This is a genomic window from Lutibacter sp. HS1-25 (assembly GCF_004121075.1).
GTDB lineage: Bacteria > Bacteroidota > Bacteroidia > Flavobacteriales > Flavobacteriaceae > Lutibacter.
The window spans coordinates 1-57,671 of the sequence record NZ_RHLN01000008.1; the positions used below are offsets into that span (position 1 = coordinate 1).

Genomic DNA, 57,671 nt, shown 5'->3' on the forward strand with positions numbered 1-57,671 from the left:
TGGGATATCATATCTTTTATTTTGGTTGACGTGGAGGTTGTCTTGAAAATGGTCAAGTGGTAAAGCGTTTGGATCGTTTGTTCTCGACTGCGCACGAACCGACAAATTCATTTCGGGGGCTTTTAGCATCCAACTTTTGGCGGTGGCTTGCCAATCGGTAATTTTTGATTTCCCTCCAACTTTCCATCCGATTCCCTGGTAATGGTTGAAAAATTTTTTGGCTTCCAATTCTGGATATTTTTCTTTTTTAAAAAAATCTAAAATCAATTTTTCTTTTGCGATTGCCTCTAGTTTAATAAAGTTTATATTTTGTTTATTAATGTTTGTATTAGATACCAGCGCTTGTTCTGATATGGGATAGTTTAAATCCATTTCTTGACTATCACTTGTCTTGAATTGAAACAACTTTACTCTGCTACCTTTAAAAGGGTTGTGAGAAGGGCTGTAAAGAATATATTTCCAATGACTTAGGTCTTTTATGCATCTGTGATAGGTAGATTTTGATCCTATTTTAGAAAACTTCATTAATTCTTCACGATTTATATGAAATTCGTTCGGAAATCGATTGTAATTCCACAATTGAAATAAAGCAATATACAGGCTTATATGGGATGGATTTAAGCGATTGTCTTTTGAAAATTGACTATAGACTCCGTTGAGGTGTTTGATGTAATTCATAGGTTTATAGATTGAGATTCCGCATCAAGTGCGGAATGACTTGAAGTTTAAAGTTTGTTATGAATACTGTTTTCTCTCATCACATTTGAGATTTCATCTGGGTCGTAAAATATGATTCCGCCAATTTTGGTGTAGGGTAAGGTTCCGTTGATTCGCATTGTTTGTAATGTACCGGAACTTACTTTTAGGATCTTCATTAAATCAGCTGACTTAAGATACTTTTTGTTAGTCATTTGCGATTTAATTTTAAGTAAATCTTTGATCTCTTCTAATAATTCGATTTTAAATTCTCTTAGATCATCTGTCGTGATAATTTGTGTAGGCATTTTTAACTGTTTTTTGAATTAATAAATTTTTATAGCGATTTGACTTTCGTGCTACAAAGCTGAAAAGTTTATTTGAAAAAAAATATTAGTAATTAAAAACTCATAAAAATTAGCTAACAAGAAAACAATATAACACCTTGATTATATGGATTTTATAAGTGTAAAAAAATTTCAATTTTTTGAAAAAGAGAAAAAGTATGAGTTTTACAAGGTAAAATCTATTTAAAAAAAGGAGAAAAAGAGGGTAAATAAGGGGTTTTTACTTTAAAAAACCCTTCAAAAAACTCATACTTTACTAATATTTACTCATAAAAAACAACCACTTAACAAACTAAATAACAACACTTTATGTAGTTTTTTAATTTTCGCTCAACCATTTTATTAGTGAAATTTTCAATTTTTCGATAAATTTTGTTGAATTTGACTTTCTAGCCTTAATTTGTTCGACTATTTGATAAGTATTTCCAGGATATACGCCATAATTATTGATGCAAATTTCTTCTATTTCTTTAATACTTAAATTACCATCAGCAATAGCTCCTTTAGCATTTAAACTTAATAATAATTCAATTAATTCGGTAGGTGTACCTGTCCAAGGTATTATAGTGCAGCAAGCATTTTGAACTTCTTGAATTGTAGGTTTAGCGTTTTTATTTTTTAATAATTCAAGTGCGCTGGTGTAATATTTTGTTAGTAGGTCATTTGCCACTATTTCTGAAGCAAGGTGATCCCTGGTAGTACGAAATTCAGGGTCTTCAAAAATTGTTGAATTGTCAATATATAGTTCGAATTGATCTATACCTCTTAAAAAATAAATTTTATCATTTTTAGTTTCATTAAGTTTATAATAATTTACAAAATTAATATACTTGCAATTTTCAAGTCTAATATAGCTCAATTGTAAATCTACATATTTGCGTTGCTTTGATCTGCTTCCCGCAGGTTTTTCTAGAAGGTACGCATTTAAAGCAATGTAGAACCTGAGCCTACCTTTAATGTATGGCTTTTGCTTTTTAAAAAAGTAAATTTCCTCTTTAAGAGAATAAAAACCATTTAGTTTGACTTCCTGACGAAGTTCATTTAAACAATTTTCAGTGAGTTTAATTTTTAGATTTAGACTGATTAATTGACTGTGATTTGATTTGTCAATTTCAATAATTGACGCATCGAATTTTGAGATGATCGAGGCAATTTTTGGCATTGTGGGGTTTTTTAAGTTCTTTTTCGTTTAATAAAAATACTTAAAAACCCCCTAACAAAATATTACTATATTAACCTAAATAACACCAATTTGTATTTTATTTATTGTTGTGCTTTTTTATTTTCACTTAATTTATTCTTATTTAATATATCTCTAAGTATATTCATATCATCACTTACTTTTCTCTCAATTACTTTTGCATAAATTTGTGTTGTGGAGATTTTAGTATGACCTAACATTTTTGAAACTGTTTCAATAGGTACTCCATTAGTAAGGGTTACCGTAGTCGCAAAAGTGTGACGTGCCATATGGAAGGTTAAGTTTTTTTTGATCCCTGAAAAGTTAGCTACTTCTTTTAAATAAGCATTCAATTTTTCATTGGTTATAACTGGAAAAAGTGTTCCTGTCACTTGTGTCATAGGGTGAGAACAATATTTATCTATAAGATACTGCGCTTTTTCAAGTATTGGTACCTTTACAGTTATTTTTGTTTTTTGACGTTTTGTAATAATCCATTTATTTCCATCAATCCCCAAATGGATATTATTGTGTGTCAGCTGCATAATATCAATATAAGCAATACCTGTATAACAACTAAAAATAAATAAATCACGAACACGCTCTAAACGTTCAGAAATAAATTCATAGGTTTCAAGGTTTGACAACTCACTGTCTGATAAGAATTCTCGATTGGTTTTTTCAAAAGTTGGTTTCCATCTAATGAATGGATCCTTATCAATCCATTCCAAATGATAAGAAAGCGTTACCATTTTTCTTAACCTCTGAATATGTTTCATCACTGTATTCTGACCCAATGCCTTAGGATGCTCTTTTGGCCATAAACAATGTAAGAAATTTTCAAAATCACAAATAAACTTATAATCTAATTGGTTTAAATAAATGTCTGTTGTTTTCCTTTTTTGTTGAAGAAATTTAGAAATATAATTTTCTGTAATACCATAATTTCTTATAGTTCCAATAGCAAATGTGCCTTTGGCTTTTTCCGAATGATATTTTATTAATTCGTTTAGAGATTTATTATTCTCTCCTTCACCTAAAAAAGTAGCTTTAATGAGTTGGGCTGTGATTAATTTTTCTTGATTGTATAAATCTATATGTACTTTATGTAATTTCGCTTTAATTTGTTCTATAAATTGATTTTGCTTTCGAGCGTTTTCACTATTTCCCTTTAAACGAGATTTAGACTTATCCCAATGGTCAATGTTAATTTTACGTTTTAAACTAATATTTGTACGTTTCTGATTAACAGTAACTCTCGCAAATAATTCAGCTTCATTGTTTTTTGCACGCGAGGCATTAATCCAAATAAGGATAGAAAAGGTGGAACTTGTTTTCATAGTTGTCGTCTTTTAAATTAAACTTTGTTTAAGACGAAAGTCAAATCAACCATGGTTTTCAGTCAGCAGGTCAACAATGTTGACCGATTAAATTATTGTTGACCGATTTGTGAACCAAAGATATTAAATTAAATCAATTTATATGATGGTCTGAAAATAAAAAATCCTTGCAAAACATAGATTTTACAAGGATTTGGCTTTTAAAGTATATTACTTTAGTGACCCCGACAGGATTCAAACCTGTAACCGCTGGAGCCGAAATCCAGTGCGCTATTCAGTTGCGCCACGAGGCCTTTTTAGTTTTGTGAATGTACTAAATTTTGATGCTAAAATTATTTAGCTAAAAGTTCTTTCACTATTGCCGAAATTGCTTTTCCATCAGCTTTACCAGCTAATTTTGAAGAAGCCAATCCCATTACTTGTCCCATATCTTTCATTGAAGTAGCTCCAACAGATTCTATAATTTCTGTAACAATCTTTTTCAAATCTTCAGCACTTATTTGTTCTGGTAAAAATTGTGAGATTATTTCAGCTTGTGCCAATTCGGGTGCTGCTAAATCTTCTCTATTTTGTGAAACAAAAATTGCAGCACTATCTTTACGTTGTTTTACTAATTTTTGAAGTAAAGCAATTTCTTCAGCATCACTCAAACCTTCTGAAGCACCAGACTTTGTTTGCGCCAATAATAGCTCAGATTTTATAGCTCTTAATGATTCTAAAGCTACTGAATCTTTAGATTTCATAGCTTCTTTCATTTTTGTCATTACCTCTGTTTGTAAACTCATAATTTTATTTTTTGTATTGCGAAGATAAAAAAAAAGAACTCGAAAACCTTCAATATTACAAGAAGATTTTCGAGTCTAAACTTAGAAAATTAGTCTAAGGGCCTCGTCTTTGGGCAAAATTTTTAATCTACGTTATCGTGTAAAAAAGAATTGTTAGAACGCAATTGAATTCCTTCATTTTCATCTATTTCAAGTGATGTTCTTGATGAACTAATTTCAGAAGAATAAGTTGATTGATCTAATTGAATTCCTTTACGCTTATATGCAGGTTCTTTTTCTATTTCATCAATATTATTAGAAACTTTATGATTAAATTTATAGTTAAAAGCCTTCATTTTTTCACGACGGTCATCCGTTCTTTTTTGCAATTCAGCAATTGTTAAGTCTAATGGTGAGATTTCTTTGTGATCTATCACTTCTTGCTCGTTAATATCAATCTCGGCAATTGTTGTAGGACGTACTTTAATGTCCATCTCACGCTCAACTACTTTTGTAGCTGCTACTACTGGCTTTTTTGCTTTTGCAAATTGCTCTTCTATTTCTGTAAAATCTTCTAAAGTAAAATAAACATCCTCTTCTACCTTTTTAATAGGTTGCGGTTTTACAACTTCAGGCGAAACAACTTCAATTTCATTTATTGATTTTACAACCTCTTTTTCTTTAACAACTTGTTTTTCTTCTACAACTTCTTTATTTGCTGAAAGTGGTAAATCAAATGATAAGGTAATTTGTTTTTCTGCAACAATTGGTTTTTCAATTGGCTCTTCAACTACATCTGCAGCCACATCAGTAATTACAAAATCATTTTCAGATACAATTGCAATTTCTTCATAAGTAACATCAATATTTTTTATAAATTCAGAAGTAGGTATTATTTTAAAATCATCTTCAATATCTTCACCTAAATTAAACACTACTTTATTCTCTTCAACAGGAGCAACTTCTTTAATTAATTCTTCATCAATTGTTTGAAAAGTTGAAGCTTTTGATTTTTTATTATCAGATAAATCATAAGTTGATTTTTGCTCTTCACCTAAAACATGAATTACTTTTTTAGCTTCTGTATTTGAAATTTCATGTTGTTGGTCATGGTTAAATCCCGTAGCCACAATAGTTACTGCAATTGCATCTCCTAAAGACTCGTCCTCACCAACTCCCATAATAATGTTTACATCAGATTTTGCTTCAGCCTGAATATAATCATTGATTTCTCCAATTTCATCAATTGTAATTTCTTCTTTTCCTGAAACAATTAGTAACAATACATTTTTAGCTCCAGTAATTTTATTATCGTTTAACAGCGGAGAATCTAATGCTTTTGAAATAGCTACTTCAGACCTGTTTTGACCACTTGCAGTAGCAGAACCCATAATTGCAGTACCACTATTTGAAAGTACTGTTTTAGCATCTTTTAAATCGATATTTTGTGTATAATGATGTGTAATTACTTCAGCTATACCACGAGATGCTGTAGACAATACTTCATCAGCTTTAGAAAAACCTGCTTTAAAACCAAGGTTTCCGTAAACTTCACGTAATTTATTGTTATTAATTACCACCATTGAATCTACATACTGACGTAATTTTTCAATTCCTTTTTGAGCTTGTTCATTACGCATTTTCCCTTCAAAACCGAATGGAATTGTAACAATACCAATGGTTAACAAATCTAATTCTCTTGCAACCCTAGCAATTACAGGTGCTGCTCCAGTACCTGTTCCACCACCCATACCAACTGTAATAAACACCATTTTAGAGTTGGTCTCTAACATTGCTTTAATATCTTCAATACTTTCTTCGGCTGCTCTAGCACCAATCTCAGGATTTGCTCCAGCACCCAATCCTTCAGTTAAAGAAACTCCCAACTGAATTTTTGTAGGTATTGAACTATTGTCTAATGCCTGTTTATCTGTATTACAAATTACAAAATCAACGCCATGGATTCCTTGTGAATACATATGGTTTACGGCATTGCTACCGCCGCCACCTACGCCAATGACTTTTATAACGTTGGACTGATTTTTTGGTAAATCGAAGGAAATGTTGCTAAAATCTGAACTGCTCATAATGTTTGTTTTGGTGTTAGTATCTTTTTCTTTAATTCTTTTACTCTGCATTGTCTAAAAAATCTTTGAATCTTTCTCCCCATTTTTCAAAGATTGTCTTTTTTGGTGGTTTTGATTCTTCTTGCTCTTCTACCTTTGGCTCTGAATCAGTGTTTTCAATTACTGGATTTATAGTTTCTTCAGGAATTTTACTTTTTCTTTCAAATATTTCTTTAGCTTTTTCCTTTTCTAACCTCTTTAATCCGTTCATTAAAAGACCTACGGTTGTTGCATATTGCGGACTAGACAAACTCTCATCAGATTCACCTGCTAAATGTTCGTTAGGATAACCTATTCGGGTATCCATACCTGTAATATATTCTACCAATTGTTTTAAATGCTTTAATTGTGCACCACCACCTGTAAGCACAATACCTGCAATTAATTTTTTCTTAGGCTCTTCGTAACCGTAATTTTTTATTTCTAAAAATACTTGCTCAATAATTTCAACAACACGTGCGTTGATTATTTTCGACAAGTTTTTAAGTGTAATTTCTTTAGGATCTCTTCCTCTTAAACCTGGAATAGAAACAATTTCATTGTCTTTATTTTCACCTGGCCAGGCAGATCCAAATCTTGTTTTTAATAATTCGGCTTGTTTTTCAATAATTGAACAGCCTTCTTTTATATCTTCGGTAATTACATTTCCTCCAAACGGTATTACTGCTGTATGACGAATGATACCATTTTTGAAAATAGCCAAGTCTGTTGTACCACCACCAATATCAATCAACGCAACACCAGCTTCTTTTTCTTCATTGCTTAAAACTGCTTCAGCTGATGCTAAAGGTTCTAAAGTAATTCCTGCTAAATTCAATCCTGCGCTTTTAATACAACGCCCAATATTTCTAATAGAGGCAACTTGCCCTACAACCACATGAAAATTAGCTTCTAAACGACCACCGTACATACCTACTGGCTCAGTGATTTCAGCTTGACCATCCACTTTAAACTCTTGTGGTAGCACGTGTATAATTTCTTCACCAGGTAACATAACCAATTTGTAAACCTGTTTTTCTAATTTATCTAAATCTTCATCATCAATAACCTCTTCAGCATTTGGACGGGTTATATAATCGCTGTGTTGTAAACTTCTAATATGCTGACCTGCAATACCTACAACTGCATCAGTAATTTGCAATCCAGAAACAGCAATTGCTTCGTCTACCGCCATTTGAATAGACTGTATAGTTTGGGTAATATTATTAACCACACCTCTATGAACACCCATACTTTTAGCTTTTCCAATGCCAAGTATTTCAATTTTTCCATATTCATTTTTACGTCCAATCATAGCGGCAATTTTAGTTGTCCCTATGTCCAATCCTACGGCAATATCCTTGTGTTCCATATCTTACTTTTTTGTACACACAACCTGATTGTTGTATTCTAAATTTATTGATGCGTAATTATCTATTGTTTGATCACTCATTGTCTTGTTTAAAAACGAATTCAAATTTTTAAATTTTGAATCTAAATTTTCAATTTTGCCAATTTCAACCTTTTGATCACCTACTCTCATTATTAAAACAAACTCGTTTTTATTGATTTTCTCTACAGCAATTATTTGTTTTTTTAAAAAACCATCGCCCATAATTTTTGAAACCAACAAATGAATTTGTTCATTATCTGTCTCTTTTATATCTCCTGAAATTAATAAAACTCTTGCCGAATGATTCTCTGACAAAGGCATTGTTTTAGCCTGTGAATCAATGTAATAACTCTTGTTTTGAGTTATCACTCTTGCAATAGGGGTACGTTGCTTTATTTTAGTTTTTAACAAGCCATCAACCGTTAAAAATACCGAAGCACTCTCTACCATGGGGTGTGATATAACATTAGCTTCAAGATTATGTAAATCTATAACACTTTTTGGTTGATTTTTAACTGTTTTCCCATTTTGTATTAACAATTTATTAACCATTTGATAATCCATAAAAAGGTTACTTCCATCCTCAAATTCGACATCAATTTCACTAATTTTTACTGCCTTGTTTTTCTCGTAGGAAAACCCTACTAAAAACCCAACAGAGCCTAGCAAAACAATACCTTTTATGATGTTCCAATTAACTTTCAACGGTCAACTTATTTTTAATATTTTCAACCAATTCACCTATATCTCCAGCACCAATAATTACCTTAATTTGGGTAGGAGATTTCAACATATTTTCAACCAAATTTTCTTTTGTTGAAATCTGTTTATTTTCAATAGAAATTTTACTTAATAACCACTCAGAATTCACCCCTTCAATAGGCAATTCTCTGGCTGGATAAATGTCTAATAAAATTACTTCATCAAACTGCGATAAACTTGCAGCAAAATCGTCTATAAAATCACGCGTTCTACTAAACAAATGCGGTTGAAATACCCCTAAAATTTGTTTTGTAGGATACAATTCTCGAACCGAATTTACCACAGCATTAATTTCGGTAGGATGATGCGCATAATCATCAATCAACACCAAATTTTCTGTATTTATTTTATATGAAAAACGTCTTTTAATGCCTTTAAATGAAAGTAAAGCTTTGGCAATAACTTGCAATGGTATTCCATAACTATTTGCCATTGCCAAAGCTGCCACCGCATTTAGCACATTATGTCTTCCTGGTAAATATATTTTTACATTTTTTATTTCGTCTGAAGGAGTTTTTACATCAAAAACATAAGCCCCATCAACAATTCTAATATTTTGAGCATCAAAATCTGCTTGCTCTTCAATACCAAAAGTCAAAGCTTCAATAGGAAGTCCTTTTTTAACAATCAATGTTTTTGAAACTTTTTTTGCAAATTCTTTAAACGAATCTTCCAATGCCGAATGCTCTCCATAAATATCCAAATGATCGGCATCCATAGAAGTAATACCTGCAATTGTTGGCGACAATCTTAAAAACGAACGATCAAACTCATCAGCTTCAACAACAGAAACCTCACTACCTCCTAAAATTAAATTAGACTGGTAATTTTCAGCAATGCCACCTAAAAATGAAGTTGCATTTGTACCTGCCTCTTTCATAATATGACCCAACATTGTTGATGTTGTGGTTTTACCATGCGTTCCTGCAACCGCCAAACAAATTGTGTTTTTAGTAATTTCTCCTAAAATTTCAGAACGTTTTAAAACGGTAAAATTGTGATTCAAAAAATAATTAAACTCCGCATGATTTTTTGGAACCGCAGGAGTATAAATCACAATGGTGTTTTGGTTGTTATTAAATTCAGCAGGAATTAATTCAACAGCATCTTCAAAATGAACTTGAATACCCATTTTTTGAAGCGAACCTGTCAATTCAGTTGGTGTTTTATCAAACCCAGCTACATTTTTACCATTGCAATTAAAATAATTTGCAAGAGAACTCATACCGATACCACCAATACCAATAAAATAAACGTTATGTACCTTTTTTAAGTCCACTTTTTAATTTATTATTAATTTTTCAATCACTTTTACAATATCTTTTGTTGCGTTTGGCAAAGCCATTTTTTTAATATTTTCACTCAAACGTTGCTGTAAACTTTCATCTGTTATTAAATTTGAAAACATACTTTGAAAACTATCCAAATCTGTTTCTTTTAACAGCAAAGCTGCATTTTTACTAACCACAGACAATGCATTTTTTGTTTGATGATCTTCAGCCACATTTGGAGAAGGAATAAAAATTACAGGTTTACCCACAATACATAATTCTGAAATAGAACTTGCACCTGCCCTACTTATCAAAACATCAGCCGCCGCATAAGTTAAATCCATTCTATTTAAAAAAGCATGAGTTTGAACTCCTTCCAAATCATCATATTTTTTAAATTCATCATAATACAATTTTCCTGTTTGCCAAATTACTTGAACCTGTTGCTCAACCAACCAATTTATATGCTTTTCAATTAAATTATTTACAGCCCTTGCCCCCAAACTTCCACCAATAACAACCAATGTTTTTTTTGCTGTATCTAAGTTAAAAAACGCCATACTTTCGGCTCTTTTTTGATCAATAGTTAACAAATCCTGACGTACAGGATTACCTGTTTTAATTATTTTTGATTGAGGAAAAAAATGCTCTAAATTATCGTACGCTACACAAATTGCATCAGCCTTTTTACTTAATAACTTATTGGTAATTCCTGGGTACGAATTTTGTTCCTGAATTACCGTTTTTACACCTTTTAAACTTGCCACATACAGTGTTGGACCACTTGCAAAACCACCAGTTCCAACAACTACATTTGGTTTAAATTTTTTTATAATTTGATGAGCTTTCCACAAACTACTTATCAATTTAAACGGAAAAGCTAAATTGTCTAATGTTAATCTTCTTTGAAGTCCAGCAACCCATAAACCCTCAATCTTATATCCAGCTTGCGGCACTTTTTCCATTTCCATTTTATCTTTAGCACCCACAAATAAAAAGTTGGCCTCAGGATGTTTTTCCTTTAGCTCATTTGCAATAGAAACCGCCGGATAAATATGTCCGCCTGTTCCACCACCACTCAATATTATGTTAATCGATTGCTTCATGTAAAATATCTAAAGGATTTTCTTCATTTTCTGTATTTTCTAATTTTTCTTTATTTGCTGTAACACTCAAAATAATACCAATAGCAATACATGTCATCCAAATTGAAGTTCCACCACTACTAATTAGAGGCAACGTTTGACCAGTTACCGGGAATATATGAACCGCCACTGCCATATTTATGATAGCCTGAAAAACAATAGGCAAACCAACACCAATAATGAGCAAGGTTGCAAAAATGCTTTCGGCTTTTTTTGCTGCAATTATTATCCTTAGCAATAACAAAAAATAAAGCACAATTACGATTCCGGCTCCAAACAAACCAAATTCTTCAACAATAATGGCAAAAATAAAATCGGAAGAAGATTGAGGTAAAAAGTTTTTTTGAACACTTTTTCCTGGACCTCTACCTGTAATTCCACCACTTGCAATGGCTATTTTTGCTTTTTCGACCTGGTATCCCTCTTCAACATTATCATCAGAAAAATTTTCAATTCTACTAATCCAAGTATCAACTCTATTAGGAAATACACCCGGAAAAGCCTTTGCAGACAACACAAACAGCGTTAATACTAGAGCTCCCATTGCCACAACAGACGCTAAATATTTAAATGGATAACCACCTATAAAACACAACATTAATATCATTGAAAAAATAAGAGCAGTGGTTGAAAAGTTTGCTGGTAAAATAAACATCAATGTAAAAGCTACAGGCAGCCACAACTGAAAAACACTTTCTTTAAAAACGATTTCCTTATTTTTATGTTTAGCCAAATAACGAGCTACAAAAATGAACAAAACCAACGAAGCAAAAGTTGATGTTTGAAATCCAACACCAATAAAAGGTATCTGAATCCAACGAGCTGCATTTGCACCACCTATAGTCGTACCTTGATTTAAAGTATAAGCTAACAACAGAATCACTAGCGGCATTGCCAAAATAGACCCACCGCTAAAATATCTATATGGCACTTTATGAACAGCATAAATAATAAAGAAACCACACAACAATAAAAAAGCATGCTTAAATAAATGAGAAGTAGTTGTACCGTTGTTTGCCACATAAACCAAATTGGTACTTGCACTATAAACAGGCAAGAACGACAATATTGCCAAAACAGCAACTATTGCCCAAATGGTACGATCTCCTTCAATATTTTTAAAAATACGTTGCATTTATTTACAATTCTCTAACAGCTTGTTTAAATTTTTCACCTCTATCTTCATAGTTTTCAAATAAATCAAAACTGGCACATGCAGGAGACAACAAAACTGTATCGCCTTTTTCTGCAATTTTATATGCTACTTTTACAGCTTCTTCAGCTCCAGCAGTTTCAACAATTAAATCAATAACATTACAAAAAGTTTGTACTATTTTTTGATTGTCTAATCCCAAACAAACAATAGCTTTTACTTTTTCTCTTACCAACGGCATTAAATCCAAATAATCATTTCCTTTATCAACACCACCAACAATCCAAACAGTTGGAGTTTGCATACTATCCAAAGCGTAATAAGTTGCATTTACATTGGTCGCTTTTGAATCGTTGATATATTCAACACCATTAATTTTTAAAACAGGTTCTAACCTATGAGGCGCCCCTTCAAAATCTTCAAGACTCTCTCTTATAGTGTCTTTTCTTACTTTTAAAAGAGCTGCAGCCATAGTCGCCGCCATTGCATTTTTAGTATTGTGTTGCCCTTTTATTGCCAAAGTTTTAGTATTCATTATGGTTTCTTCTGTTTTATATTTTAATATTATATTTTCGTCTTTTATAAATATGCCCTGTTCCAATTCTTTTTCTAATGAAAAAGGTAGTAAAGTAGCTTTTACCTCATTATTTTGTAACCAATTTGTAATAATTTCATCATCTGCATCATAAATTAAAAAATCGTTTACTGTTTGATTTTCTGTAATTCTAAACTTTGAATTGATATAATTCTCAAATTGATACTCGTATCGATCCAAATGATCAGGTGTTATATTTGTTATTATTGCAATATGCGGCGCAAATGTTTTGATACCATCTAACTGAAAACTACTTAACTCCAACACCTGAATATCAAAATTATCTTCAGCTACTTGTTGCGCATAGCTTTTTCCAATATTACCACCCATTCCAACATTCAAACCTGCTTTTTTCAAAATGTGATTTACCAGCATTGTGGTGGTGGTTTTACCATTAGAACCCGTAATACCAACCAATACACTTTTTGAATATTTGTAAGCAAACTCAATTTCAGAAATTACCAGAACACCTTTTTCTTTTAATTGTTTGATTAAAGGAACTTTATCTGGAATTCCCGGACTTTTCATTACCACATCAGCTTCTAAAATTTTTTCTTCTGAATGTTGCTTTTCTTCAAATTCAATATTGTTATTTAAAAGAACTTCTTTATATTTTTTTGAAATTTCACTTTTATCTGAAACAAAAACTTCATATCCCTTTTGCTTTCCTAAAATAGCGGTACCTACACCACTTTCGCCTGCCCCAAGAACTACTAATTTCATTTACCTCAACTTTAAGGTTACAATTGTTAATACAGCCAACATAATACCAACAATCCAAAAACGGGTTACAATTTTACTTTCATGATAACCAGATTTTTGGTAATGATGATGCAAAGGCGACATTTTAAATATGCGTCGTCCTTCACCAAATTTTTTCTTGGTATACTTAAAATAACTTACCTGCAAAATCACCGATAAATTTTCAACCAAAAAGACACCAGCTAAAATTGGTATTAACAATTCTTTTCGAACAGCAATTGCCAAAACTGCAATAATTCCACCAATAGTTAAACTTCCTGTATCACCCATAAAAACCTGAGCTGGATAGGTATTATACCACAAGAAACCTATTAAAGCACCTACAAATGCAGAGATATAAATGGTCATTTCACCCGAATTAGGGATATACATAACATCCAAGTAATTGGCAAAAATAATGTTACCAGACACCCACGCAAAAACACCAAGTGTTAGTACAATAATTGCCGAAGAACCTGCAGCTAAACCATCAATTCCATCGGTTAAATTAGCTCCGTTTGAAACTGCTGTGATGATAAAAATTACAATTGGAATAAAAATAAGCCAAGCATAATCCCTTAAACCTTCACCAAATAAATCCATTGCTTCAGCATAATCCAACTCATTATTTTTAACAAAAGGAATTGTTGTTTTAGTTGATTGCTTTGCATCACCAAACAATATTCGCTCTCCATTTTCAACATTGTATTGCTGCTGAACAGGTAACTTTTCTTTTATATTTACACCAGGATGAAAATAAAACATGGCTCCAACAAAAATTCCCAAAGTAATTTGCCCCAATACTTTAAACTTTCCTTTTAAACCCTCTTTATCCTTTTTAAAAATCTTAATATAATCATCAACAAAACCAATAGCCCCCATCCAAAGTGTGGTTACCAAAAGTATAACGATATACACATTGTCTATTTTAGCAAACAACAACACAGGGATAATGGTTGCCAAAATAATAATTATACCACCCATAGTAGGCGTTCCTGCTTTTTCAACCTGACCAACCAAGCCCAAATCACGAACCGACTCACCGACTTGTTTGCGTTGCAAATAATTAATTATTCGTTTACCGTAAATTGTTGAAATACCCAAAGAAAATATAAAAGCCATTGCAGAACGAAAAGATATATACTGAAACAAATTTGCTCCAGGTATTTGGTAATGGCTTTCTAAATAATCAAATAAATAATATAACATACTTGTTTTTGGGGTTATAAAAGTTGGGTAATTTTTTCGTAATCATCAAAATGGGTGCGTTGACCATTAATTTCCTGATAAGTCTCATGACCTTTACCAGCTATTAAAATAATATCACCCGCTTTTGCAAGTTTTGTTGCCGTTTTAATAGCTTGCTCTCTATCTAAAATTGAAATTGTTTTTTTAAAATTTTGAGGTTCAACACCTGCTTCTATTTCATTTAAAATTGTTTGAGGATCTTCATTCCTCGGATTGTCTGAAGTAAAAATAACTTGCGTACTTAATTGAGATGCTATACGCCCCATAACAGGGCGTTTAGCTTTATCTCGGTTTCCTCCGCATCCCACAACGGTGATAATTTGCTCGTTTCCGGTTCTAATATTATTGATAGTTTCCAATACATTTTTCAAAGCATCAGGTGTATGTGCATAATCAACAACCGCAGTTATACCCTCTTTTGAAATAAAATGCTGAAATCTTCCATTCACACTTTCCAACTCACTTAACAAAGTAAGAGATTCTGTATTATCTAAACCTAATAAAATTGCAGCTCCGTAAACGGCCAATAAATTATAAGCATTAAAACTTCCTATTAATTTTGTCCAAACTTCGTTGCCATTTATATTTAACAATAAGCCCGAAAACTGATTTTCTAATATTTTTGCTTTAAAATCTGCAATTGTTTTTAAAGCGTAGCTATATTTTTTTGCCTTACAATTTTGAAGCATTACCATCCCATTTTTATCATCGGCATTTACCAATGCAAAAGCTGATTTTGGCAATTCATCAAAAAATATTTTTTTTACATCTCTGTATTCCTGAAATGTTTTGTGATAATCTAAATGATCGTGTGTTAAATTGGTAAAAATACCTCCAACAAATTGTAAACCTGCAGTTCGTTTTTGGTGAATTCCGTGCGAACTCACTTCCATAAAACAATAATCTACACCAGCTTTAACCATTTCATTTAAATAATGATTGATTAAAACCGAATTTGGCGTTGTATGTGTTGCCTCATACAATTTTGTATCTACTAAAATTTTTACTGTTGAAAGCAAACCAGTTTTATAACCCGCCTTTTGAAATAAAGTATACAATAATGAAGCTATTGTGGTTTTTCCATTGGTACCCGTTACTCCAATTAACTTCAATTTTGAAGAAGGATTATCGTAAAAATTTGAAGCAATAATTGCCAAAGCTAAATTGGCATCTTCTACTTGAATATAGGTAACCGATTCGACTAAATTGGATGGTAAAACTTCACAAACAATTGCCGAAGCACCCAATTTAATAGCTTTATCTATAAATTCATGTCCGTCAAAAACCAATCCTTTTTGAGCCACAAACATGGTATTTGGCTGCACTTTTCTTGAATCAAATTCAACAGCAGCAACAAGCACACCTGTACCACCTTTAACAGCAGTAACACTTACTTTGTACAATATGTCTTTAACTGACTTCAATTAGGTTAATTTTATTATAATTGTTGTTCCTTTTATTAATTTTTCTCCAGCATTTAAAGATTGAGCTACCACTTTACCATTTCCCTCACAATTAACCTTCAATCCCATATTTTCTAAAATTGAAATAGCATCCATACCAGCCATTCCTGTTACATCAGGAATTGAGGTATATTCTTTATCTGAAATAACATTGTAAGCAGTATAACTATCTTCAACACTTTTATATTGAGGAACCCTATCTTCAACAACGTTTATCTTATAATTTGATGTATATATTTTTTGAGCAATATCTTTAAAAACAGGTCCCGACACGTCTGCTCCGTAAAATCCTGTTTTTGCATCTGGTTTGTGAATAACTACAATACAAGAATACTTAGGGTTTTCAGCTGGAAAATACCCTGTAAACGAAGAAATATACTTTTTATCTACAGCCCAATCAGCTTTCCAATACTCTGTACGAGCAGTTCCTGTTTTTCCTGCCATAGAAAAATCTTCATCATACAAGCGAGTTCCTGTTCCACGTATTACAACATTTTTTAAAACCGCTCTAACTTTATTTATAGTAACATCCGAACAAATTTTCGGATTAATTACCTCCGTTTCAAATGATTCAACATGCTTATCCCAAGATCTCACTTCTTTTACAAAACTTGGCTTAACCATTACACCATTATTTGCAATGGCATTGTAAAAAGTCAATGTTTGCAATGGCGTTAACGTTAAATTATAACCATAAGCCATTGAAGGCAGCGCATTTTTACTCCATTTTTTATCACCTGGCCTTGGAATACCTGGCGTTCCTTCACCTTTAATTGTTAAGAACAACTTGTCTGTAACATTCATTTTTTGCAAAATATCGACAAACTCATTAGGATTTTTACCGAAATTTTCTTCAATAATTCGTGCAAAACCAATATTTGAAGAAACCTCTAAACTACGCGCAACCGAGATTTTCCCATACCCACCTCTATGCGAATCGTTTATATCTCTACCATACAATCTGTATTTTCCATTTCCAGTATCAACAACAGTACTTGTATCTATTTTTCCAGACTCCAAAGCCGCCACCAATGCCATTACTTTAAAAGCAGATCCCGGCTCGTGCGATTCGTACACAGCATAATTTCTAGTTTCATAATAGGTACCGTTAGAAGCTCTACCCAAATTAGAAATTGCTCTAATTTCCCCAGTTTTAGTTTCCATTACCACCACACAACCATGCTCTGCATTGTAATATTCCAATTGCCTTAACAAAGAATGATGCGCAATATCCTGTATATTTACATCAATTGTAGTTACAATATCCTGGCCATTAATTGGCTCTTTCTCATTATTATCTCCAATAGGCTTCCATTGTCCTTTTGCTATTTTTTGTTTTAAACGCAAACCGTTTACACCATCTAAATATTTACTGTAAGCACCTTCAATTCCAGGCGCACCTCTATCATCTTTATAACCAATTGTTCTTTCTGCAATTTTCCCAAACGGATGCGCTCTAACAGTTGTTTGTTGCGCAATAAAACCACCTTTATAAACTCCCAAATTAAAAATTGGAAAACTTTTTACTTTTACATAATCGTTATATCCCAAACCTTTAGCGATAAACAAATACCTATTTTTAGCATTTCGTCCTTTTCTAATTTTAGTTTCCCAATACGAAGTTGATTTACCTAACATTTTTGAAAGACTTTCAGAAAGGGCTCTTACATTTTTCTCAAAAACTTCAGCCTTAACCGTTACAACATCCATCCTAATTTCATATTGCGACATTGAAGTTGCCAGCAAACTACCATCAACTGAAAAAACACTTCCTTTATTAGCAAAAATAGTATCTTGCTTAATGGTAAGATGCTCAGACATACCTCGATACTTTTCACCATCAACAAATTGAATTGTAGCCAATTGAACCATAATCGCTATCAATAGTCCAACTATCAATAGCAAAACAAGGTTTAATCTATTCAATATGTTTTTTTTAGTAACAGCCAATTTTAATTTGCTTTTTTTGAGACTACTTTTATTACTTGAGGCGGATTTTCACTTGGTTTTAAATCCATACCAGCAACTTTTTTTCTAACTGCTGATTCTAATTTCATTTTCATTGAAATAGAACGCAAATCAAGAAACTGAGATCTAAACTCTTGCACTTCTTTATTTAACTTTGCTATTTCCATCACTTTTTTATCAGATTTATGTGCACTTGCAATCATAATCAACATTAAGGAAACAACAAATAAGATAAACCTCCAATTACTTAACGAATCGTCGCTAATTAAAAATTTCCCTTTTATAATATTATATATGTTATCCTTTATTTTAGACATTTAAACCAATGTTGCGATTCTTAGTTTTGCGCTTCTAGCCCTGTTATTTTCTTTAATTTCTGCTGAAGTTGGCACAATAAGCCCTCCTACTTTTTTCATTGGAACTTTTATATTTCCAAAAAAATCTTTTTCAGGTTGCCCTTCAAACAAACCATCTCTTATAAAACGCTTCACCAATCTATCTTCCAAAGAATGATATGAAATAACACTCAACCTTCCATCTTCATTTAAAATTTCAGGAATTTGAGTCAAAAACTCTTTCAAAACTTCTATCTCCTGATTTACTTCAATTCTAATTCCTTGAAAAATTTGAGCCAACACTTTATGCTCTTTTGCTTTTGGCACAAACTGACTCAAAGTTTCTTTTAACTGAAAACTTGTTTTTATAGGCTCATCTTGACGTACAGCAACTATTTTTTTTGCAATGGCTTTCGCATTTCTCAATTCACCATATTGAAATAACACATTACTTAACTGCTCCTCATCGTAATTATTAACAACTTCAAAAGCAGACAATTCACCTGTTTGATTCATTCTCATATCCAATTCAGCATCAAAACGAGTTGAAAACCCTCTATCAGCCTCATCAAACTGATGAGAAGAAACCCCTAAATCTGCCAAAACACCATCTACCTTTTTAATACCGTAAAAACGCAAATACCTTTTTATAAATCTAAAATTTTGAGGAATCAACGTAAACCTATCATCAGCTATCGCATTTTTTTGCGCATCAACATCCTGATCAAAAGCAAACAATTTCCCACCTTCACCCAAGCGATTTAAAATTTCTTTTGAATGACCACCACCACCAAAAGTAACATCAACATACACTCCGTTAGGTTTAATATTTAAACCATCAATACTTTCTTTTAACAATACCGGATTATGATATTCCATTTTATTCATCATTTGTCATATTACCCATTACTTCTTCAGCCAAATCTGCAAACTCATCTGTAGCATCATCAATAGCCCTTTCATAATTTTCTTTATCCCAGATTTCGATAATATTAACAGCTGAAGAAAGCACAACGTCTTTTGAAATTCCTGCAAAGGTTTGTAGATCTTTTGGAATTAAAAGTCGCCCAGAAGCGTCTAACTCAACAATTTTTACACCTGCAGTAAACCTTCTAATAAAGTCATTATTCTTTTTTACAAATCGATTTAATTTGTTCACTTGCGACATCAACACATTCCACTCTGCCATTGGATACAACTCCAGACATGGCTGAAAAACAGAACGTTTCAAAACAAAACCGTCTTGCAACATAGGTAACAACTGCTTTTTTAACGCACCAGAAAGTAGCAACCTTCCTTTTGCATCAGCTTTACCTTCGTATGTTCCTATTATGTTAATCATTATACCGTAGAATGAATTCAAAAATATAAATTTTTTCCCACATTTTCCCACATTTTACCACATTGTTGATAACTTTACCCACAATACCAGTGTTTTCGGGTTATTTTTTTGACTATCAACATCTTAATACTAACTATTAGGTTCGTTTTTAAAAATGTGTTTTTTCAAAAAAAAGACTACCTTTGCAACACGAATAAAACTTGAAATTAATGAGTCATACACTTATAAAAGAAGGTAAATACAGTTATATTGAAGTAGGAGAAGGTAAGCCTATGATTTTACTTCATGGACTGATGGGAACTTTAAGTAATTTTGAAGGAATTTTAAATCACTTCTCTAAAATTGGGTATAAAGTTATCATTCCTGAATTACCACTTTATTCACTACCAATATTAAAAACCAACGTAAGAAATTTATCGAAATTTTTAAAGAGTTTCATGATTCATAAAGAAATTGAAAGCGCTATTTTAATGGGTAATTCTTTAGGCGGTCATATTGGTTTGTATTTTACAAAATACCATCCCGAAAATGTTGATGCATTAGTACTTGCCGGTAGTTCTGGTTTGTATGAAAAATCATTGGGTGACAGCTATCCTAAAAGAGGAAATTACGAATATATTAAAACCAAAACTCAAGAAGTATTTTACGACCCTAATACCGCTTCAAAAGAAGTAATTGACACTATTTACGAGCTTGTAAATGACCGAACTAAGGTTATAAAAACATTGACGCTTGCCAAAAGTGCGATTAGGCATAATATGGCAAAAGATTTGCCAAAAATGAATATTCCAGCTTGTATAATTTGGGGTAAAAATGATACGGTTACACCGCCAGAAGTAGCAGTAGAATTTAATAGATTGTTACCAGATTCAGACCTATATTGGATTGACAAATGTGGTCATGCTCCTATGATGGAACATTCAGAAGAATTCAACAAAATATTAGAAAACTGGCTGAAAGAAAGAAACCTTTAAGCTATGATAATTAAAACGGCTAATTTTGTAATTAGCAACTCTGATGTTTCAAAATGTCCAAAAGAAAGACTTGCTGAGTACGCATTTATTGGGCGCTCTAATGTTGGTAAATCTTCATTAATTAACATGTTAACCGGTCAAAACAAGTTAGCAAAAACATCTGGACGACCTGGAAAAACACAATTAATAAATCATTTTAAAATTAATAACGAATGGTTTTTAGTTGATTTACCTGGTTACGGATATGCAAAAGTTTCTAAAACCGTTAAAAAAACATTTCAAAGCTTTATAAAAAACTATTTTTTACAACGCGAACAGCTTATTTGTACGTTTGTTTTGATTGATTCAAGATTAGAACCTCAAAAAATAGATTTGGAGTTTATGGAATTTTTAGGTGAAAATGGGATTCCGTTTTCAATTATTTTTACCAAAGCCGATAAGTTAAAACTCAACGAATTGAATAGAAATATTGAGTTTTACACCAAAAAAATGACAAGCACACTTTGGGAAGAAATGCCTCCTTATTTTGCAACTTCAGCAACCAATTCAACAGGAAAAGAAGAAGTTTTAAATTATATTGAAGAGATTAATAATAAGTTAGAGCAATCTTAAAATGGCTTCTACCAAAGATGATTTAAGCGTTGTATTTGAAGACAATCACCTTATTATTGTTAACAAACAATCTGGCGATATTGTTCAGGGCGATAAAACCGGAGATACGCCTTTAAGCGAAATTGTTAAAGCTTATATTAAAGATAAATACGACAAACCAGGCAATGTGTTTTTAGGTGTTGTGCACCGTTTAGATAGGCCAACTACTGGTATTGTTGTTTTTGCAAAAACATCTAAATCTTTAGAACGTTTCAACAAAATGTTACGCGATAAAAAGGTTGACAAAACCTATTGGGCGGTGGTTAAAAACAGACCTCATAAAGACGAAGATACACTTACTGGATTTTTACGAAAGAACCCAAAAAACAACAAATCCACCTCACATTCTTCTGAAATAGAAGGAAGTAAAAAAGCTACACTTCATTACAAACTTTTAAAATCGTTAAACAATTACCATTTATTGGAAATTGATTTAGAAACTGGGCGTCATCATCAAATTAGATGTCAGTTAGCAGCTATAGGATGCCCAATTAAGGGCGATTTAAAATACGGTTTTGATAGAAGTAATAAAGATGCCAGCATTCATTTACACGCTCGTAAAATTGAATTTATTCACCCTGTTACCAAAGAAAATATTACAATTACTGCACCACTTCCAAATGACCCAATTTGGAATGCTTGTGAATAACCAAATACTAAAAAAAATAATTTGTCGTTATAGAATTATTAAACTCTAACTTAAAAAATGAAAAAATTAATAATACTTAGTAGCGTTTTCCTTTTTATAGCTACATCATTAAATGCTCAAAATTGGAAAACCGATTTAAACGATGCTAAAAAAATAGCTTCAGAAAAAAACAATCCAATTATTTTGGTTTTTCAAGGATCTGATTGGTGTGCACCTTGTATAAAATTAGACACACAAATTTTTAGCACACAAGAATTTACAAACTACGCAAAAGATCATTATGTTATGCTAAAAGCAGATTTTCCAAAAAAATCTAAAAATAAATTGACTAATGAACAACAAGAAAAAAACGACAAGTTAGCCGAAAAATACAATCCAAATGGTTATTTTCCATATGTTGTTGTATTAGATAAAACTGGAAAAGTATTGGGAAATACAGGTTATAAAAATATAAGTCCTGCTGAATATATTAAAATATTAAACACTTTTAAATAAAATTCATGACTAAGAATTTTATGCTATTTGTAACTCTTTTAAGTTCAATAGCAATTTTTTCTCAACAAATTCATCGAAAAACGTTGAAATTGATGGGAAGCAGATTTGACATTACAGTTGTAACAAATGATACGCTTGAAGGATCAAATTATATTAACTTGGCTATTGCTGAAATTTCAAGAATTGAAAAAATAATTTCTTCTTGGGATGAAAACTCTCAGACTTCTGAAATAAACAGAAATGCAGGTATAAAACCTGTAAAAGTTGATAAAGAATTATTTGATTTAATTGAACGTGCTATCGCAATATCTAAATTAACCGATGGTGCTTTTGATATTACGTATGCATCAATGGATAAAATCTGGAAATTTGATGGTAGTATGACTGAAATGCCTTCAGCAGCAATTATCAAAGCTTCTGTTTCAAAAGTTGGCTATCAAAACATTGTTCTTAACAAAGAAGATGGAACTGTATTTTTAAAATTAAAAGGAATGAAAATTGGTTTTGGCGCTATTGGAAAAGGTTATGCTGCTGATAAAGCAAAATCACTTTTAATTTCTAAAGGCGTTATTGCTGGAATAATAAATGCATCGGGCGATATGAATACCTGGGGAAAACAACCAAATGGGCAAGATTGGACAATAGCTATTACAAACCCTTTGAACAAAAATAATGCATTTGGATTGTTACCAATAACTAATGGTGCTGTGGTAACATCGGGTAATTACGAAAAGTATGTTACTTTTAATAACATACAATACACGCATATTATAGACCCCAGAACTGGCTACCCGTCAAGTGGTTTAATTAGTGTTTCTGTTTTTGCTCCCAAAGCCGAATTGGCAGATGCTTTAGCGACTTCAATTTTTGTTATGGGAACTGAAGTTGGCTTAAATATGATCAATCAATTACCTAATATTGAGTGTATTATTATAGACAACAAAGGCAATATTCATACTTCAAACAAAATTAATATTAAAAATTATGATTAAGAAAGTAAGCATACTTCTTTTTGTTATTTCTTTAACTTCTTGTGCTACGGTTAAAGATTATCAAAAAGTGTATTTAAACGACCCAGACATGACTTTGTCTGAACAAAAATCTAATAAGTTTGTTACCAGTTTTCAGGTTTATAGAGAAGGTGCCTCTGGCGCAAATGGTGGAAAATCAGGAGGTGGCTGCGGCTGTAATTAAAATTATATGATGAAAAAAACAATCTTTATTATTGCATGTTTTTTAACCTTTACCGGTTACGCACAGTCTAACGAGCCAACTACTTATAAGAAACGTGTACTGGAAACTCCCGAGGTTTCAATTTTAACAAGTTATTATAGCCAAGATGGTGACAATGCAGCAGTTACCGGAGGTATTGGCACTGAAGAACTAAAAGATGTTGCTGGAAACATTGTAATTTCTATACCACTTAATGCCAATGATGTTTTTACAATTGACGGCACAGTATCAGCCTATAGTTCTGCTTCATCAAGTAATTTGAATCCTTTTGATTCAGGCGCCTCAAAAGGTGGTGATGATGATGACGACGATGATGAATATGAGCGTAAAAATAAAATTGCTGGTACAAATAGCACTACTGGAAGCCCTTGGGTTGAATCCTCAGGCGCTTCACGAAGTGATGTTTGGGCAAGTGGTACCATTGCTTATAATCATTCTTCAGATAGCAGAAATACCATTGTAGGCGGTAATATTAGTTTTGCAAATGAATATGATTATTCCTCATTTGGGGTTGGTGCAAATTTTGCTCAATTATTTAATGCTAAAAATACCGAAGTGGGAATTTCAGTAAATGCTTATTTTGACAAATGGCGACCTGCATATCCTACCGAACTTATTTCATATGAAGAAGAAAATGGCAATCTTAACGCTGGTTTTTTTGAGGGTATAGATATTTTAGATCAAAATGGCACTGTTATTAATAAAAATGGTGCTGTGGTATGGAATCCAACTAACTATTCATTAATAACCAATACTTCTCGAAATACGTATGCTGCTTCCATTAGTTTTTCACAAATAATTAGTAAAAAAGCACAATTTTCTGTCTTTTTAGATTTGGTACAACAAAGCGGCTGGTTGTCTAACCCAATGCAGCGTGTTTACTTTGGCGATAAAGAAAATTATTATATTGGAAATGGGGCAAGCATTCCGTTTTATACTTCAAAACAAAATACAGATGTATTTAGATTGGCTGATGATATTGAACGTTTACCTGATACCCGTTTTAAAACCCCTATTGGCGCACGTTTTAATTATTATCTAAATGAAATTATTGTAATACGAACCTATTACAGGTATTATGCTGATGATTGGGGAATTTCTTCTAATACAGCAATTGTTGAGTTACCTATAAAAATAAGTGACAAATTTACTTTATATCCGTCTTATAGATATTACACACAAACTGCAGCAGATTATTTTGCGCCTTTTGAAGCTCATAATTCAACCGAAGAATTTTATACTTCTGATTATGATTTGTCTGAATTTAACGCTAACCAATATGGCTTGGGAGTAACCTATACAGATATTTTTACCAAAGCGCATATTTGGCATTTTGGCATTAAAAGTATAGATTTAAAATATGATTACTACCAGCGAAATACAGGACTAACAGCAGGAATTGTTACTGCGGGTATCAAATTTGCAATGAAGTAAAAAATAAAAGCTAACCTATTGGTTAGCTTTTATTTTTTTATTTACTATTTCGTCTAAACACAAATTACCCACACTTCCTTTGTGCGTATGTGTTACATTTTTATCTGGATTAAAAGTACCTTCTTCAATATTTTTTCCTACTATTTTATAGGCATCTCTAAAAGGTGTTCCGTTTTGAACTAATTTATTAACTTCCTCAACACTAAACAAATACAAGTACTTTTCCTCTTCAACAATATTGGTTCTTACACGAATATTTTTTAATGAATAAGTTAGCATTTCTAAACAAGCTTTTAATGTTGAAAATGAAGGAATTAAACCTTCTTTTAACAACTGCAAATCACGATGATAACCACTTGGAAGGTTATTTGTAATTAATGTAAACTCGTAAGGTAAAGCTTGTAATTTGTTACATTTTCCTCTAATCAATTCAAAAACATCTGGATTTTTTTTGTGAGGCATAATGCTTGAGCCTGTAGTTAATTCATCTGGAAAAGAGATAAAATTAAAATTCTGACTCATATACAAACAAATATCCATACTCATTTTAGACAAAGTACTTGCCACAGAACTAATCGCAAAAGAAACCGATTTTTCTAATTTTCCACGTCCCATTTGAGCCGCTACCGAGTTGTATTTTAAGGTTTCAAAATGCAATAATTTGGTGGTTTCATCTCTATCTATTGGGAAAGAACTTCCGTAACCAGCAGCAGACCCTAAAGGATTTTGATCGGCTACTTTGTAAGCTGCTTTTAAGAAATAAATATCGTCAATCAAAGTTTCAGCATAAGCTGAAAACCACATACCAAATGATGATGGCATTGCTACTTGCAAATGTGTATAACCAGGCAACAATACATTTTTATACTGATCGGCCAAAGAAATTAACAAATCAAATAACTCATTTACTTCACCATTAATTTCGGTTAAAGCATCTTTTAAATACAAATGCACATCAACCAAAACCTGATCGTTTCTTGAGCGTGCAGTGTGGATTTTTTTACCAGTATCTCCCAATTTTTGAGTCAATAAAAACTCTACTTTAGAATGCACATCTTCAAAAGAATCTTCAATGGTAAATTCTCCAGCTTCAATCAATTTTAAAATAGCGTTTAATTCTACTTCTAAAACCGAAATTTCTTCCGCAGTTAATAAACCAATTTTGTGTAACATTTTAGCGTGTGCTAAATTACCAATTACATCGTATTTTGCTAAAATTAAATCCAATTCCCGGTCGTTACCAACGGTGAATAAATCTATTTTTTTATCTGTTGAAAATCCTTTATCCCAAAGTTTCATAATTAATGTTTTTTTGATGGTTGAGCGAAGTCGAAACCACATGCTGTTTTGCACTGTCACTTCGACTTCGCTCAGTGACCACTTTATCTATATAATTTCTTCTAATATTTTAATGTATAAATCTACCCCTTCTTCAATTTCATTTAAGTAAATAAATTCATCGGCGGTATGAGAACGCAAACTTTCACCTGGTCCTAATTTTAATGATGGACAACTTAAAACTGCTTGATCTGAAAGCGTTGGTGATCCGTAAGTAGATCTTCCTAATTTAATTCCGGCCTGCACAATGGCATGTTCTTTTGGAATTGAAGACGAGTTTAATCGCAATGATCTTGGACAAACTTCAGATTTTACATTTGCTGAAATAATCTCAAAAACTTCTTGATTTGAATAAGCATCTGTAACCCTTACATCTACAACATATTTGCAATTTGCTGGTATCACGTTATGTTGACTGCCTGCCTCAATTTGAGTTACCGTCATTTTTATTTTCCCCAAAGTGTCAGACACTTTAGGAAATTCAAAAGTTTGAAACCAGTTAATATCTTCAATGGCGTTGTAAATAGCATTATCAACAATACCGTGCGCAGCGTGACCAGCAGTTCCTTTAGCTTCGCAGTTCAACACCATTAATCCTTTTTCAGCAATCGCCAAATTCATTAAAGTTGGTTCACCTACAATGGCAAAATCAATTTCAGGAATAATTTTTAACATACTGTTTAAACCATTTTGCCCTGAATTTTCTTCTTCAGCAGAAGCCACAATCACAAAATTGTACTTTAAATCTTCTCTATTGTAAAAATAAGTGAATGTTGCTATTAACGAAACCAAACAGCCTCCAGCATCATTGCTTCCTAAACCGTATAATTTTCCATCTTCAACAGTTGGACTTAGTGGGTTGCGCGTATAACCTTTGTTAGGTTTTACAGTATCATGATGCGAGTTTAATAAAATTGTTTTTTTTGAAGGATTGAAGTGTTTGTTTTTTGCCCAAACATTGTTTTTATCTCTTTCAAACAAAATGTTATGATTCAAAAACCACTGCGAAATTAACAAAGCAGTTTCATTTTCTTCACCAGAAAATGATTGCGTTGAAATTAATTTTTTGAGCAGTTCAATAGCTTCATTTGTTAGTTTTTCTATCATTTTACAAACTTAAAGTTGTATATAATTTATTTGAACTATCTACCAATGAAGCATCTCCAATTTTTACTTTGCTTACCCCTTTATTAAGGGCATTAAAGCAATTGTGAATTTTTGGAATCATACCATCAGCAATAATACCTTGAGCCACTAATTGCTCGTGTTTTTTGGCATTTATATGTGTAATTACCGAATTTTTATCGTCAATATTTTCTAAAACACCTTTTAATTCAAATACAAAATTCAATTCTGTTTGGTACAATTTACTCATTCCTACAGCAATTTCCGAAGCAATTGTATCGGCATTTGTATTTAATAATTGTCCGTTTTTATCGTGTGTAATTGCACAAAAAACTGGCGTTACATTGTTTTGCAACAATACATCTATGATAGTATCATTGATAGCATCAACATCACCTGCAAAACCGTAATCAATATCTTTTACAGTGCGTTTATGTGCCAAAATACAATTGGCATCAGCACCAGACAAGCCCATTGCATTGCAATTGTTTTTTTGCAATTGTGCTACAATTTTTTTATTTAACAAACCAGCATACACCATTGTTACCACCTCAACAGTAGCTTCATCAGTAACTCTGCGTCCATTGATCATTTGAGGCTGCAAACCCATAGCTGATGACAATTCTGTAGCTTTTTTTCCACCTCCGTGAATTAAAATTTTAGGACCTTCAATGGCAGAAAAATCTTTTAAAAATGAATTTAAAGCATCGTTATTATTAATAACGTTTCCTCCAATTTTAAAGATTTGCAATACTTGATTTTTCATTGTTTTATTCTTAGTAATAAGAAATGATAATTTTTAAATACAAATTAAAACACAACTCTAAACCCTCTTGAGAGGGAAATTGTATTTTTTAATTCAGACTTTCAAGAATCTTTTTCAACACAATTTGTGCAGAATAAGTTCTGTTATTTGCTTGTTCAATTACTACCGAATTTTCAGAATCTATTACCTCATCAGCAACAATAACATTTCTACGCACAGGTAAACAATGCATAAACTTGGCGTTGTTTGTCAAGTTCATTTTATCAGCAGTTACTGTCCAGTTTTTATCTTTATTTACAACTTTACCATAGTCTTTAAAAGAACTCCAGTTTTTAACATACACAAAATCAGCATTTTCAAATGCTTTGTCTTGATTGTATTCAATTGTAGAATTTTTAGTAATGTCTGTATCTAACTCATAACCTTCAGGATGCGTAATTACAAAATCTGCATCTTGCAACTGCATCATTTCAACAAAAGAATTGGCTACAGCTTGCGGCAAAGCCTTTGGATGCGGTGCCCAAGACAAAACAACTTTTGGCCTGTGAGCAACTTTGTTTTCTTCCATAGTAATGGCATCTGCCAAGGCTTGTAACGGATGACCCGTTGCACTTTCCATATTTACAACAGGAATACCAGCATATTTTTTAAAACTATTGATTACAATTTCTGCTTTGTCTTTTTCTTTATCTGTTAACGAAGCAAAAGCTCTAATGGCAACAATATCACAATATTGTGCAATTACCTTAGCCGCTTCTTTAATATGTTCAGATTTATCTCCGTCCATAATAGCACCATCTTCAAATTCTAATTGCCAGCCTTCGCTACCAAAATTCATCACAATGGTATTCAATCCTAAATTTTGAGCTGCTTTTTGAGTACTTAAACGGGTACGTAAGCTATTGTTAAAAAACAACAAACAAATTGTTTTTCCTTCACCTAGTGTTTTAAATTGTAACTCGTTATTTTTTAAATCAATGGCTTCTGCCACTGTTTTTTGCAAACTATCCAAGTCGTTTATATTGGTGTAATGTTGCATGTTAATTTAATTTAATTTTTGTAAACTTACTTTTATTATTAATGGCATTCACCATAAAATTGTCTTTTAAACCGTTAACCACCCAAGTTTCAATATTTCCTTTTTGGGCAATTTCTGAAGCCTGAATTTTGGTTTTCATACCTCCAGTTCCATGAGAAGAAAACGAATTTAAAATATGATTTTTAAGCTCTTGAATATCTGATGTTTCTGCTATTGTTACAACCTCATCTGTATCCATAGATTCTTTTGTGTAAATACCATTGGTATTGGTCGCTATAATCAATAAATCTGCACTTAACAAAACTGCAGTTAAGGCAGATAATTTGTCGTTATCTCCAAATTTAATTTCATCAGTAGCTACCGTATCATTTTCGTTGATTATTGGAATGTAATCATTCTCAACCAAAATATTGATGGTATTTACAATGTTATTTTTTGATTGTTCTTTTTCAAAATCGGAATACGATAATAAACACTGAGAGGTTAACAAACCTAAATCTCTAAATGTTTCTTGGTAAATACGCATTAAATGCGGCTGACCAATAGATGCCAACGCTTGTTTTACGTTTATTTCTTTACCGTTACTTTCTAATTCCACAAATTGTTTAGCCACTGCAATAGCACCTGAACTAACAATTACAAATTCGTATTTATCTTTTAACTCAGCAATTTGACTGGCAATATCTTCTATCTTGCCACGAGAAATATGGTTGGTTTCTTTTGTTAATACGTTTGAACCAATTTTTAATAGGATTCTTTTTTTACCTGATTTGGCCATTTCCATATATAAACCATTTATTAGTAACTAAATGTTGTAAACCCATTGGACCTCTATGATGCAATTTATCTGTACTTATAGCCAATTCACCACCCAAACCAAATTGACCGCCATCCGTAAAACGCGTTGAAGCATTTTGATAAACTGCGGCAGAATCAACCGATTCCATAAACTCGAGTGCCAATTCGTTATTTTTTGTAATAATTACTGCTGAATGCCCACCGCCATAGGTATTTATTTTTGAAATTGCCGCTTCTGTTGAAGGTACACTTCCAATCACAATTTTATAATCTAAAAACTCTTCATACCAAATATTTTCATCTGTATACGCTGAAATATTTTCAAAAGAAGCCAATACTGCATCTCCAAGAACCTCAACTTTTGACTCTAATAGTTTTTCAACCAACGTTTTAATGAAGCTTTCTTTGTTTGGTAAATTTGAATTTATCAAAACTTTATCTACCGCATTACAAGCTGAAATTTTTGCAGTTTTACCGTTGATAATAACCTTTAGCGCCAATTCTAAATCGGCCTCCGTATCAACATATACAAAATTATTTCCGCGACCACTTACTATCACAGGACATTTGGCATGCTTTTTAGTAAATGCAATTAACTGTTCACCACCACGAGGCACAATTAAATCAACTTTTTGAGTTGGATTTTCTAAAAAAGCTTGTGTTTGAACACGGTCGTAATTTATATATTCAACCCAGTTTGTTGAAATATGATTTGCTTCCAAAGCTTTGTGCCACAAATCTACAATAGCCAAATTTGACTTTACAGACTCTTTACCACCTTTTAACAAAATTTTGTTACCCGATTTAAAAGCAATCCCAGCAGCTTCAACAGTTACATCTGGTCTAGATTCATAAATAATTAAAACCGTTCCAAAAGGAGCAGTTCTATTAATTATTTTCATTCCGTTTTCGTGGTTAAAGTTGTACAATTCTTTTCCTAACGGATCTTCATCGGCAATTAATTGCTGTAAAGATAAAATCATACCATCAACCTTAGCGTCGTCTACTTTTAAACGATCGTACATGGCTAAATCGCCCCCTTTATAACTATCAACATCTGTTTTATTTACGGCTAAAATCTGTGCTCTTTCCAAAGCAATCAATTCTGCCATTGTATTTAAAACATTGTTTCGTTGTTTAATTGTCAACATTTTATTCATGATACCAAAACCTCTTTTAAAGCATTTATAAATTGATCAATCTGGTCTTTGGTTACGGTTAAAGGTGGTAAAATTCTCAACAATTTTTTATTGTTTGAACTACCTGTAAAAATGTGTTTATCGAAAATTAATTTTTTTCTTAATTCGGCAATTTCAAAATCAAATTCAACACCCAACATCAACCCTTTTCCTTTTACTTTTACAACTTCAGGAATGGATTTTATTTGCTCTAAAAAATAAAAATAAACATCGTTTACGTTGTTTAATATACTTTCATTTTCAATAATATCCAATACAGAAATTGCAGCTGCACAAGCCAAATGACTACCACCAAAAGTAGTACCTAACATTCCGTATTTGGCTTCGTATTTATCGGCAATTAAAACGCCTCCAATTGGAAAACCGTTAGCCATTCCTTTTGCAGTTGTAATAATATCTGGATTAACACCGTGATATTGAAAAGCAAAAAACTTTCCACTTCTGGCATAACCAGACTGAATTTCGTCTAAAATTAAAATAACACCCTTTTTATTACAAAATTTTTCAACTTCTTTAAAAAACTCGGTTGTACCTTCATCTAAACCTCCAACACCTTGAATTCCTTCAATAATTACAGCAGCAACATCACCTTTTCCCAATTCGTGAATTACCAAATCAATATCATTTAAAGGTAAAAAAGTTACTTTTTGCTGTAAATTGATTGGTGCATTGATACTTTTATTGTCTGTAACTGCAACTGCTGCTGAAGTACGACCGTGAAACGAATTATCAAAAGCGATAACTCTACTTTTTCCGGTAATAAATGAAGCTAGTTTTAATGCATTCTCATTGGCCTCGGCACCTGAATTACATAAAAACAAGTTGTAATTTTCGCAACCAGAAAGTCTCCCCAATTTTTCAGCCAATTCTTTTTGAAGTGGATTTTGAATTGAATTTGAGTAAAATGCCAAATTGTTTAATTGATGGGTAATTGCATCTACATAAGCTGGATGCGTATGACCAACCGAAATAACACCGTGACCTCCGTATAAATCTAAATATTTTGTATTATTTTTATCCCAAACGTGGGCTCCTATAGCTTTAACAGGAGTCACATCATACAATGGGTAAACATCAAATAAATTCATGTTTTTATGTTTTAAATCTGACTAATTTTTTCAAACGATGTTACCAAACCTTTGATTAATGACGAACTTAAACCTTGGTGTTCCATCTCATTCAAACCTTCAATTGTACAACCGCTTGGTGTTGTTACTTTATCTATTTCCTGCTCTGGGTGATTGCCCGATTTTACCAACAAACTTGCTGCACCTAAACAGGTTTGAACTGCTAACTCTTGTGCTTCTGCAGCGTGAAAACCTAATTGTACTGCACCTTGAGCCGTAGCGCGTATTAAACGCATCCAAAAGGCAATTCCACTGGCACAAATTACAGTTGCAGACTGCATTAATTTTTCTTCAATACACATGGTTTTACCAATAGAATCGAAAATAATTTTTGCAAAATCTATATTTTTTGTTCCTAACAAATTAGCACTCAAACAAGTCATTGATTGCCCTACAGAAATAGCTGTATTTGGCATAGCTCTAATAACAGCAACATTTGAACCCAATGCATTTTCAATATCACTAATTACCCTACCAGTTACTACAGAAATAATGGTATGTCTTTTAGGATTTACAAGATCTTTTATTTCTTCTAAAACACCTGGTAATTGATTGGGCTGAACTGCAATAATTACAACATCAGAAAACCGAACTGCTTTTTTATTATCTGTTGAAATTTTTACATTGGGTAACTTATTCCAAGAGTCTAATGCTTCGGTATTTCGTTTTGTTAAATATAAGTTTTTCACTTTAAAGTTGTCTTGAGTTAAAAGACCAACTGCTATTGAATAACCTAAATTTCCTGTGCCTAAAATTGCAATTTTCATAATTGTTGTTTTATAATAGTGTTAAAATGAATTCGCTTTGAGTTTTAATCCTTCTGTTTGTGGTAAGCCAAATATTAAATTCATATTTTGAATTGCTTGACCTGAAGCACCTTTTAATAAATTATCTATAACTGAAGTAATTAAAAGCTTGTTTTTATGTTTTTGCAAGTGTAAAAAGCAATTGTTTGTATTTACTACTTGTTTTAAATGAACTGGTGATTTTGAAACGTGAGTAAATACAGCATCTTTATAAAAATTATCAAATAACTCGTACGCATCATCAAGTGTACCTTCAAAATCTAAATACACTGAAGCAAAAATACCACGACTAAAATTCCCTCTGTTAGGGATGAAGAATATCTCGTTAGAAAAATCATTTTGCAACGCTGTTAAACTTTCTCCAATTTCACCTAAATGTTGATGTGCAAAAGCTTTATATACTGAAAAGTTATTATCTCTCCAGCTAAAATGTGTTGTTGCACTTGGTGAAACACCCGCTCCTGTAGATCCTGTTGTTGCATTTACATGCACTTCACTATTAATCAACCCAGCTTTTGCTAATGGCAACAATGCCAACTGGATAGCTGTAGCAAAACAACCTGGATTTGCAATATTATTGGCCTTCTCAATTTTTTCTTTTTGAGCTTCAGGCAAACCGTAAACAAATTCTTTTTCCTGAAAAACAGCGTCGGCATTCAACCTAAAATCGTTGCTTAAATCAATTATTTTTGTATTGTTTGAAAACAAGTTGGCTTCTAAAAACTTTTTAGAGTTACCGTGTCCTAAACATAAAAATAATACATCTACATTTTTATTGATTTCGCTTGAAAATTTTAAATCTAAAGTACCAAACAAATCATCATGTACTTGGTAAATAAAATTTCCAGCATTTGATGTGCTATACACAAAATCTAATTCCACATTTGGGTGATTAACAATTAATCTTATTAATTCACCTGCTGTATATCCTGCTCCACCAACAATTCCTATTTTAATCATAATTATGAATTTACGCTGTGATAAATTTTGTTTGAAGTACCTAAAATCTTGATAAATCCTTTCGCGTCTTCAGCAGTCCAAGCTTTGTTAGTTTCTCCATATTCACCAAACTTCGACTTCATTAAATCGTGTTTAGACTCAATACCATTTAAACTAAAATGATATGGTTTTAAGGTTACAAACACCTCACCTGTTACTGTTTTTTGAGAGTCTTCTAAAAAGGCTTCAATATTACGCATTACAGGCTCAAAATATTGACCATCGTGAAATAACATTCCGTACCAGCTAGCCAATTGTTCTTTTAAATTTTGTTGCCATTTAGACAATACGTGTTTTTCTAATAAATGATGTGCTTTTATAGTTACAACAGCAGCTGCCGCTTCAAAACCAACTCTACCTTTAATACCAACAATAGTATCTCCAACGTGAATATCTCTACCAATAGCATATTTTGAAGCTAAAGCTTCTAATTTTAAAATGGTATTTACTGAAGAATCCATTTCATCATTTAACCCAACCAATTGCCCTTTTTCAAAATGCAATTTAATATTTGTTGGTTCTGTTTTTTCAAGCTGACTTGGATATGCTTCTTCTGGTAAAGCTTGGTGCGATGTTAAAGTTTCAACACCACCAACACTTGTACCCCAAATACCTTTATTTATTGAATATTTTGCTTTAGACCAAGGATAATCTACCCCGTGTTTTTTTAAATATTCTATTTCTTCTTGACGAGATAATTTTAAATCTCTAATTGGTGTAATTATTTCAATTTCAGGCGCTAAAGTTTGAAAAATCATATCAAAACGAACTTGATCGTTTCCTGCACCTGTACTACCATGTGCTATGTATTTTGCATTTATTTTTTTAGCGTACTCAACAACTTCAATGGCTTGAAAAACTCTTTCAGCACTTACAGATAAAGGATATGTATTATTTTTTAACACATTACCATAAACCATAAATCTAATGGCATTTTGATAATATTTTTCTAAAATATTTTTATTAGTATGCGAAGCAACACCCATTTCATAGGCTTTTGCCTCAACAACTTTTAATTCTTCGGCTGAAAATCCACCAGTATTTACCAATACACTGTGAACTTCTAAATTTAATTCATTTTGTAAATATTTTACACAATATGAAGTATCTAAACCTCCGCTATATGCTACAACTACTTTATCCATAATTTTATTTTTTATTTTTCTTTAGAAATATGGCTTGTTTTATTTCCTTTAATCTACTCAATACTTTGGAATTGTATTTATGTTCTTTTATATTTTTACTGTGTGCAGGATCGTATAACATACCTGTACACAAACACATTTTTTTATCCGTTCTTGTTAAAACGTCGAAGTTTTTACAAGTTTTACAACCATTCCAAAAGGCTTCATCATTTGTTAATTCTGAAAAAGTTACTGGTTGATAACCCAATTCATAGTTAATTTTCATAACGGCCAAACCAGTTGTAATTCCAAATATTTTTGCATCTGGATATTTTTCTAATGAATAATCAAATATTCTCTTTTTAATTTGCTTGGCCAATCCAACATTTCTATAATCTGGATGAACAATTAAACCTGAATGCGCCACATATTTACCGTGACTCCAGCATTCTATATAACAAAATCCGGCAAATTTATCTCCATCTAAAGCTATTACCGCATTTTGATTTTCTAATTTGGTCATAATATACTCAGGAGTACGTTTAGCAATACCTGTACCTCTTTGCATAGCTGAAGTTTCTATGGTATCACAAATTATTTGGGCATATTTGTTATGTGAACTATTTGCAATTACTATTTTCAATTGAATTGATATTTTTTAAATTAATTTAAATTTTAGTTTAAAAACGGAAATGGACACACCTATTTCCCTAAATACAAACCCCCACTAGGGCCTATAGTGAAAAATAAAAAGCATATCCCTAATTAAAAATTTAATTAAAGTGTTATAAAATAATGATTGTATTTGTTGATTTTGATGCAATTTGAACTTGAAAAATAAAAATAAAACTGTTTTTTGGTACTCTAAAATTAACGTACGATGCGGCGCACCCTAAACGTAGTAGGCGGGGGCGTAAAAACAGGTGTATTTAAAATTTCATTTTTCATTAGTACAATATTACGTAAAAAAGTTATACAATTTATTATTTGTTTATTATTTAACAATATTTAAACTTAACCTATTAAATATAACAACCTAAGATTAATTATTTGAAAACTAATTTATTATAATTAAAAAACTAAAGGAGTTGCTTACGCAACTCCTTTAGTTTTAAATAGGAATTTAACTTACTTTTAATGAAATGCTATTCTGTATAATTGCAATCATAACCAATAGTTAAACAATTTTAGTCATTGCTGTCATTGAAGCTCTTAAGAACTCTCCTATTTCTTCAACAGGATGATTTCTTATTGCATCATTTACATCAATTAATTCTTTATTATCTACACCATTTGAACCCGTGTTAAATGGACGACCAACTAAATTACTTGGTGCATTTTTAACATAATCAGCAATTAATGGTTTACAAGCATGGTCAAATAAATAACAACCATATTCTGCTGTATCTGAAATTACGCGGTTCATTTCAAATAATTTTTTACGCGCAATTGTATTGGCAATTAATGGTGTTTCGTGTAACGATTCGTAATAAGCAGACTCATCAATAATTCCAGATTCTGTCATAGCTTCAAAAGCCAATTCAACCCCAGCTTTTACCATTGCTACCATTAAAACGCCATTGTCAAAATATTCTTGTTCAGAAATTTTCACATCACCAGCAGGTGTTTTTTCAAAAGCAGTTTCGCCAGTTGCAGCTCTCCAAGTTAACAAGTTGATATCGTCATTTGCCCAATCTTCCATCATTGTTTTTGAGAAATGACCACTCATAATATCGTCCATATGTTTTTGGAACAACGGACGCATAATGTCTTTCAATTCTTCTGAAACTTTGAAAGCTTCAATTTTTGCTGGATTTGATAAACGATCCATCATATTTGTAATACCTCCATGCTTTAAAGCTTCGGTGATGGTTTCCCAACCGTATTGAATTAATTTTGAAGCATATCCTGCATCAACACCTTCAGCAACCATTTTATCAAAACATAAAATAGATCCAGTTTGTAACAATCCACAAAGTATAGTTTGCTCACCCATTAAATCTGATTTTACTTCAGCAACAAATGAAGATTCTAATACACCTGCAGTATGGCCACCTGTAGCAACTGCATATGCTTTTGCATAGTCCCATCCTTTTCCTTCTGGATCATTTTCTGGGTGTACAGCAATTAATGTTGGCACACCAAATCCTCTTTTATATTCTTCACGAACTTCAGAACCTGGAGATTTTGGAGCTACCATAATTACGGTAATATCTTTACGAACTTGCATTCCTTCTTCAACAATATTAAAACCGTGAGAATAAGATAAAGTTGCTCCTTTTTTCATTAAAGGCATTACAGCGCTAACTACAGCTGTATGTTGTTTATCTGGTGTTAAATTGATTAACAAATCTGCAGTAGGAATCATTTCTTCGTAAGTTCCTACTTTAAAATTGTTTTCAGAAGCATTTAAAAAAGATTGTCTTTTTTCGGCAATTGCAGCTGCTCTTAATGTATAAGATACATCTAAACCTGAATCTCTCATGTTTAAACCTTGATTTAAACCTTGTGCACCACAACCTACAATTACAATTTTTTTACCTTTTAATGCTTCTACACCATCATTAAATTCAGAAGAATCCATAAATCTACATCTTCCTAATTGATCTAATTTATCTCTTAACGAAAGTGTGTTAAAATAATTTGCCATTTTTTAAATTTATTTAATTGTTGAACAGTTTATTTTTACTGCTATTTTATTTTTACTTTTATTTTTACAGTTTTTTTAATAAACTGTTTTAATGAATTTCTGCCAATAAATCTGATATTGCCATTTTAGGTTTTGTAATAGCAATACGCCCTGAACGTACAAACTGCAACAATCCATAAGGCTTTAATTTATCGTACATATTGTCAATATCTTCTTTTAAACCTGAAGCTTCAATTACAAAATAACGTTCGTAAATAGCAATAATATGTGCTCTTCTAAACTTCATTCTTTCCTGAATTTCTTCGTTGTACAAGTGCTCTGTAGAAATTTTGAATAAAGCCGTTTCATTGTAAATAATTTCGTCTTCAGTATGAAAAAACGCACCAATAACTTCAATTTGCTTTTCTAACTGACCAACTACTTTCCGAGCTTGACTTTCAGAAATATCAACCACAAAAGTAAACCTGTGTACATTGTCTATTTCCGATTTTGAAACCGTCATACTTTCTATATTGATATGACGTTTTAAAAATATTGCTGAAAGGCGATTTAGTATCCCTACGTTGTTTTCAGTATATACTGAAAATGTAAAATTTTTAATTTCTTCCATCTTAACTTAATCTTATATCTGAAACACTTGCTCCTGTTGGTATCATTGGAAACACATTGTCTTCTTGTTCAATAACTACTTCTAAGAAATAAGCTTCTTTTGAAGCCATCATAGTTTTAATTGCAGCATCTAAATCTTCACGTTTTGAAACTCTTTGTGCTTCAATATCATAAGCTCCAGCTAACTTTACAAAATCAGGACTAATCATTTCTGTTGAAGCGTAACGTTTGTCGAAAAACAATTCTTGCCATTGACGCACCATACCTAAATAACTATTGTTTAATACCACTATTTTTACGGCTGCTTTTGTTTGAAGAATGGTACCCAACTCATTACAAGTCATTTGATAACCACCATCTCCAATAATAGCAACAACTTCGCGATTTGGCACTCCCATTTTAGCTCCAATAGCTGCTGGCAATGCAAATCCCATAGTACCTAAACCACCTGAAGTTACACTACTTCTTGATTTTATAAAATCTGCGTAACGACAAGCAAACATTTGGTGTTGACCAACATCAGAAACAATAACGGCATCACCATTGGTTACTTTATTAATTCCACCAAGAACTTCACCCATAGTTAAACCAGGTTTAGTTGGATTTAATTGATCGTTAATTACTTTATCTTTTTCAATTTGATATAATTTATCAAATTCTTTCATCCATTCTTTATGAGATGCTTTATCCAGATACTGCATAATTTCGGCTAAAGTTTGCTTCACTGTACCTAAAACTGCAACATCTGCCTTAACATTTTTGTTAATTTCAGATGGATCAATTTCAAAATGAATCACTTTTGCCTGTTTAGCATAAGTTGCCAAATTACCTGTTACACGATCGTCAAAACGCATACCAATAGCAATAAGTACATCACAAGAATTGGTTAAAACATTTGGTGCATAATTACCGTGCATTCCAACCATACCAACGTTTAATGGGTGGCTAGTTGACAAGGCAGACAAACCTAAAACTGTTGATGCACAAGGGATATCTGTTTTTTCAATAAAATCTTGAAACTCTTGTTCTGCACCCCCAATAATTACACCTTGCCCCCAAACAATAAATGGTTTTTTAGCTGCATTTATAATTGTAGCTGCTTCTTTTATTTTTTCAACATCAATTTTTGGATTGGCTCTGTAGCTTCTAATTTTCTCACATTTTTTATATGAAAAATCCAATTCACCAAATTGTGCATCTTTAGTAATATCGATTAAAACGGGACCCGGACGACCTGATTTTGCGATAAAAAAAGCTCTTGCAATAATTTCAGGAATTTCTGAAGCTTTTGTAATTTGATAATTCCATTTTGTTACTGGTGTTGAAATCCCAATAATATCTGTTTCCTGAAAAGCATCAGAACCCAACAAATGCGACGCTACCTGACCTGTAATACAAACCAATGGTGTAGAATCTATTTGAGCATCGGCAATACCTGTTACCAAGTTTGTTGCCCCTGGGCCAGAAGTTGCAAATACAATTCCTGGTTTACCTGTTACACGTGAAAAACCTTGAGCAGCATGTATTGCTCCTTGCTCATGACGTGTTAAAACATGGTGGAATTTATCTTGGTATTTATAAATTTCATCATAAACAGGCATAATAGCACCACCTGGGTAACCATAAGCCAAATCTGCATCTTCTGCTAACAAGCAATTAATTACAGCTTCAGCACCTGTCATTTTTATTGTTTTTGAAGTTTCAACTTCATTAATACTTTGTTTCAAAGTGTCCATAGGCTTAATATTTATCCATAACACAACTTGCTGAAGCAGAAATGTATCCTACAAAAAAACCATGCTTATTGCAAGAGTTATAATTGTAACCCTTACTTGCAATAGCAACTTGCGGCATTTTCAAATCTTCTTCAGTAAAATCAACAGCATATAACATAACCTGCGCGGCAGGTTGCGTGGTATCTTGCGTTACTCTTTTACTGTGTTTATTTAGTTGCATTATTTTGAATCCTTTTTTAATTATCTTAAATTATTATTAAAACAACCTAAATTTTGTTACTAATTTTATAATTAAGGCGTAAATTTAATTTAGGCATTTGTTTTTAAGTTTTTTCATTTACTTTTTTTACAATAGCCATTAGACTATAATTTTACATACATAACTGTTTTTCATATAGTTAACTCTCTTTTTTTTACAATGATTATACAATAAAAAAACCTGCATCATTTTCTAACACAGGTTTCTAACTTATTTTTATTACAAACATGCATTAGCTTAGATCTAATTTGACCTGAATTAAAATGACACTATTTAACCTGTTTATTTTCATAATTTACTTTGCATAAAAAAACCTTCCTAAAATATTTTAGGAAGGTTTTTTATTTTATATAAATAATACAATGCGCTTCCTAATCTTATGGTGAGACAACCACAGAGACACTAATAGAAACGATATTGTTTATTGATTTTTTCATATATTGATTACAAATATGTGAATTATTTTTTAATTATTTGACATTTACTTTCGATTTTTCCTGAATAATTTTTTCAACGGTAGCATCTTGAATTTTACTTTCTAACCAACTTAAAATATCTAAATACAAAAAAGCTCTTTTTTCATAAGGATGATCTTTGTAAACAATTAATTCGTTGTATAATTTCACAAATTCTTTGCGTAAATCTTGTGGATAAATATTACTTAGGTTTTTTAAGAATGCTATCATTTTGCGTTGCACCTCGTGTAAATCATTCATTTTAATCAAAAACTTATAAGTCGAAACGATCAACTTTTCAATATTGTAATCTATACCAGCATCATAATGCGCAACCAAATTTAACACCCTCGAAAAACACAATAAATCTTCTCGCATAGACAAATCTTTGTTATTTATTATTTTTTCCAAATAAAAAATACACTCTTCATTTTTACCAGCACCAAAATACATACAGGCAATTTTATAATAAAAAACCATAATATGATGTGCGTCAATTTTGGTTTTATATTCTTCAATTTGAAGTAATAATTGAGATACAAATTTCAATCCCTCAGTAAATTTACCATCAATAAAATGAAGATTTAACTTATTTTGACTGTAATAAATAAAAGCGAGGGTTTTTGTGTTTTCATTTAAAGAAATTTGTTCTAAATCAATATCTAATTTTAAAGTTTTTAACACTTTACTAAACTTTGATTTGTGCCAAGTTAAAAACAAAGACTCTAACAAATAGTTAACACCTTTTAAATAAAATACAGGATTTTGCTTTTTCATTTCAGGATTATCTTCAAACAAATCGACCCATTTTTGAGCATATTTATAACTCGAAACAAAATCCTGTAAAATTAAACTATGCCACAAATAAGCTTTGTATAAAAATAGTTTTTCTTTAAAACCTAGTTCAGACAAATTGTATTTTGGCAATCGTTTTTCAAAATATTTATTTACAGCTTCAGAATCTGTATTGTCTTTAACATAACCTTCTTTTAACAACAAACTATACAATTGCAACGATAAATTTGAAAGTTTACTAATACGCACATTTCTTAAACTCAACTCTTTAGCCTGCTCTGTTAATTCATCGGCGCGATTGCTTAAACTTCTTGTAATGTATTGAGATTCAATTACTTTTTCAAACTCTACAATTTCATAAGCTAAATTATTTTCATCGTTTTGAATTGCTAATTCCTTCGCTTTTTCAAGTATTTTCAAACTTTGCTTGTACAACCCTTTGTTATACAAAATAGAAGCAAAATCAAATTGCTCTCTAATTTGTGCGCGTACATTTTGATGCACAGGATTAAAACGCAAACTCACCAAAATTTGCTTGTATAAATGCGCTTTGGTATTTGATATTTGTTGTTTTTTTATATTGGTTTTTGACAAAATCAATTCGTCGTTATAACTTGAAACTTTATCTAACAAATTAAATAACGACATGAAATTTGCATCCACATTTCCACCCAATCTGCCCACATATAGTTTAAATTGTCTCTTTTCAGATTTTGAAAGAGACTTTACCAAAGTGAAAAGAGCATCTTTTTGTTCAATAGCCATTGTAATAAAAATATTTTTATATTGTTGTTTATCAAGTAGTTAAATCAAGTGTCGACAATTTGAATATAGTAATCTAATCATTTCTGCCGAAATTCAACTAAGCTATACATCTATTTTTGACGTATCAAATGTGATAAAAAAAAATCAAAAATGAGTAAAAATAGAGTTCAAATTTTTGATACAACCTTAAGAGATGGCGAACAAGTTCCTGGTTGTAAGTTGAATACTGAACAAAAATTAGTAATTGCTGAGCGTCTTGATTTGTTAGGTGTTGATGTTATTGAAGCTGGATTCCCAATTTCAAGCCCAGGTGATTTTAGTTCGGTTGAAGCAATTTCAAAATTAGTAAAAAACGCAACAGTTTGTGGTTTAACACGCGCAAACCAAAAAGATATAGAAGTAGCAGCCGATGCATTAAAATATGCAAAACGCCCAAGAATTCATACAGGAATTGGTACTTCTGAATCACATATTCTTCATAAATTTAAATCTACTCAAGAAAAAATTATTGTTCGTGCTTACGATGCAGTTGCTTATGCGAAGAAATTTGTTGAAGATGTAGAATTTTATGCTGAAGATGCTGGTAGAACAGACAATGAATATTTAGCCCGTGTTTTAGAGCAAGTTATAAAAGCTGGAGCTACAGTTTTAAATATTCCTGACACTACAGGCTACTGTTTACCAGACGAATACGGTGCTAAAATAAAGTATTTAAAAGAAAACGTAAAAGGTATTGATAATGTTATTTTATCATGCCACTGTCATAACGATTTAGGTTTGGCAACTGCCAATGCCATTGCAGGTGTTCAAAACGGAGCGCGCCAGATAGAATGTACTATTAACGGAATTGGTGAACGTGCAGGAAATACTGCTTTGGAAGAAGTTGTAATGATTTTAAAACAACATCCGTATTTAAATTTAGACACAGGTATAAACACCAAATTATTATACGATACTAGTTTGTTGGTACAACGAAGTATGGGTATGATGGTACAACCTAACAAAGCTGTTGTAGGTGAAAATGCATTTGCACATAGTTCTGGAATTCATCAAGATGGAGTTATTAAAAATCGTGAAACATACGAAATTATTGACCCTGCTGATGTTGGTGTAACAGAATCTTCAATTGTTTTAACTGCAAGAAGTGGTAGAGCTGCTTTGGCATATAGAGCTAAAAATATTGGATATAATTTAACAAAAATTCAATTAGACGATATTTACCCTCAATTTTTACAGTTTGCCGATCATCACAAAGAAATTAATGATGAAGATTTACATCATTTAATGGAATTAAATCAAATAACTAAAACTACTATTGCTATTTAATTATATTTGTGAAATAGAACAAATATCATGAATTTAAAAATAGCTTTACTTCCGGGCGATGGTATTGGCCCAGAAGTAATACAACAAGCAGTTAAAGTTTTAGATGCAATTGCTGAAAAGTATACTCATAAATTTGAGTATACTAAAGCAGCAATAGGCGCAGTTGCAATAGAAAAAACAGGCAATCCATTACCTAATGAAACATTGCAAATTTGCACAAATAGTGATGCTATTTTATTAGGTACTATTGCCGATTTAAAATACAACAAAAATTCAAAAGCAACAATTCTTGCAGAACAAGGTTTATTGGATCTTAGAAAAAGCTTAGGCCTTTTTGCCAATATTCGTCCGCTAACTACTTATAATTCCTTAATTCACAATTCTAATTTAAAAGAAAAAGTTATTAAGGGTACCGACTTTATTATTTATAGAGAGTTAACAGGCGGCATTTATTTTAGCGATAAAACCTTGAGCGAAGACGGCAAAACAGCTTCTGATATTTGCAAATACAACATTAATGAAATTGATAGAATAGCTCATTTAGCTTTTAATGCTGCCCGAATTAGAAGAAAAAAATTGACTTTGGTAGACAAAGCCAGTGTTTTGGAAACTTCTCGTTTATGGAGAAAGCGTATTTCAGAAATTTCAAAAAGCTATCCAAATGTAAAATTGAATTTTATGTTTGCCGATGATGCTGCCAAACAGCTGATTTTAAACCCAAAACAATTTGATATTATTTTAACCGAAAATCTATTTGGCGATATTTTATCAGACGAAGCAAGTGTAATTTCAGGATCTATTGGCTTGTTAGCATCGGCTTCAATTGGAGAAAAATCGGCTTTATTTGAGCCTATTCAAAATTATTCACCACTAGATAAAGGAAAAAATATTGCCAATCCATTGGCATCCATTTTGGCTGCGGCTATGTTGCTCGATCATTTTAAATTGTATGAAGAAGCTGAAGATATTAGAACCGCCGTTGAAAAATCATTAGAATTGAGTATTTCAACACCCGATTTAAACGAAACAAATCATTTTTCAACAACAAGCGTTGGAAATTTTTTATGTGATTTTATTTTAGATGATGAAAACACGTTTTACAATAAAAATAATATTGATTTAGGGCAATCAACTATTATATAAGTTAAATTGACAATGTACAATTCGCAATTCTCAATTTGTACGGTCACTTAGCGCATCCGAAGTCAAAATTAGGCTTTGACAACGCTCAGCCACCAATAAATTATTAACATGCTATTTTTGAAATTTTAAACTAAAAATTGGTTTGAGTAAAATCAAAACTATGGAAATAAATACAAGTCTTATTGATGCTATAAACTACCGCCGTTCCGTTAGAATTTACGACGAAACAAAAGAAATTGATGCTGAAATTGTAAAAAAATGCATTGATCAGGCAACTTTGTCACCCAGCAGTAGCAATATGCAATTGTGGGAATTTCATCATATTGTTTCTTCAAAAATTTTAAACCAATTAAGCATTGCTTGCTTAGATCAAAGTGCCGCCAAAACAGCCAAGCAATTGGTTGTAATTGTAGTAAGAAAAGATTTATGGAAACAACGTACCAAAGCAAATGCAGCCTACTTAAAAAATTCTTTTGGCAATAAACCCGAAAGCGAATATTCGTCTAGAGAGCAATTTGCTTTAAATTATTATCAAAAATTACTGCCTTTTATCTATGCCGATTTTTTAGGAATATTTGGCGCTATTAAATATATTATTGGATGGGTTATAGGACTTTTTAAACCAAGTTATCGTCAACTTAGCAATGCAGATATGCGCATTGTAGCACATAAATCTGCAGGTTTAGCCGCCCAAACTTTTATGTTAAGTATGGCTGCAAAAAATTACGATACTTGCCCAATGGAAGGAATAGATACGCTTCGAATTAAAAAAATATTAAATTTACCAACTTCAAGCGAAATAAATATGGTGATTTCCTGCGGAATTAGAAAACCCGAAGGCGTTTATGGAGATCGCTTCAGAATTCCATTCGAATCGGTTTACAAACAATGGTAATAAATTCAACAAAAAGAACAAACGTTAATTAATCAACAAGATTATGACAGCAAAACATAGTATTATAGATCAAATTATTTCAAATAAAAAAAATCAAAACCTCGATTTTAGTTTAAAAACCAAAACCGAAAATTTTACAAATAACTTATTTCACATGTTATTCGACTCTAAAGTTTCTGTTGAAACTGCAGTTGACCAACTTGAACGTGATTTTTCGGAAATATTTGAATTGGCTTGTTTCGACAAATCAAGACCTTGTAACAATGTTTGGAATTCTTTTCTTGAAAAATTGCCAGTGCTGTTAAAAAAACTGAATTTAGATGCAAATGCCTGCTTAAACTTTGATCCTGCATCCAACAGTATTGAAGAAGTGTATATTGCTTATCCAGGTTTTTTTGCCATTGCAATTCACCGTTTTAGTCACGAATTATACAACTTAAAACTACCCTTAATTCCACGTTTAATGAGTGAATATGCACACCGATTAACTGGTGTTGACATACATCCTGGAGCAACTATTGGCGATTCATTTTTTATTGACCACGCCACAGGAATTGTTATTGGAGAAACTTGTATTATTAAAGAAAATGTAAAAATTTATCAGGGTGTAACTTTGGGAGCCTTACAGGTTTCTAAAGAATTAAAAGACAAAAAGCGTCATCCAACAGTTGAAAATAATGTAATTATTTATGCAAATGCAACAATTTTAGGTGGCGAAACTGTTATTGGTGCCAATAGCATTATTGGTGGTAACGTTTGGTTAACAGAATCTGTACCCGTAAATACTTTTGTTTATCACAAACCTGAAACCAAATTAAAACCAAAAAAATAAGCAATGGAAAGTAAAAATTTATTCGATTTTATTGGAAATACTCCTTTGGTAAAATCTCAAAATATTTTAAAAAAAGAAGGTGTTTCCTTATACTTAAAATTAGAAGGAAACAACCCAGGAGGAAGTGTAAAAGACCGTGCAGCATACAACATGATTTCATCGGCTATAGAACGAAAAGCAATTAAAAAAGGAGATTATTTAATTGAAGCTACAAGTGGAAATACGGGTATTGCATTGGCATTAATTGCTCAAATATTTGGCATAAACTTAGAGTTGGTAATGCCCGAAAACTCGACCAAAGAACGTGTTCAAACTATGCAGGTATATGGTGCAAAGGTTACTTTAACACCTGCTTCAGTTGGCATTGAAGGATCGCGCGAATATGCCGAAAAAATGATGAAGGAAAAAGGCTATATTATGCTAGACCAGTTTGCAAATCCAGATAACTGGAAAGCACATTACAAAACAACAGGTCCTGAAATTTGGAGAGATACCAATGGTGAAATCACACATTTTGTTTCGGCAATGGGTACAACAGGAACCATTATGGGAACTTCAACATATTTAAAAGAAAAAAATAACAACGTTCAAATTATAGGCGCTCAACCTACCGATAATTCTAAAATTCCTGGCATTAGAAAATGGTCTCCAGCATTTTTACCTAAAATATTTGATGCAAAAAAAGTCGATCAAGTTATTGAAGTTAGCGAACAAGAAGCACGTGAAATGACAAAACGATTGGCAAAAGAAGAAGGTATTTTTGCTGGAATGAGCAGCGGTGGTGCTGTAACCGCAGCATTAAAACTATCAGAAACTATAAAAAGCGGTGTAATAGTTGCCATTATTTGTGACCGTGGAGACCGTTATTTATCATCTGATTTGTTCGATTAAAACGTTGTAGTATATATCGCTATTTATGATTGGATTCCAATCACTTTTATTGTATTTTTGTTAGTCCTAATTCATATATATCTTATTTTATGAGAAAAATACAAATGGTTGACTTACAAGGTCAATATCAGAAAATAAAAGACAAAGTAGATACCCAATTACAAGAAGTTTTAAACTCATCAGCTTATATTAATGGTCCTGAAGTTCATGCTTTTCAAAAAGATTTAGAAAATTATTTAGACGTAAAACACGTTATTCCGTGTGCAAACGGTACCGATGCCTTGCAAATTGCAATGATGGGATTGGGTTTAAAACCTGGCGACGAAGTTATTACAGTAGATTTTACCTTTGCAGCTACTGTTGAAGTAATAGCCTTATTACAATTAACACCTGTTTTGGTTGATGTTGAAAAAGACACTTTTAATATTGATATCGAAGCATTAAAAAAAGCAATTACACCTAAAACAAAAGCAATTGTTCCTGTGCATTTATTTGGGCAATGTGCCAATATGGAAGCTGTTTTAGACATTGCTTGTGAACACAATTTATTTGTAATTGAAGATACTGCACAAGCTATTGGAGCTAATTACACCTTTAAAAATGGAGTAACTAAAAAAGCAGGTACTATGGGAATGGTTGGAACAACATCATTTTTCCCTTCAAAAAACTTAGGATGTTATGGTGATGGTGGTGCAATTTTTACCAATAATGACGAGCTTGCTCATACCATAAGAGGTATTGTAAACCACGGTATGTACAAACGTTACTACCACGATGTTGTAGGTGTAAATTCTCGTTTAGATAGTTTACAGGCTGCAATTTTAGGTATTAAATTACCTTTGTTAGACGGATATTGTGAGGCTCGTAAAAAAGCTGCCGATTACTATTCAAAAGCTTTTGCTTCAAACAAAAACATTGTAACACCTGTTATTCGTGATTTTTCTACACACGTTTTTCATCAATATACCTTACAAATTACCAATGGTCAAAGAAATGAATTACATCAACATTTGTTAGACAACCAAATTCCGAATGCAATTTATTATCCAGTGCCTTTACACAGCCAAAAAGCTTATGCTGATGAAAGATATAATGAGGCTGATTTTAAAGTTACAAATGAATTAATTGATACGGTTATTTCATTACCAATGCACACCGAATTAGATGAAGAACAATTGAAATTTATAACAACAACCATTCTAAATTTTATAAAATAAGCTTATGAAAAAAGTATTAGTAACCGGAGGATTGGGATTTATAGGATCTCACACAGTAGTTGAATTACAAAACGAAGGTTTTGAAGTTGTAATTATTGATAATTTATCAAATTCTAAAATCGAAGTTTTAGACAAAATCACATCAATCACAGGAGTTAAACCTTCATATTTCAACATTGATTTAAGAGATAAAGCTGCAGTAAAAGATTTTTTTGCAAATAATAAAGTTGATGGAACCATCCATTTTGCGGCATATAAAGCTGTTGGCGAAAGTGTTCAAAAACCTTTAGATTATTACGAAAACAATATTGGTAGTTTGGTTTACATTTTACAAGAATTGAAAGCTAATAGTTTAAACAACTTTATTTTTAGTTCCTCTTGTACCGTTTACGGTCAAGCCGATGAATTGCCAATTACTGAAAATGCACCTATTAAACCTGCAGAATCACCTTACGGAAACACAAAACAAATTGGCGAAGAAATTATCAAAGACGCTACAAAAATATCAGATTTAAAAGCCATTGCATTGCGTTACTTCAACCCTATTGGAGCACATGAATCTGCTAAAATTGGAGAGTTACCAATTGGTGTACCACAAAATTTAATTCCATATGTAGTTCAAACTGCAGCAGGAATTCGTGAAGAATTATCAGTTTTTGGAAGTGACTACAACACGCCTGACGGAACAGCAGTACGCGATTATATTCACGTAGTAGATATTGCAAAAGCACACATTGTTGCCTTAAAAAGATTGATTGAAAATAAAAATAAATCAAATTTTGAAATATTTAACTTAGGAACTGGTCAAGGAAATTCAGTCTTAGAAGTTATTAAATCTTTTGAAAAAGTAACAGGTCAAAAAGTAAACTACAAATTGGTAGACCGCAGAGAAGGTGATGTTACAGCTGCTTATGCTGACACCAATTATGCAAACAATGAATTGGGTTGGAAAACCAAATTATCACTTGATGAAGCTTTACTTTCTGCTTGGAAATGGCAAAAAACCTTATAAGCTATTAGCTTTAGCTATTGACAAAAAAAGCGCTGAAAATCACCATATTTTCAGCGCTTTTTTATTTAAAAATAAAAAAATGTTAAAAAATATTTTCGTGCTACTTATTTTTCTAACTTTGCCCTATTAAAATTTACGAGGAAAAATTTGAACTGATTGCAACCTCATTAAAAAATGCTAAAGCAGTAAATATTACTTCTTTAAGCGACCGTTGCAATTTCCTTCATTTTTACTCTTAAGTATAACTTAAAAATTTAAACCTATGCCATATTTATTTACATCTGAGTCCGTTTCTGAAGGACACCCAGACAAAGTTGCTGATCAAATTTCAGATGCTTTGGTTGATAATTTTTTAGCTTTTGATAAAAATTCAAAAGTAGCTTGTGAAACACTAGTAACAACCGGACAAGTTGTTTTAGCTGGAGAAGTAAAATCTAAAACCTATTTAGATGTTCAAAAAATAGCGAGAGACGTTATAAACAAAATTGGATATACTAAAAGTGAATATATGTTTGACGGAAATTCATGTGGTGTATTTTCTGCTATTCACGAACAATCTCAAGACATTAACCAAGGTGTTGACCGTGCTTCTAAAGAAGAGCAAGGTGCTGGTGACCAAGGTATGATGTTTGGTTATGCAACCAACGAAACTGAAAATTACATGCCTTTAGCATTAGATTTAAGTCATCGTATTTTACAAGAATTGGCTGCGCTAAGAAGAGAAAACAATGAAATTACATATTTAAGACCAGACTCTAAAAGTCAGGTAACTATTGAATATACAGACGACAATGTGCCTTTTAGAATTAAAGATATTGTAGTTTCTACACAACATGATGATTTTGATGCTAACGACGAAGTTATGTTGGCTAAAATTAAAAGTGATGTTATTAATATTTTAATTCCTAGAGTAGTTGCAGATTTACCTGCAGAAACCAAGGCTTTATTTAACAATAGCATTGTTTACCACGTTAATCCAACAGGTAAATTTGTTATTGGTGGCCCTCACGGAGACACTGGCTTAACAGGAAGAAAAATTATTGTAGATACATATGGCGGTAAAGGTGCTCACGGTGGTGGTGCTTTTTCAGGAAAAGACCCTAGTAAAGTAGACCGAAGTGCTGCATATGCAACGCGTCATATTGCAAAAAATTTAGTAGCTGCTGGTGTTGCTAACGAAGTTTTAATTCAGGTTTCATATGCTATTGGTGAAGCAAAACCAATGGGTATTTATGTAAATACTTACGGAAGTTCAAATGTAAACAAAGCTGATGGTGAAATTGCTGAAATTATTGAACAAATTTTTGATATGCGTCCTGCTTTTATCGAAGAACGTTTAAAATTACGCCAACCAATGTATTCTGAAACTGCTGCTTACGGACATATGGGACGTAAAAATGATGTTACAACTAAAACATTTAGCAATGTTGATGGCACTGAAATCTCTGTAGATGTTGAATTATTTACTTGGGAAAAATTAGATTACGTTGACAAAATAAAAGACGCTTTTGGTTTGTAAACCAAAACATTTAAATACCTTAAAAACCTTCATAGCAAACTGTTATGAAGGTTTTTTTTTACTAACAACTAAAAAACTTTCAAAAAAATTACTTAGATTGGGAAATAAATTTGAAATATTATCACAATTAAAATCATTTGTTGTGAAAAAAAACTATGAATTTATTGAAAATAAACAACTTTTAATTCAAAAAACTTTTGAAAAAATTCATTTCAATCTAAACTGAATTGTACATTAATTAAACGCTATAAAATTAGAATATCACACTACTATTGAAATTATAAAAATCCCTTATAAACGATAACAAATGCATAAATATTCAATTTTACTACTATTTACCCTAATTCATTTTAATTTTTCATATGGGCAAGTTTACAACTCAAGCTATGCAGAAATTGTAAATAAATGCGCTTACGATTCAATTTATAAAAATTTACAGCAATTTGAAAGCTATGGGGTAAAAGAAATAGGCACATCCTCATTAAATAATACAAAAAATTGGATTATCAACAAATACAATCATTATGGATATACCAATATTGTTGAACAACCTTTTAGTTATTTTGGATATAATACTGAAAATATCATTATTACAAAAACTGGTTCTGTATATCCAAATAAATATATCATTATTGATGCCCATTATGATACAAGAAAAGGCACTGGCACTAACGATAATGGTAGTGGTACCGTTATTCTTTTTGAAATAGCCAGACTCTTAAAAGATATAAATACAGAATACTCTATAAAATTTATACATTTTAGTGGAGAAGAAGATGGCTACATTGGAAGTCAATATTTTATAAATAATACTGTAATTCCTCAAAACTTAGACATTGTTTTAGTGTTTAATATTGACGAAGTGGGTGGTGTTTACGGAATGACCAACAATACTATTGTATGTGAAAGAGATGAAATAAACCCAACAGCTAACAATGCAGCATCTGCAATTGTCACAAATGAATTGGCTAATTGCGTAGGCTTGTATTCCAACCTAACAGCTGAAATTTCCTTTGCATATCTATCAGATTACATCCCTTTTGAAGCCAACGGAGAAATAATCACAGGTTTTTTTGAAAAAAACAAATCTACACATCCACACACCATTAGCGATGTATTTACCAATTTAGATGTTAATTATGTTTATGAGGTTTCAAAAGCTGCTATTGGAGCTTCGCTTCACTTTTCCAAAGCGCTTAAAAATGTATTAAACATTGATAAAAATTATTCTTTTAATAATATTATTGCCTATCCAAACCCAACCAATAATGAAGTTTCGATTTTATTAGGGGAAACAAAAACTGATGTAAAAATTTACTTAAGAAACACAATAGGTCAAACAATTTTAACTAAAAGTTATGAAGCTGTAGATCATATCAAAATTAATATTGAAAACCAACAACCAGGTCTCTATTTTTTAATATTAGAAACTAAGTTAGGAAAATCAAAAAATATTAAGATTATTAAGAAATAACAATTTATTTAAGAAAACCAAATATGGCTATAAATTAAGAACTTAAATTATTAACTTATAACCATACAACAAAATTGATTTTCAAAAAAAATTACAAATTATACTTTACAGAAAACAACCACAATCTTGGCTGAATAAAATACAATGCAGATGTGTTACTATCATTAACTTCATTATAACTATCGGTATTTATTGAAGCATTATTGGTGATGTTATTTGCTGTAATTTTAAATTCCCATTTGCTTTTTTGCTTTTGATAATACAAATTGGCATTTAAAAAAGAATATTCATTTTTATAAGTTTTGTCTTTATCTTGGTAATTGTAATAACTGTAATCGGCTGTTAAAATAAAGTTTTTCAAAAACACAATTTCCATATTTGCAAAAGGACGATTGGTTGTACTACCATTTGATAAATATTTTCTGAATGACAATTGATATCCTACTTCAAAATTTGGAGCATTTTTAAATTTGGTAGCCACGCTTGCCTGATAATTATGAGAAAATTCTTTAGATTTAATTTCTTCATTATTTACAATATTATTAAAAATTGAATTGTTAAAACTCGCACTAAAATTGGTTTTTAACTTGCTATACGTTTTACCGTATCTAAAATTACCTGAGAAAGTTTCATCGGCAAATTCTGAATTTACTGGAGAAGAAACCCTGTCTACACCAACCAACAAAGTTCTGTTTTTAATAACATTTACTTTTTTAGTGTAATTTAAAGCAGCGTTGATATTGGTAAAATTAAACATACTAAAGCTAAAATAACTTAAAGAATAACGATGATTTAAAGAATTTTCTAAATCGCGATTACCTTTATACATAGCTCTATAATTACTATAAATAAATCCTTCCGCAGCATCATTTATATCTGTAAACTGTGATGAAATTGAATAATTAAACCTTAAACTTTCTGATGTTTTAAACTGCAAACGAGCATAAACATCTGGTAGTATTTTAGTTAAATTTTCAGTATCAACGGTTGCTAATTGTTCATCTTTTATTTGATAATTATGAATGGTTACCCCTGGATTAAATGTAAAAATTCCTTCAACAATTTTATAATACACACCTACAAATAGATCGGTAAAGTTAAATTTAACATCGTTATTCAATGTTTGTTCTGCAAAATTTATCTCGGTTCCATTGTCTAAAAACTGTGATATTGAAGTCTCATAATTTTGAGAACTTAAAGTACTTCCAAAGCTTAAATTGATATTGCTTTTTTGGTTTAACAAATAGTAATAATCTATTTTTCCGTCGAATTTACTAGTGTTAAATTTTTTGTACTGAGTCATATCGTACAATTCTTGATCAATTGATGGAATAAAAGAAAAAGGTTGCGTACTGGTAATTGCGTTTAAAAGCGGTTTGTCTTTTTCAAAAATATATTGCAATTCTACCGCCAATATATTATTTTTATTCACATTGTAATATGCATTAAAATTTTGATTGATAGAAACTGGCTCTTCTTTTTTGTATGTATCTGCACTTCGTTGAGTTGAATTTACTTCAACCAATTCATTTTGGTTAGAAAGTTTTCCAAAAATATCGTAATCTAAATGTAAATCGTCGTTTGGTTTGTAAGTAACCCCAAACTTAAGCAACCCCAATTTACTTTCTTGGGTTGAAGTTGTTTCGCTAACATCAATTAACCCTGTTTTATTATAAACAATTTGAGATTCAGTAAGCATCTCAGTCTGTGAGTTGTTTACAATTCCAAATCCGGTAATAGTCAATTCTTTTTTAGGTGTCAAACCAAAATTTAACGCCCCAAAATTTGAAACAATTTCTAAAGCCCTATTATTTTGAGTGGTTAAAAATCCCAAGCCACTTGAGGTAACATTAAAATTAGTTCCGTTATTACTCATTCCTCCACGCAAGCCACCCGTAAATCTAAAATAATCCTGACGTGTAAAAGGCGTTTCACCAATATTATTAAAATCGGCTAAAATATTTACACTTCGTGTTGGGCTATAGTAAAACAATTTTGGCTTCGCAATATATTTTGCATTGCCTTCACTTACACCACCACCAGCATTAACTTCTCCAAACCAAAATTTATCTTTGCCTTTTTTCAACTTAATGTTTAGTGCAATATTGTCTTCATTATTGGTTACACCACGCATACCAGCCACTTCATTATAATTTTTAAGCACCTGAACTTTATCTATGGCATTGGCAGGAATATTTTGAGTAGCTAATTTTGAATCACCATCAAAAAACTCCTTTCCTTCAACCAAAACTTTATTTACTTTTTTACCTTCAACTTCAACCTCACCATTATCGTCTATATCAATTCCAGGTAATTTTGCAAGCACATCTTCTAGCTTTTTTTCAGTTCCATTTGTAAAAGAATCGGTATTGTATGAAATGGTATCCCCTGAAATTTTAATAGGAATTTCGTATGAAATTTCAACCTCGTTTAAAGTTTCACTGGCCTCGTTTAAAACAATATCTTGTTTAAGATCTGCGGAAGCAATTGCAACAGTAATATCAATAATTTTAGGTTCATAACCCAAATAATTTACTTTAATTGTATATGCCAAACTTTCTTCCAAATGCAATTTGTAATGCCCTTTAGTATCTGTTATTGAGTACGATTCTAAAAAATTGGTACCTTTTTTAAAAGCAATTACATTTGCCATTTCCAACGGTTTTCCGGCTGCATCTTTTACAATTCCCTCAACAGTAACCTTTTGACCGTAAACCCAAAACGGAATTGCAAATAATAAGAATATTAAAGTATATTTTTTCATTGTTTTATTTTGTTGAATTTTTTATATCACAAATCCATTATAAGCCATTAGGCCAATCTATTTATATCCATAAAACTGAAATAATAAACAGATTGAAGGTAATTTGTAATTCACAATTTGCAATTCGTAATTCACAATTTGCAATTCGTAATTCATAATTCGTAATTCGTAATTAATTAAGGTCTCATTCTACCAGCACCACCACCATCAGATTTTTGACGTTCGTTTTGCATACGTTCTCGCATTTCTTTGGTTTTTTCAACCACCATTTCATCATAAGCTTTTTGGCTCACTACTTTTCCTTTTGAAGGCTCCGTAATTTCAACTTTATCTTTTGGATTTATCACAATTTTAGTACACAAAATTTGCATATTATCATCTGAAATTTCAAGAATCAAACCAGGCAAACCCCAATATTCACCAGGGCCATTACTTACCGGAATATCTAGAGTATACCAAGCGGTTACAGTAATTAATTCCTTCATATTTTTTTGTGCTTCCTCCTTTTTATCAGCTTCTTTTCTGTCTGAGTCACTTTGCGAACCTCTTCCAAATTGAAATTCTCTTTTTACAGGACGTTCAACAATTGTTGTAGCTTTAAAACACAAATAGTTACCAATCATTTTGGTTTCTTGTTCCATTTTCCAATTGTAAGTAGTTAAGCTATCTTTTACCAAAAAAAACTTACCACTAAATTCATTTTCTTGTGCTGTAACTTTTGTTTGAATATTTTTATAATATTTTCCTGAAGCACCACCACCAAACATCATCATACGCATACCTCCTCCTCCACCTCCGTTTGGAGATTGATCTATTTTTTCTTCTTGTTTGTATATTGAAGCTGTTTTATCAAATGTAAATTCGTATGTTTTTTCAAGATTATTTTTCATTCTTTCTTTGATCATTTGAATTCTGTCTGCCGGAATTCCTGTTTTAGAAAAATCAATATCCATTGTAGTTTTAGAAAAATAAGTTGCTTTACCTTGAAAGTCTTGCGCCTTCAACAAAAAAGAAAATAACAATAAAACAATGGTGCTAATTTTAAATAGAAATTTTTTCATTGATTGAGTTTTTAAAATTTTAAATGTTATAACAAATATAATAGCTATCTCCACTTATTTCAGTTAATATGTGTTAACGTATGTTAAGCGATTCGGATTATAAATTTTATGTACTTAACTTTGATTTATGGATAAACAAAATTACAAATGGGTAGTGTATTTTATTGGGCTTACCATAGTTATTACTATTGCAGCTCAGGTTTATTGGAATATTAAAGAATATGAAACTAATAAACAACAACTTATCTCAAAAGTACAGCGCAGTTTAGACAATGCCGTTGAAACATATTTTGCCAATTTAACTAAGTCGGGAATTATTACTTACCCATCTTTAAATCCTAAAAATTCAAACGATAAAACCGATACTATTGTTGTTCGTACAAATTCCAGAGAAAATTTTAGAAAAAAAATGGATAGTACTTTACAAAATTTGACCAATAAAGACAGTTCTAAATCTATTATTATAAACAATGAAGGGCGTGGCTCATTTGCATTTTTTAATTCAGAAAGAAATGTGTCAAAAAATATCGACAGCCTAATTTCAAAAGTAATTATTTCAATTTCAAGAGACACTTTAGATTTAAATAAATTGGATTCTTATTTAATTGATGAATTTGAAAGAAACAATATTGAGGTTACTTATGGTTTAAAATATGATTATAG

At 31.6% G+C, this 57,671-nt stretch carries 53 protein-coding genes and 1 tRNA gene (1 of these 54 running past the window's edge); 17 read left to right on the forward strand and 37 right to left on the reverse strand.

Annotated features, from left to right (window positions below):
* The 19 genes from EC396_RS04540 to EC396_RS04630 form a co-directional block, all read right to left on the reverse strand.
* The coding region (locus EC396_RS04540; RefSeq protein ID WP_205757915.1) for a hypothetical protein at window positions 1-678 on the reverse strand (678 nt) is incomplete at its 3' end.
* Between the two features lie 47 nt (window positions 679-725).
* On the reverse strand, window positions 726-1,004 hold the full coding sequence (locus EC396_RS04545) for a helix-turn-helix domain-containing protein (protein ID WP_129365521.1): 279 nt from the start codon (window positions 1,002-1,004) through the stop codon (window positions 726-728).
* A 358-nt stretch (window positions 1,005-1,362) separates the two neighbouring features.
* Window positions 1,363-2,205, reverse strand: a complete 843-nt coding sequence (locus tag EC396_RS04550; protein ID WP_129365522.1) for an RteC domain-containing protein — start codon at window positions 2,203-2,205, stop codon at window positions 1,363-1,365.
* 101 nt (window positions 2,206-2,306) lie between these two features.
* The gene (locus EC396_RS04555) at window positions 2,307-3,563 is read right to left on the reverse strand and encodes a site-specific integrase (protein ID WP_129365523.1); all 1,257 of its coding nucleotides are present in this window, start codon (window positions 3,561-3,563) and stop codon (window positions 2,307-2,309) included.
* Between the two features lie 219 nt (window positions 3,564-3,782).
* A tRNA-Arg gene (locus EC396_RS04560) sits at window positions 3,783-3,856 on the reverse strand.
* A gap of 39 nt (window positions 3,857-3,895) precedes the next feature.
* Window positions 3,896-4,348 (reverse strand): GatB/YqeY domain-containing protein, encoded by a 453-nt coding sequence (locus EC396_RS04565; RefSeq protein ID WP_129365524.1) that lies wholly within the window; start codon window positions 4,346-4,348, stop codon window positions 3,896-3,898.
* Window positions 4,349-4,470: 122 nt separating this feature from the next.
* Entirely contained in the window at window positions 4,471-6,465 is a 1,995-nt protein-coding gene (ftsZ, locus tag EC396_RS04570) for a cell division protein FtsZ (RefSeq protein WP_240665633.1), read from the reverse strand.
* The gene (gene ftsA, locus EC396_RS04575) at window positions 6,455-7,804 is read right to left on the reverse strand and encodes a cell division protein FtsA (RefSeq protein ID WP_129365525.1); all 1,350 of its coding nucleotides are present in this window, start codon (window positions 7,802-7,804) and stop codon (window positions 6,455-6,457) included. The genes ftsZ and ftsA overlap by 11 nt, the downstream gene beginning before the upstream one ends.
* A 3-nt stretch (window positions 7,805-7,807) precedes the next feature.
* Window positions 7,808-8,530 (reverse strand): cell division protein FtsQ/DivIB, encoded by a 723-nt coding sequence (locus tag EC396_RS04580; protein ID WP_129365526.1) that lies wholly within the window; start codon window positions 8,528-8,530, stop codon window positions 7,808-7,810.
* The gene (gene murC / locus EC396_RS04585; protein ID WP_129365527.1) at window positions 8,520-9,866 is read right to left on the reverse strand and encodes a UDP-N-acetylmuramate--L-alanine ligase; all 1,347 of its coding nucleotides are present in this window, start codon (window positions 9,864-9,866) and stop codon (window positions 8,520-8,522) included. Before murC ends, EC396_RS04580 begins: the two co-directional genes overlap by 11 nt.
* A gap of 3 nt (window positions 9,867-9,869) precedes the next feature.
* On the reverse strand, window positions 9,870-10,964 hold the full coding sequence (murG, locus tag EC396_RS04590; protein ID WP_129365528.1) for an undecaprenyldiphospho-muramoylpentapeptide beta-N-acetylglucosaminyltransferase: 1,095 nt from the start codon (window positions 10,962-10,964) through the stop codon (window positions 9,870-9,872).
* Complete coding sequence (locus EC396_RS04595; RefSeq protein ID WP_129365529.1) at window positions 10,948-12,138, reverse strand: FtsW/RodA/SpoVE family cell cycle protein; 1,191 nt, start codon at window positions 12,136-12,138, stop codon at window positions 10,948-10,950. Before EC396_RS04595 ends, murG begins: the two co-directional genes overlap by 17 nt.
* A gap of 4 nt (window positions 12,139-12,142) precedes the next feature.
* Window positions 12,143-13,474 (reverse strand): UDP-N-acetylmuramoyl-L-alanine--D-glutamate ligase, encoded by a 1,332-nt coding sequence (gene murD, locus EC396_RS04600; protein ID WP_129365530.1) that lies wholly within the window; start codon window positions 13,472-13,474, stop codon window positions 12,143-12,145.
* On the reverse strand, window positions 13,475-14,701 hold the full coding sequence (gene mraY, locus EC396_RS04605) for a phospho-N-acetylmuramoyl-pentapeptide-transferase (protein ID WP_129365531.1): 1,227 nt from the start codon (window positions 14,699-14,701) through the stop codon (window positions 13,475-13,477).
* Between the two features lie 14 nt (window positions 14,702-14,715).
* Complete coding sequence (locus EC396_RS04610) at window positions 14,716-16,164, reverse strand: UDP-N-acetylmuramoyl-L-alanyl-D-glutamate--2,6-diaminopimelate ligase (protein WP_129365532.1); 1,449 nt, start codon at window positions 16,162-16,164, stop codon at window positions 14,716-14,718.
* A complete protein-coding gene (locus tag EC396_RS04615; RefSeq protein ID WP_129365533.1) occupies window positions 16,165-18,153 on the reverse strand; it encodes a penicillin-binding protein in 1,989 nt (662 codons plus the stop codon). It abuts the gene before it with no gap.
* 2 nt (window positions 18,154-18,155) lie between these two features.
* Entirely contained in the window at window positions 18,156-18,488 is a 333-nt protein-coding gene (locus EC396_RS04620) for an FtsL-like putative cell division protein (protein WP_370276419.1), read from the reverse strand.
* Window positions 18,489-19,385, reverse strand: coding sequence for a 16S rRNA (cytosine(1402)-N(4))-methyltransferase RsmH (gene rsmH, locus EC396_RS04625; RefSeq protein WP_129365534.1), 897 nt, complete (start codon window positions 19,383-19,385; stop codon window positions 18,489-18,491).
* A gap of 1 nt (window position 19,386) precedes the next feature.
* On the reverse strand, window positions 19,387-19,848 hold the full coding sequence (locus tag EC396_RS04630; protein ID WP_129365535.1) for a division/cell wall cluster transcriptional repressor MraZ: 462 nt from the start codon (window positions 19,846-19,848) through the stop codon (window positions 19,387-19,389).
* A 209-nt stretch (window positions 19,849-20,057) separates the two neighbouring features.
* Between EC396_RS04630 and EC396_RS04635 the strand changes: the two genes are divergently transcribed.
* Genes EC396_RS04635 through EC396_RS04665 form a run of 7 tightly spaced genes read left to right on the forward strand, consistent with a single transcriptional unit; the run spans window position 20,058 to window position 25,284 of the window.
* Entirely contained in the window at window positions 20,058-20,822 is a 765-nt protein-coding gene (locus EC396_RS04635) for an alpha/beta fold hydrolase (RefSeq protein ID WP_129365536.1), read from the forward strand.
* 3 nt (window positions 20,823-20,825) lie between these two features.
* A complete protein-coding gene (gene yihA, locus EC396_RS04640) occupies window positions 20,826-21,434 on the forward strand; it encodes a ribosome biogenesis GTP-binding protein YihA/YsxC (protein WP_205757916.1) in 609 nt (202 codons plus the stop codon).
* Window position 21,435: 1 nt separating this feature from the next.
* The gene (locus EC396_RS04645) at window positions 21,436-22,122 is read left to right on the forward strand and encodes an RluA family pseudouridine synthase (RefSeq protein WP_129365537.1); all 687 of its coding nucleotides are present in this window, start codon (window positions 21,436-21,438) and stop codon (window positions 22,120-22,122) included.
* A 57-nt stretch (window positions 22,123-22,179) separates the two neighbouring features.
* On the forward strand, window positions 22,180-22,617 hold the full coding sequence (locus EC396_RS04650; protein ID WP_129365538.1) for a thioredoxin family protein: 438 nt from the start codon (window positions 22,180-22,182) through the stop codon (window positions 22,615-22,617).
* 5 nt (window positions 22,618-22,622) lie between these two features.
* A complete protein-coding gene (locus tag EC396_RS04655) occupies window positions 22,623-23,609 on the forward strand; it encodes an FAD:protein FMN transferase (protein ID WP_129365539.1) in 987 nt (328 codons plus the stop codon).
* Window positions 23,602-23,811, forward strand: coding sequence for a DUF4266 domain-containing protein (locus EC396_RS04660; RefSeq protein WP_205757917.1), 210 nt, complete (start codon window positions 23,602-23,604; stop codon window positions 23,809-23,811). The genes EC396_RS04655 and EC396_RS04660 overlap by 8 nt, the downstream gene beginning before the upstream one ends.
* Before the next feature lie 9 nt (window positions 23,812-23,820).
* Window positions 23,821-25,284: a DUF3570 domain-containing protein gene (locus EC396_RS04665; RefSeq protein WP_129365540.1), complete on the forward strand. Its 1,464-nt coding sequence runs from the start codon at window positions 23,821-23,823 to the stop codon at window positions 25,282-25,284.
* Between the two features lie 15 nt (window positions 25,285-25,299).
* Here the strand turns inward: EC396_RS04665 and argH are convergent, their stop codons facing one another.
* The 16 genes from argH to EC396_RS04745 form a co-directional block, all read right to left on the reverse strand.
* Window positions 25,300-26,583: an argininosuccinate lyase gene (gene argH, locus EC396_RS04670; RefSeq protein ID WP_129365541.1), complete on the reverse strand. Its 1,284-nt coding sequence runs from the start codon at window positions 26,581-26,583 to the stop codon at window positions 25,300-25,302.
* A gap of 87 nt (window positions 26,584-26,670) precedes the next feature.
* Window positions 26,671-27,729, reverse strand: a complete 1,059-nt coding sequence (locus tag EC396_RS04675) for a M20 family metallo-hydrolase (RefSeq protein WP_129365542.1) — start codon at window positions 27,727-27,729, stop codon at window positions 26,671-26,673.
* Window position 27,730: 1 nt separating this feature from the next.
* On the reverse strand, window positions 27,731-28,513 hold the full coding sequence (argB, locus tag EC396_RS04680) for an acetylglutamate kinase (RefSeq protein ID WP_129365543.1): 783 nt from the start codon (window positions 28,511-28,513) through the stop codon (window positions 27,731-27,733).
* A gap of 88 nt (window positions 28,514-28,601) precedes the next feature.
* Entirely contained in the window at window positions 28,602-29,552 is a 951-nt protein-coding gene (locus EC396_RS04685) for an N-acetylornithine carbamoyltransferase (RefSeq protein ID WP_129365544.1), read from the reverse strand.
* Window position 29,553: 1 nt separating this feature from the next.
* Window positions 29,554-30,336 carry a glutamate 5-kinase gene (gene proB / locus EC396_RS04690; RefSeq protein WP_240665634.1) on the reverse strand — a complete coding sequence of 261 codons (783 nt, stop codon included), beginning with the start codon at window positions 30,334-30,336 and terminating at the stop codon, window positions 29,554-29,556.
* Window positions 30,314-31,510: a glutamate-5-semialdehyde dehydrogenase gene (locus EC396_RS04695; protein WP_129365545.1), complete on the reverse strand. Its 1,197-nt coding sequence runs from the start codon at window positions 31,508-31,510 to the stop codon at window positions 30,314-30,316. Before EC396_RS04695 ends, proB begins: the two co-directional genes overlap by 23 nt.
* A complete protein-coding gene (locus tag EC396_RS04700; protein WP_129365546.1) occupies window positions 31,507-32,637 on the reverse strand; it encodes an aspartate aminotransferase family protein in 1,131 nt (376 codons plus the stop codon). The genes EC396_RS04695 and EC396_RS04700 overlap by 4 nt, the downstream gene beginning before the upstream one ends.
* Before the next feature lie 11 nt (window positions 32,638-32,648).
* A complete protein-coding gene (gene proC / locus EC396_RS04705) occupies window positions 32,649-33,443 on the reverse strand; it encodes a pyrroline-5-carboxylate reductase (RefSeq protein WP_129365547.1) in 795 nt (264 codons plus the stop codon).
* Between the two features lie 21 nt (window positions 33,444-33,464).
* Window positions 33,465-34,442, reverse strand: coding sequence for an N-acetyl-gamma-glutamyl-phosphate reductase (gene argC / locus EC396_RS04710; RefSeq protein WP_129365548.1), 978 nt, complete (start codon window positions 34,440-34,442; stop codon window positions 33,465-33,467).
* A gap of 2 nt (window positions 34,443-34,444) precedes the next feature.
* Window positions 34,445-35,626 carry an argininosuccinate synthase gene (locus EC396_RS04715; protein WP_129365549.1) on the reverse strand — a complete coding sequence of 394 codons (1,182 nt, stop codon included), beginning with the start codon at window positions 35,624-35,626 and terminating at the stop codon, window positions 34,445-34,447.
* Window positions 35,627-35,630: 4 nt separating this feature from the next.
* Window positions 35,631-36,248: a GNAT family N-acetyltransferase gene (locus EC396_RS04720; RefSeq protein ID WP_129365550.1), complete on the reverse strand. Its 618-nt coding sequence runs from the start codon at window positions 36,246-36,248 to the stop codon at window positions 35,631-35,633.
* A 534-nt stretch (window positions 36,249-36,782) separates the two neighbouring features.
* Window positions 36,783-38,255, reverse strand: a complete 1,473-nt coding sequence (gene ilvC / locus EC396_RS04725; RefSeq protein ID WP_129365551.1) for a ketol-acid reductoisomerase — start codon at window positions 38,253-38,255, stop codon at window positions 36,783-36,785.
* A gap of 88 nt (window positions 38,256-38,343) precedes the next feature.
* A complete protein-coding gene (ilvN, locus tag EC396_RS04730) occupies window positions 38,344-38,865 on the reverse strand; it encodes an acetolactate synthase small subunit (RefSeq protein WP_129365552.1) in 522 nt (173 codons plus the stop codon).
* A gap of 1 nt (window position 38,866) precedes the next feature.
* Entirely contained in the window at window positions 38,867-40,600 is a 1,734-nt protein-coding gene (gene ilvB / locus EC396_RS04735) for a biosynthetic-type acetolactate synthase large subunit (RefSeq protein ID WP_129365553.1), read from the reverse strand.
* Between the two features lie 4 nt (window positions 40,601-40,604).
* Window positions 40,605-40,820, reverse strand: a complete 216-nt coding sequence (locus tag EC396_RS04740) for a hypothetical protein (protein ID WP_129365554.1) — start codon at window positions 40,818-40,820, stop codon at window positions 40,605-40,607.
* A gap of 509 nt (window positions 40,821-41,329) precedes the next feature.
* Window positions 41,330-42,874, reverse strand: coding sequence for a hypothetical protein (locus EC396_RS04745; protein WP_129365555.1), 1,545 nt, complete (start codon window positions 42,872-42,874; stop codon window positions 41,330-41,332).
* A gap of 150 nt (window positions 42,875-43,024) precedes the next feature.
* On the opposite strand from EC396_RS04745, the gene EC396_RS04750 reads away from it, so the two are divergent.
* The 9 genes from EC396_RS04750 (at window position 43,025) to EC396_RS04790 (ending at window position 53,183) form a co-directional block, all read left to right on the forward strand.
* Complete coding sequence (locus EC396_RS04750; RefSeq protein ID WP_129365556.1) at window positions 43,025-44,200, forward strand: 2-isopropylmalate synthase; 1,176 nt, start codon at window positions 43,025-43,027, stop codon at window positions 44,198-44,200.
* Window positions 44,201-44,227: 27 nt separating this feature from the next.
* Entirely contained in the window at window positions 44,228-45,343 is a 1,116-nt protein-coding gene (gene leuB, locus EC396_RS04755; protein WP_129365557.1) for a 3-isopropylmalate dehydrogenase, read from the forward strand.
* Window positions 45,344-45,503: 160 nt separating this feature from the next.
* Complete coding sequence (locus tag EC396_RS04760; RefSeq protein WP_129365558.1) at window positions 45,504-46,238, forward strand: nitroreductase family protein; 735 nt, start codon at window positions 45,504-45,506, stop codon at window positions 46,236-46,238.
* Window positions 46,239-46,281: 43 nt separating this feature from the next.
* Window positions 46,282-47,070: a serine O-acetyltransferase gene (locus tag EC396_RS04765; protein ID WP_129365559.1), complete on the forward strand. Its 789-nt coding sequence runs from the start codon at window positions 46,282-46,284 to the stop codon at window positions 47,068-47,070.
* A 3-nt stretch (window positions 47,071-47,073) separates the two neighbouring features.
* A complete protein-coding gene (cysM, locus tag EC396_RS04770; protein ID WP_129365560.1) occupies window positions 47,074-47,961 on the forward strand; it encodes a cysteine synthase CysM in 888 nt (295 codons plus the stop codon).
* An 89-nt stretch (window positions 47,962-48,050) separates the two neighbouring features.
* On the forward strand, window positions 48,051-49,178 hold the full coding sequence (locus EC396_RS04775; RefSeq protein ID WP_129365561.1) for a DegT/DnrJ/EryC1/StrS aminotransferase family protein: 1,128 nt from the start codon (window positions 48,051-48,053) through the stop codon (window positions 49,176-49,178).
* A 4-nt stretch (window positions 49,179-49,182) separates the two neighbouring features.
* Window positions 49,183-50,190, forward strand: coding sequence for a UDP-glucose 4-epimerase GalE (galE, locus tag EC396_RS04780; protein WP_129365562.1), 1,008 nt, complete (start codon window positions 49,183-49,185; stop codon window positions 50,188-50,190).
* A 262-nt stretch (window positions 50,191-50,452) separates the two neighbouring features.
* A complete protein-coding gene (gene metK, locus EC396_RS04785; RefSeq protein WP_129365563.1) occupies window positions 50,453-51,709 on the forward strand; it encodes a methionine adenosyltransferase in 1,257 nt (418 codons plus the stop codon).
* A gap of 307 nt (window positions 51,710-52,016) precedes the next feature.
* Complete coding sequence (locus EC396_RS04790; RefSeq protein ID WP_129365564.1) at window positions 52,017-53,183, forward strand: M28 family peptidase; 1,167 nt, start codon at window positions 52,017-52,019, stop codon at window positions 53,181-53,183.
* Between the two features lie 91 nt (window positions 53,184-53,274).
* Here the strand turns inward: EC396_RS04790 and EC396_RS04795 are convergent, their stop codons facing one another.
* Both EC396_RS04795 and EC396_RS04800 read right to left on the reverse strand, forming a co-directional pair.
* Window positions 53,275-55,947, reverse strand: coding sequence for a TonB-dependent receptor (locus EC396_RS04795; RefSeq protein ID WP_129365565.1), 2,673 nt, complete (start codon window positions 55,945-55,947; stop codon window positions 53,275-53,277).
* A gap of 176 nt (window positions 55,948-56,123) precedes the next feature.
* Window positions 56,124-57,008 (reverse strand): GLPGLI family protein, encoded by an 885-nt coding sequence (locus tag EC396_RS04800; RefSeq protein ID WP_129365566.1) that lies wholly within the window; start codon window positions 57,006-57,008, stop codon window positions 56,124-56,126.
* A 127-nt stretch (window positions 57,009-57,135) separates the two neighbouring features.
* Here EC396_RS04800 and EC396_RS04805 point away from each other — a divergent pair, with 127 nt between their 5' ends.
* Window positions 57,136-57,671 carry the beginning of a sensor histidine kinase KdpD gene (locus tag EC396_RS04805; protein WP_129365567.1) on the forward strand. 937 nt of this gene lie beyond the right edge of the window, so only the first 536 of its 1,473 coding nucleotides appear in the window; its start codon is at window positions 57,136-57,138; its stop codon lies off the right edge, out of view.

Excerpts from the sequence above, each read along its gene's own strand:
- EC396_RS04635 (WP_129365536.1), top strand. The coding sequence starts at position 20,058 with ATGAGTCATACACTTATAAAAGAAGGTAAATACAGTTATATTGAAGTA.
- EC396_RS04565 (WP_129365524.1), bottom strand. The coding sequence starts at position 4,348 with ATGAGTTTACAAACAGAGGTAATGACAAAAATGAAAGAAGCTATGAAA.
- EC396_RS04655 (WP_129365539.1), top strand. The coding sequence starts at position 22,623 with ATGACTAAGAATTTTATGCTATTTGTAACTCTTTTAAGTTCAATAGCA.
- ilvC (WP_129365551.1), bottom strand. The coding sequence starts at position 38,255 with ATGGCAAATTATTTTAACACACTTTCGTTAAGAGATAAATTAGATCAA.
- EC396_RS04760 (WP_129365558.1), top strand. The coding sequence starts at position 45,504 with ATGGAAATAAATACAAGTCTTATTGATGCTATAAACTACCGCCGTTCC.
- EC396_RS04645 (WP_129365537.1), top strand. The coding sequence starts at position 21,436 with ATGGCTTCTACCAAAGATGATTTAAGCGTTGTATTTGAAGACAATCAC.
- murD (WP_129365530.1), bottom strand. The coding sequence starts at position 13,474 with ATGAAATTAGTAGTTCTTGGGGCAGGCGAAAGTGGTGTAGGTACCGCT.
- EC396_RS04740 (WP_129365554.1), bottom strand. The coding sequence starts at position 40,820 with ATGCAACTAAATAAACACAGTAAAAGAGTAACGCAAGATACCACGCAA.
- EC396_RS04665 (WP_129365540.1), top strand. The coding sequence starts at position 23,821 with ATGAAAAAAACAATCTTTATTATTGCATGTTTTTTAACCTTTACCGGT.
- galE (WP_129365562.1), top strand. The coding sequence starts at position 49,183 with ATGAAAAAAGTATTAGTAACCGGAGGATTGGGATTTATAGGATCTCAC.
- EC396_RS04695 (WP_129365545.1), bottom strand. The coding sequence starts at position 31,510 with ATGAATAAAATGTTGACAATTAAACAACGAAACAATGTTTTAAATACA.
- EC396_RS04545 (WP_129365521.1), bottom strand. The coding sequence starts at position 1,004 with ATGCCTACACAAATTATCACGACAGATGATCTAAGAGAATTTAAAATC.
- yihA (WP_205757916.1), top strand. The coding sequence starts at position 20,826 with ATGATAATTAAAACGGCTAATTTTGTAATTAGCAACTCTGATGTTTCA.
- proC (WP_129365547.1), bottom strand. The coding sequence starts at position 33,443 with ATGAAAATTGCAATTTTAGGCACAGGAAATTTAGGTTATTCAATAGCA.
- EC396_RS04775 (WP_129365561.1), top strand. The coding sequence starts at position 48,051 with ATGAGAAAAATACAAATGGTTGACTTACAAGGTCAATATCAGAAAATA.
- EC396_RS04595 (WP_129365529.1), bottom strand. The coding sequence starts at position 12,138 with ATGCAACGTATTTTTAAAAATATTGAAGGAGATCGTACCATTTGGGCA.
- EC396_RS04795 (WP_129365565.1), bottom strand. The coding sequence starts at position 55,947 with ATGAAAAAATATACTTTAATATTCTTATTATTTGCAATTCCGTTTTGG.
- EC396_RS04800 (WP_129365566.1), bottom strand. The coding sequence starts at position 57,008 with ATGAAAAAATTTCTATTTAAAATTAGCACCATTGTTTTATTGTTATTT.
- EC396_RS04550 (WP_129365522.1), bottom strand. The coding sequence starts at position 2,205 with ATGCCAAAAATTGCCTCGATCATCTCAAAATTCGATGCGTCAATTATT.
- EC396_RS04765 (WP_129365559.1), top strand. The coding sequence starts at position 46,282 with ATGACAGCAAAACATAGTATTATAGATCAAATTATTTCAAATAAAAAA.
- EC396_RS04750 (WP_129365556.1), top strand. The coding sequence starts at position 43,025 with ATGAGTAAAAATAGAGTTCAAATTTTTGATACAACCTTAAGAGATGGC.
- rsmH (WP_129365534.1), bottom strand. The coding sequence starts at position 19,385 with ATGGAATATCATAATCCGGTATTGTTAAAAGAAAGTATTGATGGTTTA.
- ftsZ (WP_240665633.1), bottom strand. The coding sequence starts at position 6,465 with ATGCAGAGTAAAAGAATTAAAGAAAAAGATACTAACACCAAAACAAAC.
- ilvB (WP_129365553.1), bottom strand. The coding sequence starts at position 40,600 with ATGGACACTTTGAAACAAAGTATTAATGAAGTTGAAACTTCAAAAACA.
- EC396_RS04650 (WP_129365538.1), top strand. The coding sequence starts at position 22,180 with ATGAAAAAATTAATAATACTTAGTAGCGTTTTCCTTTTTATAGCTACA.
- EC396_RS04790 (WP_129365564.1), top strand. The coding sequence starts at position 52,017 with ATGCATAAATATTCAATTTTACTACTATTTACCCTAATTCATTTTAAT.
- argB (WP_129365543.1), bottom strand. The coding sequence starts at position 28,513 with ATGAAAAATCAAGTATTGCAAATCTTTAAAATTGGAGGAAACGTTATT.
- argC (WP_129365548.1), bottom strand. The coding sequence starts at position 34,442 with ATGATTAAAATAGGAATTGTTGGTGGAGCAGGATATACAGCAGGTGAA.
- EC396_RS04620 (WP_370276419.1), bottom strand. The coding sequence starts at position 18,488 with ATGTCTAAAATAAAGGATAACATATATAATATTATAAAAGGGAAATTT.
- ftsA (WP_129365525.1), bottom strand. The coding sequence starts at position 7,804 with ATGGAACACAAGGATATTGCCGTAGGATTGGACATAGGGACAACTAAA.
- EC396_RS04745 (WP_129365555.1), bottom strand. The coding sequence starts at position 42,874 with ATGGCTATTGAACAAAAAGATGCTCTTTTCACTTTGGTAAAGTCTCTT.
- mraY (WP_129365531.1), bottom strand. The coding sequence starts at position 14,701 with ATGTTATATTATTTATTTGATTATTTAGAAAGCCATTACCAAATACCT.
- murG (WP_129365528.1), bottom strand. The coding sequence starts at position 10,964 with ATGAAGCAATCGATTAACATAATATTGAGTGGTGGTGGAACAGGCGGA.
- EC396_RS04675 (WP_129365542.1), bottom strand. The coding sequence starts at position 27,729 with ATGATAGAAAAACTAACAAATGAAGCTATTGAACTGCTCAAAAAATTA.
- metK (WP_129365563.1), top strand. The coding sequence starts at position 50,453 with ATGCCATATTTATTTACATCTGAGTCCGTTTCTGAAGGACACCCAGAC.
- ilvN (WP_129365552.1), bottom strand. The coding sequence starts at position 38,865 with ATGGAAGAAATTAAAAATTTTACATTTTCAGTATATACTGAAAACAAC.
- EC396_RS04555 (WP_129365523.1), bottom strand. The coding sequence starts at position 3,563 with ATGAAAACAAGTTCCACCTTTTCTATCCTTATTTGGATTAATGCCTCG.
- leuB (WP_129365557.1), top strand. The coding sequence starts at position 44,228 with ATGAATTTAAAAATAGCTTTACTTCCGGGCGATGGTATTGGCCCAGAA.
- EC396_RS04685 (WP_129365544.1), bottom strand. The coding sequence starts at position 29,552 with ATGCAACATTACACCAATATAAACGACTTGGATAGTTTGCAAAAAACA.
- EC396_RS04660 (WP_205757917.1), top strand. The coding sequence starts at position 23,602 with ATGATTAAGAAAGTAAGCATACTTCTTTTTGTTATTTCTTTAACTTCT.
- EC396_RS04700 (WP_129365546.1), bottom strand. The coding sequence starts at position 32,637 with ATGAATTTATTTGATGTTTACCCATTGTATGATGTGACTCCTGTTAAA.
- cysM (WP_129365560.1), top strand. The coding sequence starts at position 47,074 with ATGGAAAGTAAAAATTTATTCGATTTTATTGGAAATACTCCTTTGGTA.
- proB (WP_240665634.1), bottom strand. The coding sequence starts at position 30,336 with ATGGAAATGGCCAAATCAGGTAAAAAAAGAATCCTATTAAAAATTGGT.
- argH (WP_129365541.1), bottom strand. The coding sequence starts at position 26,583 with ATGAAACTTTGGGATAAAGGATTTTCAACAGATAAAAAAATAGATTTA.
- EC396_RS04715 (WP_129365549.1), bottom strand. The coding sequence starts at position 35,626 with ATGGATAAAGTAGTTGTAGCATATAGCGGAGGTTTAGATACTTCATAT.
- EC396_RS04630 (WP_129365535.1), bottom strand. The coding sequence starts at position 19,848 with ATGATTAACATAATAGGAACATACGAAGGTAAAGCTGATGCAAAAGGA.